Source organism: Streptomyces sp. NPDC042259 (assembly GCF_055582085.1).
The window spans coordinates 224043-280439 of the sequence record NZ_JBVJDW010000010.1 but is presented as its reverse complement, the minus strand read 5'-3'; the positions used below and the strand labels follow the sequence as shown (position 1 = coordinate 280439).

Here is a 56397-nt window from a genome sequence, read left to right as displayed (position 1 = left end):
GCAGCACCTCGACCCGGACGACATCTCGCTGACGCCCGGGCAGCTCGCCGAGCACGTCGACCGGCACGGCATGACCAGCCCCAAGGGCCCCGCCGGGTCCGTGGTGTTCTTCTCGCCCGAGATCGTGCACGGTTCGGCGCCCAACATGTCTCCCTTCGCCCGCCGGTTGCTCATCGCGACCTACAACGACGCCGCCAATCTGCCCGAGGCGCCGGGCGGGCCGCGGCCGGAGTACGTGGTGTGCCGCGACACCGAGCCGCTGCGGCCCCTGTCGGAACCGTTCCTCGACACGCTCCGGCCGGTGACCGCGTGAGCGCCGCACGGACCGGACGCGCCGTCGTCCTGGAGGAGTTCGGCCGGCCGCTCGCGCTCCGTGAGTTCGCCATCCCGCCGGCCCCGGACGGGGGCATGATCGTCGCGTGTGGTCATGGCGGGGTCTGCGGCACCGATCTGCATCTGTGCCAGGGGCATCTCGCCATTCCCACCCCCCTGGTGCTGGGCCACGAAGGGCTCGGTGTGGTGCGCGAGCTGGGCGCGGGCACCCACCGGGACGCCACCGGCGCCCCGCTCGCTCCCGGTGACGCGGTGATGTGGGCCTCCTCCATCGCCTGCGGCGTCTGTCCGCCGTGCCGGCTGCACCGCGAACCGACGCTGTGCGAGAACCGCCGCACCTACGGCGTCAACCGGTCCCTGGCCGACGGGCCCGAGCTGGCCGGTTCCTGGGCCGACCACATCGTGCTGCAGCCCGGTACGACCGTGGTCAAGGCGGCCGAGGGCGTCGATCCCCTCGCCGCCATGTCACTGGCCTGCGCGGGCCCCACCGTCGTGCACGCCGTGTACGAGCGCCGGCCCGTGCGGCTCGGGGAGGTCGTGGTGGTCCAGGGCAGCGGGCCCGTGGGACTGGCCGCGGCGGCCTTCGCCCAGCTCGCGGGGGCGGCGAAGGTCATCCTCGTCGGCGGTCCCGCCGAGCGGCTGGAGCGCGCGGCCGCGGCGGGCATCGGTGACGTGCACCTCGACATCGCCGGCGCCGGTGACCCCGAAAGCGTCCTCGCCGAGGTGCGGGCCGCCACCGGCGGGGCGGGGGCGGACCTCGTCATCGAGTGCGCCGGTGTTCCGGCGGCCGTGGCGCAGGGCCTGACCCTGGCCCGCCGGGGCGGGTCCTACCTGGTCATCGGCCAGTACACGGACGCGGGAGACACCCTGATCAATCCGCATCAGATCGTCTACCGCCAGCTCGACGTCATCGGCTCCTGGGCCTTCACCGGGGCCCACCTCGTCGAGTACGTGCGGCTGCTGCCGGCCCTCGCCGCCCGCTTCGACCTCGCGAGCCTGGTGTCGTCGTTCCCGCTGGAGCGGCACGCCGAGGCGCTGACCGCCGTCGCCGACGGGTCGGTGATGAAGGCGGTCCTGACGAGCTGATCCCGCGCCCGCACGTGTGAGAGCCGCCCGGCGACGGGCGGCTCTCACACGTGCCCGGTGAGCGTACGCAGCCCGGCCGCGGTGGCGGGGTCGTCGGGCAGGTAGGCCAGGAAGTGATGGCCCGGTTCCTCGACCGCCGCGAGCTTGACGTAGCGCAGCCGCAGATCACCGGCCGTGGGGTGGCGGAAGTGCCGCACCGCGGGCTGGAAGTCGGCGATCGCTCGCTCGGCGTACCAGCGGGCCGCGTCGGGATCGGCCATGAGGTCGTTCGCGATCTCGGTGTACCGCCGGTCGTCGGGGTGCCGGGCGGCGTGCGCGCGGAACTGTCCGAGCAGGCCGCGCGCCTCCGGCTCCCACTGGGCGAGCAACTGTCTGCCGGGCGGCCACCGGAAGACCAGCCACAGCAGATTGCGCTGCTTCGGCGCCAGCCGCGCCGGGTCGGTGAGCAGCGCGGCGTAACCGGCGTTCCACGCCAGCAGGTCCCAGTGCGGGTCGATCACCACGGCCGGGTTCGGTGCCATCGCCTCCACCAGCGACAGCAGGTTCCGCGACACCCATCCCGGCGCGGTCTCCTCCGCCGGGGTGTCCTCGACGAAGGAGAGCACGTGCGCGGTCTCGGCCTCGTCCAGGCGCAGGGCGCGTGCCACCGAGCGCAGGACCTGTTCCGAGGTGCGGACCCTGCCTTGTTCCAGCCAGGCGTACCAGGAGCCGCTGATGCCGGCCAGCTCGGCCACCTCACCGCGGCGCAGCCCCGGGGTGCGGCGACGCGGTGACCCCGGCAGGCCCACCGCCGCGGGCGCGAGGCGTTCGCGTCGGGAGCGCAGGAACGCGCCCAGTTCCTTGCGCGGCCCCGCCGCGCGTTCTCCGGCCGTCCCCACCCGTCGGCTCCCCCACCACATCGCCGTCCCACGGCCCGCTCCGCGCAGGCTGTGAGTGATGGTAATCGGCTGAGCGGGGACAGCGGTCCGCCCGGGTGATGGGCTTGGTGTGTCCGGTTGAAGAGTTGAAGAGCTGGAGAAAGGACGCCGTTTCCGTGACCACGACGACCGCCCCCACCGCCCCGCCGACGGGCCTGCCGCCGGCTTCGTTACGACTGCTGCGCGCGGCCGGGTTCATCAGCAACTTCGACCGCTTCTGCATCGCGCCGATGCTGGTGATCATCGGTGCCCGGCTCGGTGTCCCGTTGCCGACCATCATGCTCGCGGCGAGCGGTTACTACCTCTGCTACGGGTTGATGCAGCCGGTGTGGGGGCTCGCCAGCGACCGGGTGGGCCGGGTGCGGGTGATGCGTTTCTCGCTGACGGGCGCGGCCCTGGCCGCGTTCGTGTCGGCGGCCGCCACGGATGCCACGATGCTGATCGTGGCCCGTGCCGTGGCCGGTGCCTTCTTCGCCGCGTCCATCGCCGCCTCCCTCACCTACGTGGGCGACACGGTGCCCGCGGAGGTGCGGCAGCGCCCGCTCAGCGAGCTGATGACGGCGTTCGCCCTGGGCACGGCGGTGGCCACCGTGGTGGCGGGGGCGCTGGCGCACTACGTCAGCTGGCGGCTGGTGTTCGCGCTGCCGGGCCTGTTCGCCGCGTACCTCGCGTTCGCGCTGCGGCGGTTGGCCGAGCCCGAGCGTGAGCCGGCCGGTTCGCTGCTCGCCCCGGTCCGGGTGGTGCTGCGCTCGCGCTGGCAGTGGTACGTGATGGCCGTGGCCCTGCTCGAAGGTGCGGTGCTGTTGGGTTTCCTGACCTATCTGGCCCCGGCGCTGGAGTCCCGGGGGGTGCCGACCACCCTGGCGGGCGCGGTGTCCGCGCTGTACGGGGTGGGGTCGATGGCGGCGGCCCAGCTGGTCAAGCGGCTGGTGGGCCGGTGGAGCCCCGCCATGATCATTCTGGTGGGCGGGGTGCAGATGGCCGCGGCCTACGCGATCGCCGCGTCGAGCCTGTCCGTGCCCGCCCTGGTGGTGACGGCTCTGCTCCTGGGGGGCGGCTGGTCGTTCATGCACTCCACGGTGCAGTCCTGGGCGACGGTGCTCGCCCCGACGGCCCGGGCCACCGGGGTGGCGATGTTCGGCGTGGCCCTGTACGTGGGCAGCGCGCTCGCCAGCGGTCTCGCCGCGAGCGCGGCCGACCATCACGCGTACCGTCCCCTCTTCCTGATCGCCGCCGTGCTGACGGTCCCCCTGACCATCGCCGCCGGCGTCGGGCGGGCGCGCTACCGCTGAGCCGCCGGTCGTGGCGCTGGACGGGCCGGTTTCGCCGAATACGGCGAAACCGGCCCGTCGGGCGTTTTCACACCGTGATGAATGCCCCACGGGGGCCCAAGAAGGTGTGGCTTGCGTCACTGGCGGACCTTCGTGCGGCGCGGTAACCGCCCGGTAGGAAGCCGTTGACCAGGAGGGCCTTACCGTGAGTAGCCGGTAAAAACAAGTTTTCGTAAACTCTTGACGATTACCCAGCGCGCCTCACACCATCAGCGCATGGACTTGTCAGACAGCCGGCGGAGCACCGGGGCGCGTCAGCGTCACGGAAGCGGTGCTCGGTCACGCCCCGGGGCGCAGGTTCCCCACGGCGACGCTGTCTGCCACCGGGGAGGCACGGCACACCCCGCAGGTGTTCGGCCTCTTCGCCCCTCGGGGCGCCGACGGCGCTTAGCCCTCGGCGGGCGTCCGCACTCCCAGAACTGATCAAGACAGTGGAAAGAGAAGTCCGAATCCATCCCCCGGGGTGCTCGGCGCCTTCTTCCACGTCCTGATCACCCGGGCCCCCGGCCACCGGCACCCCCAAGATCATCGATGCGATATCGAAGAGCACCGGGACGCCCCGGGCCCATCGGTCCATCCCTTCCGAACCCCCTCGGGAAGCGGCGTCGCCAGCCGCCTCCCGGGCCCCGGGCCATCGTCGAGGCTGCCGCTCCCAGCGGTGCCGGGTGGTCGGCCGCTCCGGCCGCCCGTCCCCGCACACGGAGATCACCCACGGCGGTGTCGTACGGCCCGGTCCTGCTCCCCCCTCCAATGAAGGCGAAGACATACATGAGTGACCGCACCCTCACTGCGGCCGGCACCGAGCCCGATGTATCCGCCCCGACGACGACGTCCACACACGTCGACGCCGGTGACGCGGGCTACAGCAAGGACCTCAAGTCCCGCCACGTCAACATGATCGCGATCGGCGGAGCGATCGGCACCGGCCTCTTCCTCGGCGCCGGCGGCCGCCTCGCCAACGCGGGCCCCTCCCTCTTCATCGCTTACGCCGTCTGCGGCGTCTTCGCCTTCTTCGTCGTCCGGGCGCTCGGCGAGCTCGTCCTGTACCGCCCGTCCTCCGGCGCGTTCGTCTCCTACGCCCGTGAGTTCATGGGCGAGAAGGGCGCGTACACCGCCGGCTGGCTGTACTTCCTGAACTGGGCGACCACCGGCATCGCCGACATCACCGCCGTCGCCACCTACACCCACTACTGGGGAATGTTCAGCGACATCCCGCAGTGGGTGCTCGCGCTGATCGCCCTCGCGATCGTCCTGACCGTGAACCTGATCTCGGTGAAGTACTTCGGCGAGATGGAGTTCTGGTTCGCGATCATCAAGGTCGGCGCGCTGGTCCTCTTCATGTTCATCGGCATCTTCCTGCTGGTCACCCAGCACGACGTCGGCGGCAGCACCCCGGGCCTGGCCAACATCACCGACAACGGCGGGGTGTTCCCGACCGGTGTGATGCCCATGCTGATGGTCATCCAGGGTGTCGTCTTCGCCTACGCCTCGGTCGAGCTGTGCGGTGTCGCGGCGGGTGAGACCAAGAACCCCGAGAAGATCATGCCGAAGGCGATCAACTCGATCATGTGGCGGGTCGGTCTCTTCTACGTCGGCTCGGTCATCCTGCTGGCCCTGCTCCTGCCCTACACCGCCTTCACCGGCGACGAGAGCCCCTTCGTCACCGTCCTGGGCAAGATCGGCGTCCCGTACGCGGCCGGTGTGATGAACCTCGTCGTCCTCACCGCGGCGCTCTCCAGCCTCAACTCGGGTCTCTACTCGACCGGCCGGATCCTGCGCTCGATGGCCATGTCGGGTTCCGCTCCGAAGTTCACCGGCCTGATGAACAAGGGCCAGGTCCCCTACGGCGGCATCCTGCTCACCGCGTTCTTCTGTGTCCTCGGTGTCGGCCTCAACTTCGTCGTCCCCGAGAACGCCTTCGAGATCGTGCTGAACTTCGCCGCGATCGGCATCATCGGCACCTGGGGCATGATCATGCTCTGCTCGCTGCTCTTCTGGCACCGTTCCAAGGACGGCCGCGTCACCCGCCCCGGGTACCGGCTGCCCTGGGCCCCCTACACCCAGATCATCACGCTGGTCTTCCTGGCGAGCGTGCTGGGTCTGATGGCGGCCGACGAGGGTGCCAGCCGCACCACCGTGCTGTGCCTGCCGCTCATCGCGGCGGCCCTGGTCGGCGGTTGGTTCGTCGTCCGCGGCCGGGTCGCCCGCGTCAAGCAGGAGGCCGAGCTGCGGCAGGCCGGGGCCGACAAGGCCTGACCGACCGCTCGTAGCCGCGGCGCGCCCCGACGGGCCCGCCCCTGCGACTCGTGACAGCGACAAGGCGCCCACCCCCGGCACAGGCCGGGGGTGGGCGCCTTTTCGCCTTGTCCGCGCCTCGCGCGCTATGGAGCAGCCCGGGCCGCGTCGGTGGTACCGGAAGAATCCGGACGGGCACCCGCGGGCGGCCCGGTCACATGGGCGGGACGAGGGTGAAGTAGCGGTCGAGCACCGCGCGGTCGCCGTTCACCTGGAGCCGTTCCGCGGTGATCCGGTGCCAGAGGAACAACATCAGCTCCGAGGCCGTACCGGCCAGCTCGACGTCACAGGGGCCGCTGCCGTCGTCGAGCCGGACGGCCCCGCCGTCGAAGCACACCGTCCACACGTGGGTGCCGTCGGTGCGCCGGAACCGGAACCGTTCGCCCGCCCCGGGCGGGGCCTGGCCCGCGGCCCGCCGGGCCGGCACCATGACCTCGAAGGTCTGGCCCACCGCGTCGGCCGCGAGCACGGCCGCGACCGGCCGGGCCGCCCCCACCGCGTTCTCGGCGTCCCAGCGGTGCACGGCCGCCTCGATCGCCTGGACCCGCAGCCAGAAGCCGGTGGTCTGCTCCCGCGACCAGGTCCACACCGGTTCGGCCGGGCCCCTGCTCCTGAACTGTTCCTCCAGCGCCGACGCCCCGGCCGCGAACCAGTCGATCAGGCTCACCGGCACCGGACCACGCTCGGGAGAGGTGTGCTCCAAGGTCGTCGGCCAGCCCGCGCGGTCGGCCGGGAGTTCGAGGGTGGTGAGGTCCGCGCCGTCCAGCGGCTCTCGGCGCCGCTCCCTGAAGAGCCGCGCCACGGTCCTGTGCACCGCGCCCAGATGCCCCACCAGCTCGGACACCGACCAGCCGGGGCAGGAGGGCACCGAAGGAGCGACGTCGGCCTCGGCCGCCCGACGGGCCGCTGCCTCGAAGGCCAGGACCTCCCGCCGGAAATGAGAAAGGTGATCCATGGCCCCACTCTGCCCTGCGCCCGGCCCGCACGGGGGCGTTCCGGCGCGGTCGGCCCCGTCCGGCTCCCGCTCCCCGGTGGAAGCGGGCCCCACCGGACGGGAAGCGGACGCCGCCGCCGTGCGGGCGACAACCGCCGGCCCCGCCGCTCGTTGGTCCGGCTGTCATGACAAAGCCTTCGTCACCATGGAGCCGTATCCGTCGGGCTCTCGCGCCCCCGGCGGGGCCGCGGGCGCCCCGTGCGCTGTTGCTCGCCGCCCTCACCGCGACCTGCGCCTTCCTGCCACCCGCCCCGCATCCCGTGGCGGGCCCGCCACGGGTGACCGGGGCCCGCCCGATCCACGCGCTGAACGACGCCTTCACCCGCTACGCCGAACACGGCCGCTCACCGAACCACTGGACCGGCGGGGACAGCACCTACTCCGTACCACTGCCCGCCGGACAACTGTGGATCTTCTCCGACACCTTCCTCGGCACCGTACGGCCCGACGGCTCCCGCCCTCCCACCACCGAGGACGGCGGACCGACGCCCTTCCTCCACAACAGCTTCGTGCTGTGGGGCGCCGGCGGCCCCCGCACGATCACCGGACGGGACACCTCCGGCCGCCCCACGTCCCTGGTGTCCGGACGCGGCCACTGGTACTGGGCCCGGGCCGGCGTCCCCGACGGCCGTGGCCTGGCGGTCGTCTACGCGCGCTACGCCCGTACCGGCAGCGGTGCGCTCGACGTGGCCTGGCGGGGCAACGTCCTGGCCCGCTTTCCCCCCGGCCGGCTCGGCCGGCCGCGGTCGGTCACCCCGCTGCCGTCCGCAACCGGCACGGCCTGGGGAGCGTGGCTGGAACGGCAGGGGAATCACACCTACGTCTACGGCACCGAGAAGGCCGCCTTTGGCGGCCACTACCTGCGGCTGGCCCGGGTCGCCGGATCCGACCTGCGCCGCCCTTGGCAGTACCGGACCGGCCACGGCACCTGGTCCCCCCACGAGTCCCGGTCCGCCCGGCTGTCCGGCCCCGGCGGGTCTCCGGTGCGGGTCGCGGACGAACTGAGCGTGGTCCGCCACGGCCGCTGGTACGCCCTGCTCACCCAGCGTGCGGACCCGCCGTTCAGCGCGGAACTCCAGCTCGCCTGGTCCCACTCCCCCGGTGGCCCGTTCAGCACACCCCGCACGGTGTACACGGCACCCGAATCCGGCCCGCGGGGCACCTACCGCAACCCGAACGTCTACGCCTACAACGCGCACGAACACCCGGAACTCGCCTCCCACGGCGAACTGGTCGTCTCGTACAACGTCAACAGCCTCGCCCCCGGGGACGTCCTCGACCGCGCGAGCATCTACCGGCCCCGCTTCCTCCGTATCGCCCTGGCACCGGATCCCGCCCCGGACCGCTGACCGTCCGGCTGCCCGCGTATCGCGCCTCACCCTCCGTGAATGTCCCGGGAGAGGAAACCAACGGGCTCCCCACGGCGTCTCCCTGACCGTCCCCGCTCACGCCCCGGCGGGGGTGACGCGCGAGGTTCTCCAGGGCCGGCTGGCGGCCCGACGAGGCCGTGGGGCACGTCGGCACGGACAAGGGGCGGTAGTGGGCGACAAAGGCAGGCCGGGAGCGGCGGACGTACGGGCTGTTCCGCGCGGACCCGGGGCGGGTGTGCGTCCACGCGGGCTGGTGGACCTCCGGGGACAGACCGGTGTTCCGGCCGTGCTGTCCTACCCACCGGGTGCGGTGCTGGTCGTCTCCGGGCTGCCCGGCAGCGGCAAGAGCACCCTGCTGCGCCGCTGGTCCGAGGCGGCGGCAGCGGTCGACCCCCGGGACGTCCACGTCGCGTGCCAGGCACTGATGCCGGAGCGTCTGCCCTACGCGGTGTACCGGCCCTGGGCGCGGTGGGAGCACGTCCGCCTGCTGCGTGCGGCGGTCCGCGCCGGAGGGCCGCTGCTGGTGCACGACTGCGGCAGTCGCCCGTGGTTGCGCCGCTGGCTGGCCCGGTCCGCCGGGCGCCAGGGGCGCGAACTGCATCTGGTGCTGCTCGACGTCGGCGCCACCGAGGCCCTCGCGGGGCAGCGGGCCCGGGGCCGCTGGGCGCCGGGCCGGGTGTTCGCCCGCCATCGGCGGCGGCTCGACCGGCTGCTGCTCGCCTTGTCCGCACAGGCCGAGGCGGGCGGGAGCGCGATACCCGGCGTACTGGCCGAGGCGGCCTCGGTGGTGCTGCTCGACGTGACGTCGCGTGAGGGGGTGTCGGCGGTGGAGTTCGGCCCGGAGGGCCACCGGCCGGAGCACCCCGAGCGGGCGCGCACGGCGGCGTAGGGAAAGCAGGCACGAAGGCACCGGCGTCGGCACGCGGGCGGCAGGCGGACAGGCAGCGGATACAGCGGCGGGGAAACACGGATCGCGGGGCACGGCCCGGGCCACGGCCGGGAGTTCGCCCCGCGTGACAATCCCGTGGCCGCCGGCCGCGCCCACCGCCTACTGTGGCCGCCCATGGCGGGCCCCGATCCCGTCATCCCCTACGGGAGGACGCGTTCATGTCGCCACGGCTGCCGTTCGGCGAAACCCTGCGGGCCGCACTGGGCAACCCCCTGCAGGCTCGCGAGCTGGAGAGCAGCCCCCGCTCCCATGTGTGGCGCGTGGAACTGGACGGTGTGCGGGCCGTGGTCAAACAGGCCGCCGAGGGCCCGGACGCCGCCGAGCGCTACGCCCGCGAAGTGACCGCGCTGCGGCTGGCCGCCCGCGCCGACCCGCCGGTGGCGCCCGCGCTCCTCGGTGCCGATCCCGTCGAGCGGGTCGTGGTCCTGGAGCACCTGGACCATCACCGCCCGGCCGGTGACTGGATCGTCGGTTACGCCGCGGCCCTGGCCCGGCTGCACGCCACGACCGGGCCGCGGGACGCCGGGGCGCTCCCCGCCTGGTCGGGCCCCGGGCACCACGACACAGCCGCCTTTCTCAGGCTGGCCGACGCCCTTGAGGTGCCCGTGCCGTCCCCCGTCCCCGGCCAGCTCGACGGGCTCGTCCACCGCCTCGGCGAGCCGTCCGGGTACGCGTTGCTGCACGGCGATCCGTGTCCGGGCAACGATCTGCACACCACCGGCGGAATCCGGTTCATCGACTTCGAACAGTCCGCTCTGGGCAACGGTCTGATGGAACTCGCCTATCTGCGCATCGGCTTCCCGACGTGCTGGTGCGCCACCGCCGCCACCGAACGGCTCCTCGGCCGCGCCGAAGCCGCCTATGGCGCGGCTTGGCGCACCGCGACCGGATCCCATCCCCGTGGTGACCTCACCGACGCGTGCGCCGGCTGGCTGCTCCGCGGTGACGCGCTCGTCCCCCGGGCCCAGCGCGAGACCACCGACCATCTGGCCCGGGTCACCGAACGGGACTGGACGTGGGGCACCGCGACCGCCCGGCAACGGCTGGCCCACCGGCTCGGCGTCGTCGCCCGGATGACCGCCGACCGGGCCGATCTGAGCGGCCTGGGCCGGCTCTGCGCGGACATGCGCCGACGCGTGCTCGCCCGCTGGCCGGCGCTCACGCCCTTGCCGTCACACCGCCCGTAGCCGGGGCGGTCAGGCGGCGGTGCGCAGGAGCGCCATGTCGTCCTCGTCCAGCACGACGCGGGCCGCGGCCATGTTCTCTTCGAGGTGGGTGAGGGAACTGGTGCCGGGGATCTGCACGATCGAGGGCGAGCGGGCCAGCCCCCAGGCGACGGCCACCTGGAAGACGGTCGTGCCGTGCCGGTCGGCGACCTTCTGGAGGTTCTCGCCGAGGAGAGTGGTGTGACCGCCGCCGAGCGCGAAGAAGGGCATGAAGGCGATCCCGGCGTCCGCGCACTCGTCGACCAGCGCGCTGTGCTCCTGGTCGAGCACGCCGAAGCGGTTCTGTACGGCCGCGACCGGTGCGATCGAGCGGGCCTCGGCCAATTGCCCGCGCGTCACGTTGCTCACCCCGAGATGCCGGATCAGGCCCTCCTCGCGCAGTTCGGCGAGAGCGGCGAAACGGTCGCCGAGCGGCTCCACGGCCGCCGCCCGGAGGCGGCCCACCCGCAGATACACGAGGTCGAGGACGTCGACGCCGAGTTCCCGCAGGTTCTGCTCCACGGCGGCGCGCACCTGGCCGGGCCCGACCTCGCCGTACATTTCGCCGGTCGGGGTGCGCAGCGGGCCCACCTTGGTGGCGAGTGTGACGCCGGGGTAGGGGTGGAGGGCGTCGCGCAGCACGCGGTTCGCGCTGTTGGTGGCGGAGAAGTAGAAGGCGGCGGTGTCGATGTGCACGGCCCCGAGTTCGACGGCACGGCGCGCGACGGCCACCGCCGTCGCGTGGTCGACGACGGGCCCGTCCCACCGGCCGGGCAGTTGCATCGCGCCGAAGCCGAGGCGCGGGATGGTGGTCGTGCCGCCGAGCTCGAACGTAGGTGCCGGGGAGTGTGGTGAGGCTGTCATGGGATGCAGCATGATCGTCGCGACGGTGGTTGACCAGGGCGTCGGCGCATGAATGCCGTATCTCACGACGTCACCTGCCCGACGGTCAGGCGCGCGGCGCGGCTCCGGCCCGGCCGAGCAGACGGTGCAGGGACGCCTTGAGATCGGTGACGAACGCGTCGCGGGTATGCGGGGGCAGGAGGTCGAGCGACAGGTAGGGGTTGAGGTCCTCCAGCTCGACGAGGAGGAGTTCGCCGTCCGGGGTACGGCAGGCGTCGACGCGCTGGATGCCGTGGTCGAGGGTGTTCCAGTCGATGAAGCCCTGGGCGAAGTCCAGGTCGGCGGCGGTGGGCTCGTAGGTCTCCAGCACCCACCGCTCTTCGGGGCGGGGTGCGTAAAGGGCGTACTGGAAGGTGTGGTCGATGAAGTAGAACGAGACCTCGTAGCGGAACCGGATGCGCGGCTGGACGAGCACGCCGTCGTAGTCCAGGGTCTCCAGCCGGTCGCCGGGAACGATCTCCAGGCCTATGGAGTCCGCGCCGAGTTTCGGCTTGACCACGTACTCGTCCGTCCGCGGCAGTCGGCCGAGGTCCTGGCGCCGGTCGATGGTGGGGATGACCGGACGGCCCGCCGCGCTCAGGTCGAGCAGGTACTGCTTGCCGGCCATGTCGGCCTTGCCCGTCAGCTCGTTGTAGACGAGGGTGCCGCTCCTGGCGGCGCGGTCGCGGAAGGCGTCGTACCGGTCCTGGTAGTGCAGCACCGGGCCGCTGTTGCGGACCACGACCGCGTCGAAGGAGTCCATCAGCGCGGCGGCGTCCAAGGGGTGGCACAAGGCGATGTCGAACTCGTCACGCAGCCGCGAGGAAAGGAAGATGTCCTCGTCGCAGTACCGCCGCCCGCGCGCCGGATAGGCGAGGTCGGTGACGTACAGGACACGGGGCTGAGCGGACGGCACGGTGTTCTCCTGGAAGATCGACTGTGCCCCAACCTACCGCTGGCCGGTCCTCCGTCGGGAACGCGGGGATCGGCCCGCCGGGCGGCGCCCCGGTGGGTTCCGTACTCGGTTCCCTGCCCCCGCGGGCTCACACAGCGGTCGCGGGCGGGGGCGGCGAGGCCGGTGCGTCCGGTCATGTGACACCGTCGTCGCGAGAGACTGCGCACCGGCCTCCCAAGCCACCCCGGCCGGTTCAGGCGAGGCCGTGGGCGAGTTCCGCGAGTGCCGAGACCAGCGGGGCGCGCCGGTAGGGGCCGATGTGCGGGGCCCGCACGGTGCGTACCGTGAAGCGGTTGCGCGGCGTCAGCCGGTCCGCCTCGGCGATCATCCGGTCCTGGAGCGCCGGCGGGATCATCCGGTCCTCGCTGAAGCGGATGTACGTCCGGGGGATGCGGCCCCAGGTCGCGGCGTCCACCCGGGCGTCCGCCACGGCGATGCCCGCCGTCTCGTCGGGTTCGAGGCCGTTGATCAGCGCCCGGAACGCCGCGTCCGGGTAGCCGGCGGCGATCGCCGCCTTGAGCTTGGCCAGGAAATCCGGGTCGCCCGAGCGCCAGTTGGCCCGGGTGATGCCGAGTTCCGGCGCCGTCGCGATGCCCGGGATCGTGAACGCCAGACTGTCCTTGGCTTCGGGTGCCTTGAGGTAGTCCAGCAGGGTCGGCAGTTTCACCGGGCAGAAGGCCGCGACGTAGGCGATACGGTCGAGGAGTTCGGGAACGGCGTTGCCCACCCGGTTGACGGTGACTCCGCCCTGGCTCTGGCCCACCAGGATGACGGGGCCGTTTTGGCGCGCCCGCCGGACGACGTCCACCACGTGGTCGGTGTAGTCGTCGATCGTCACCTTGCCGAGCGGGGACGGCTCCGTCTTGAGCGCTTCGAGGTCCTGCGGCGCCTGGTAGGCGACGGGGAAGCAGGCGTCCGGGCCGTGGCCGGGAAGATCGACCGCGAGGGCGCGGTGGCCCAGCAACGTCAGCTCCCGCAGGTAGGGCACCCAGCTGCCGCCCGAGCTGTTCGCACCGTGGACGAATACGTAGGTCGGCGGCCGGCGGCCGCCGCGGGGTGCCGCGCTCGCACCCGGGGCGGCAGCGAGCGTTCCCGCCGTCAGAGCGCCGGTCGCGGCGGCCGTTCGTAGGACACTGCGACGTGTATGGCCCGTCATGCCACGTCCCCTCTCATGGTCCTGAAATCATGTGAGTTACTGCCGAGATCGTCGCACGGGCCCCTCGCGACGGGACGTCAGGGTGGCCTCAAGCGGACGGACCCGCCATATGGCCGAGGCGCCGGGCGCAGGGGTGACAGACACCGCCCCGGGCCGCCGGGGTGTGCAGCAGTCCGCCCACGGCCGTAGTCCCGCAGACCAGGCACGCGCGCCGCCCCTCTTGGGTGTCGGAGGCCGGGGCGCCCGCAGGAAGCGGGTCGTACGCCGCGCTGACACCGAGGGCCGGTCCGGTGGCGAGCGTCCCGCCCGTTCCCACGCTGCCGCGCCGGTTGAGCATGAGGTCCATTCCCGTGAACTCGGTGAGGACCGTGGCGGTCCGCTCGGGCGGCCACGGCAGACCGTCCGAAGCCTGTGTCCTGGCCCCGTGCCCACGCCGGCCGAACCCGAGGTCCTCGACGGTCACGACCCGGCCGAGGCGCTCGGTGAACAGGGCGGCCAGCACCTTGGGCACGGGGTCGCGCGGGACCTCTCCCATATCGAGCCAGCGCCTGACCCGCGCGGTGTCGGTCGCCGGCTGCGGATGCCCCATCACGACCGCCTGCCGGTTCACGAGTCTCGCCAGCTCGCCTTTGGACCAGCCGCTCAATCCGAACAGATCCCCGAGCCGGACGTTGGCACCCCGGGAAGCCGGGCGGGGTGCCTCGTCCAGGTACGACACGGTCCAGACCGGGGTCTCGGAGGGCGCGGCCAGACGGACGTCCTCGGCCCAGGCCTCCTCCCACTGCCGGTACACCTCGTCGAGCAACCGCGCTGCGTCGGCGCCACGGATCCGGCGCACCAACGCCTCGGCCACGGCGACGACTTGATCGCGCTGTGGGATCACCGGGCTCGCGAACACACCGTGCACCACGGACCGGGAGTACCGCTCGGGCATTTCCCGGACGATCGTTCCGACCGACGGCGCTCCCGCCTTCACATGCAGCTCGTGCAACGTGCGCTTGAGCCGACGGCGCGCACCGGACGGCAGTTCCGGCATCGTCAAGTGGCCCGCTCGTCCCACGACTGGCTCTCCCCTCGACCCGCTCTCCACCGTTCGCAACCGTTCGCGGCCGTTCCCAGCCGTTCGCGGCTGTCCCGGATCATCCCAGTCCGGTCGTCGCCGCGCCGGGGATGTGCGAAACCGATCGCAGGCGACCGCCGGGCCGGGGCGGGGCCGGAACCTGGGCGGCATGCATCGACTGTCCGACTTCCTCCTGCACGACGTCCTCGGCAATTACCTCGCGGCGCTGCTGGGTGCTTCGACCTTGTGGGGGTGGCGCCGGATCCGCCTGTGGCGGCGGGGCATCGGCGAGGACCGCCCCGACGGCGAAGGGGCCGGAACGGGCGGAAACGGGCACGGGTGCGGACGGTGATGTTGAATACCGGGATGACCGACATCCAGGTACTCAGTGTCTTCGGCGGGGCCGACGGCCGAGGCGGCAACCGGCTCGGTGTCGTACGCGACGGCGCCACCGTGCGCGGCGACGGGAACCGGCGGGACCTCGCGGCCGAACTCGGCTACAGCGAGACCGTGTTCGTCGACGACGCCGAGCGCGGGGTGGTCGACATCTGGACGCCGTCCGCCCGCCTCGCGTTCGCCGGGCACCCGCTCGTCGGTGTCGCGTGGCTGCTGGGCGCCGACGTCCTGCGCCCGCCCGCCGGTGAGGTCCCCGTCCGCCGGGACGGTGACCTCACCTGGGTGCGCGCCCGCGCCGCATGGGCGTCGGGCCGGCGGACCGAGCGGTTCGCCTCTCCGGCCGAGGTCGAAGCACTGCCCGCGCCACCCGAGGGTGTGGGGTGGCTGTACGCGTGGGCGTGGCTGGACGAGGGGGCGGGGCGGGTACGCGCCCGCGCCTTCCCCCGGCGCGGTGACGGCGTCGTCGAGGACGAGGCGACGGGCGCGGCCGCGATCGTGCTCACCCAGGAGCGGGGCCGCGCCCTGGACATCCGGCAGGGCGGCGGCTCGCGGATCCTGACCGCCCCGCACCCCGACGGCACCATCGAGGTCGGGGGCCGGGTCCGGACCGTGGCCGACCCGCCAGGCCGAGCGTGATGAAGCGGCGGGGACGCCGGAGTCTCAGACGGCGCACCCGGCAGTCGGAGCGCCGAACCACTCGGGCAGCCGGGTGAGCAGATCCCGCTGGTCCTCCCCGGCCCACGCCACGTGTCCGTCCGGCCGCAACAGCACCGCGGGCACGTCCAGTTCCTCGCTGACGTCGACGACGTGATCGACGCGGTCCTCCCAGCCCGCCACCGAGAGTGCGCCGGTCTGGTCGAGCAGCAGCCCGCGGCCGCCGCGCGTCAGCTCGTAGAGGCGGCCCCGCTTCAAGCCGATGTCGCGCATCCGCCGGCCGAGCAGCTCGTGTCCTTCACCGAAGTCGTAACGGACCCCGACCCCGGTGATCATCTCGGTCACGTACCGGTTCACGACCTCGAATTCCAGCAGCTCCGAGAACAGTGCCTTCAGCGCCTGGGCACCGGCATCGGTCCCCAGCAGCACGCTCTGCGCACGGGTGTTGAGCACGACGCGCGCGCCCACCGGGTGCCGTTCGGTGTGGTAGCTGTCCAGCAGCCCTTCCGGCGCCCAGCCGTTGACCGCGGCGGCCAGCTTCCAACCGAGGTTGAACGCGTCCTGCACGCCGAGGTTGAGCCCCTGGCCGCCGACCGGCGGGTGGATATGTGCCGCGTCACCGGCCAGCAGCACCCGCCCGACCCGGTAGCGCTCGGCCTGCCGGGTGGCGTCGCCGAACCGGGACAGCCAGCGCGGCGAGTGCACGCCGAAGTCGGTGCCGGCGATCTCCCGCAGCCGCCGCTTGAACTCCTCGAGGGTCGGCGCGGCGCGCTCCTCCGCCACCTCGGCGGCGGGCACGATCACGCGGTACGTCCCGTTGCCGTTGGGGACGACGCCGAACCGTAGGTGGGTCTTGCCGATCTCGGCCACCACGGCGGCCACCGTCGCCGGGTCCTCGGTCAGCTCCATGTCGCCCAGCAGCGTTTCGACCTTGGGGGGTTCACCGGGGAAACCGACACCGAGCAGCTTGCGTACCGTACTGCGGCCGCCGTCACAGCCGACGAGGTAACGCGAGCGCAGGCGCGTGCCGTCGGCCAGCTCGACGTTCACCCCGTCCTCGTCCTGGCTCAGCCCGACCACCTCGCTGCCGCGCCGTATCTCGGTGCCGAGTTCGACGGCGCGCTCGGCCAGCACGCGCTCGGTGACCGGCTGCGGCATGGCGAGTCCGTACGGGTGCGCGGTGTCCATCCGCTCCGGCCACGGCGTGGCGATCGCGGCGAAGGGGCCACCGACCGTGAACGGCTCACTGACCTCGCGGAACCGCTCCAGCAGACCGCGCTGGTCCATCACCTCGACGCTGCGCACGTGCAGACCGCGCCCGCGGGATTCCGTGGTCGGCTCCGTCAGCTTCTCGAGCACGACGGTGCGCACCCCCGCCAGTCGCAGCTCGCCCGCCAGCATCAAGCCGGTCGGTCCGCTGCCGACCACGATCACGTCGATCACAAAGCCCCCCAGGTACAAGGTTGAGTTTCGGCCAGCTGCCCGACGTCGTCCGGAGGTACGCGTCCGCGCCCCTCCGTCTCGACGTTGCCGCAGGTCCAGCCTTGATCAACGATTGTGCGGCATGAACGGGGCCTTGCCGCAAGCCCCTTGGTGCGCTATAAATTGAGACAGGCAAGGAGCGGGAGTTCTCCTTGCCTTTTGTCATCCGCGCCTTTTTGTCATCCGCCCGGGCGGCGGGCTCCTCGCGAAGCGGCGGCGCGCCGCGCCCGGTCACTGCCCCGAGGCACCGGGGCGGGCTTTTGTCACCACGTCACCTCATGGGGTTCGGGCAGGACCAGGACCGTGGTCGCGCCCACGGTGAACATGTCCTCGCCGGCCCGCAGCGGAGAGCCGTCGAATGCCTTGTCGAAGGCGGCGTAACCGTCTTCGGCCAGTACGGTCCGTACGTCCTCGGCCGCCACGCGCCGGGCGCCGACCGAGAAGTGTTTCAGGTCCACCGCGTATCGCAGGAAGGTGATCTGTCGCTTCCGCGCGCCGTTCACCGACGCCCATGCCGTGGTGCGGGGGTTGCCCACATGGCCGAACAGGCCGTCGAGTTCGACCCTCTTATCGCCTCGGGTGAAGGCCAGGCCCCCGTCGAGCATCGCCCCGCCGTCCTCCAGCGGGAGCGAGACCCTGCCATGGGTGATCGGGAAGTGCGCGCACGTGGGGGCCGCGGGGTCGATGGACGCGGGGGCGGTCGCGGACATGGTGATCCCCGCGTCCTCCAGCGCCACCGTGGCGGCCCCGGTCAGGCACAGTCCGGCCGAGCCGCGCACGGGCACCGTGGGCCCGGCGGTGGCGACCGCCACCGAGGCACCCAGCACCGCCACCACCAGGGCGACGGGAGTCCATGCCAGGGCACGTCTCATACCAGAACCTCCCACCGGGCCGGGCCCGGGATCGTCACATGGGCCTTGCCTCGTCGGCGGACGGACCGCGCGCGTTGTTCACACCCGTCCTATAAGTAGCACCGGCGCGGGCGGGCGACCTCGCTCGGACGGCTCCGGTGGACAGCGGTTCAGTCGTATGGGGGTCGTGCGGGCGGTGCGGGGCCGGTCGGGCGGGGTGGATTGGTCGGGCGGGGTCACCGATGGCGTTCCTCGCGGCACCATGCGAAGGGTTCCCCGGACCGGGCGACCACCGGCCGGTGCCCGTGCGGAGGCCCGGCCGGGCGATCGCGCACGTCGTCGCGCGTCCCGCCTACCGTGCTGGCTCGGCGCCGGCTCCCGGGTTCCGGGGGCACACGTACGGCACGTAGGAGACGACTTCCTGGGGTCGCAGCAACACGTTCCGCCAGAGATAGCCCGGGCGGACCGTCTCCGCGATGCGGTCGCTCAGCAGGCCGGAGGGGTCGTCGCGGGTGGCCACCACGTGGTGGCGGGAGGGGTCCACGCGACCGGTGTCCTCGACCGGGGTGACACCGGAAGCGGTCAGCGCGGCCCCGACCCCTCGGCGCACCAGATCCAGCACCGGCCCGTCGGCCGTCGGCGGCCCCCCGGCGAGCCCGGCCAGCCGGTCCAGAAGCTCGATGAGCGGTGCCGCCGCGGGAGGTACCGGGTCGGCGGGCACCGGATCGGAACGTACTGGGGTGGAGGACGGTCGGGATTCCACCGCACCCGGTGGCTTCCCGTGCGCGGCGCGCGGGGGCGGCGAGCCGGGTGTCTGCTCGGATGTCATCTCACACCTCCGGACGTTCGGCGGTGACCAGGGGAACGACGGCCGACGGGTTCGGCGGGATGGCGTCACCTCAGCGAGGCGAGCAGCATGATGGCGAAGAGGATGGCCGACACCACTGCCACCGTCCTGAGCCATTCCGGCGGGATCCCGGGACCGGGCGGGGTATCGGAGTCGGACGGGGTATCGGAGTCGGGCGGAGCCGACGGCGGGTTGAAGGCGTCGTCTCCGGTGAGCCGGGCCCGCTCGCACCACGGGCAGTGGACCAGGTGTGTGCTGTGGGTGTGACGAGATCGCACCCGACACTCCGTCACCGACCCCTGCAAGGAAGCCTGTTCCAGCGCCTCCAGCCATTGCCGGGCCGAGGGGCGCGATGACACCTCCCGCATCCCCGGGCCGAACGCCTCCCGCGCCAGCTCCAGCACTGCTGGTGGCAGCACCACCGGGTCGATCACACCACGAGGCAGGCCCATCGAGATCCGGGCGTCGTCCCGGCTGTCGCGGGGCACCCCTCCGAAGGGGTGGTATCCGGCGCTGAGCAACTGGCAGATCAGCACCGCCAGGGCGAAGTCGTCGCTGTGCGCGCTGCCGGGGGCACCGGCCAGCCGTTCCGGGGCCGCGTAGGCGGGGGTGTGCGGTAAGGCCGGGAACACCTCGCCCGTCACCGGGTCGGTGAAGCCCATCCCGTCGCAGCCCAGGAACGTCGGAAAGCCTTGTTGATCGACGACCACGTTCTCGGCGGAGAAGTCACCGACGACCAGACCCTCGTAGTGCAGCCGGGCCGTCATGAACGCCAGGTTCCGGCAGACACCGAGCAGGAACCGCCAATCGGTCTCCTCGGGAAACCGGCGCAGCCGCTGGTCGCGGCTGAACAGGCCCGTGAGTCGCACATCTTCCGGGCTCGTGTAACAGCCCATGCCGTAGCCGAGGAACACACCACCCGTCGTATACGCGAGACCCACCGGCCAGGCCAGCCCGGGCCGACGGCTGTCCTCCGGGCGGCAGGCCAGCGGGCTCAGCGTCAGCATCCGCCGCAGCCGGTGCTCCCGTGCCGCGTCGGGCTCGTGGTAGACCTTGACCACCAGATCGTCCGCGTTCTCGACCCGATGGACGGCGGCCGTCGGCCCCGAACCCAGCGGTGGGTCGAGCAGGACGACCGGACGGCCGTTCAACCGCACTTCCCGGCCGCCCGTCACGCCAGCCCCCTCCCCCACTCCCGCCGGGCACCGCGTACCGCCCCCGGGGCGTCGGCTTCGGACTGCTCGTCCGGCCCCGGCCGGTCCGGCACACGCGGCACGGAGGCAGTGCGCGCCCGGTGGGCCACCGGCTCCTCGGGGACCGGGGCGCCGGACGACGGCGAAGACGCGCTCGGCGCCATCACCTCGCCGCGTGCGATCGGTGCCCGAAGCACCCTTCCCTGAGGCCGAGACCGCACCGCTCGCGCGGCAGGCCGAACACCGTTGTCCGCCCGTGCCATGTGATCCCCCGATGGCCTGCCGGAGACGGAAGATCCGCCCCGTGTTTCGGCGCTTCCAGGATGCAGATTGGCAGCCGAGGACCGATCGGGCAGTGCTATGGAATGACTTTTCTGGCCCCGTCGATGCACACCGCGCGATGAGGGCGCACGGGGTCGACCGCGCGCGGAGCATGGCCCCTCGCCGTACGCCCCCGGAAAAACCCCGGCCCCTGACCATGGGAGTGCGCGAGGATGGCGCCATGACCACCATCACCTTCGTGCGGGGCGACATCACCCAGCAACACGTGGATGCCATCGTCAACGCGGCGAACTCCTCCCTCCTCGGCGGCGGAGGCGTCGACGGCGCCATCCACCGCGCGGGCGGCCCCGAGATCCTCAGCGCGTGCCGTGATCTGCGCGCCTCCCACTACGGCAAGGGCCTGGCCACGGGCCGGGCGGTCGCCACGCCAGCGGGCCGCCTCGCGGCCCGCTGGGTCATCCACACGGTGGGCCCGGTCTGGAGCGCGACCGAGGACCGCTCCGCACTGCTGGCCTCCTGCCACCGCGAATCGCTACGGGTCGCGGACGAGCTGGGAGCCCGCACGGTGGCCTTCCCGGCGATCTCCACCGGCATCTACCGCTGGCCGATGGACGACGCGGCCCGCATCGCGGTCGAGACGGTCCGCACCACGGGCACAGCCGTCGAAGAGGTCCGCTTCGTCCTCTTCGACGAGGCCGCCTACGCGGCCTTCGCCGCACAGGGGAACTGACGCCGAGCGGAACATGGTGCGAAGCATTCACCCCTGGCTGCTCACGCAGCCAGGGCTACCGCCTGAGTCCCCCCAGGGAGAGGGAACGCAGTCACCTCTCCCTGAGGGCGTCCCCACGACGCGGGTCTCGCCGGTACGGACGGACGATCGAAAAGACCCGCAGCCGGGCACGGCACCTCGCCTGCCCTCGCACACTCGATCCGTGCGCGGCTGCTGAGTCGGCTAGCTTGGCTGAACACTGCTCGGCCACACGACGGCCTGGAGAAGGTCTACACCTGAGTGCTACCTGGGGCACGCTTCTGTCGCAGGGTGTCCCACTGCAAACTCGTGTCCTCATTCTGGAGCCCGGCGATGCGGCGTTCGACTTCTGCCAGGGTTGTGGATGCCTGCGCAGACTTCCTCGCGTTGGTGGTAATCATGCGAAGCTCTCGCAGATCGCGCAGAATGCTGTAACCCTCCCAGGCTATGAGTCGAAGCCAATAGCCGTAGCCGTCCGCAAAGGCTTGATAGTGCTCCTGCCCATACCCGACCGGCGGCAGTGGATCTCTATCGTGACCAGGTCCCATTCCGGTTGTCCCTCGGCAACCTGTCCCAATCGCACAGGACAGCCCGCCCGCCGTGGTGCAGAGCATTTCGGTGCCGTGGCCCCCTTGAACGATGGCCCACGACAGGACGAAGGCCACGTTGGCCAAGCGGGCTTCGAGGGCGCCCAACCGCCGGGTGAGGAAGTCCAAGGTGGCTGGCGCCAGGCTGTGGTGACCTTCGGCTGGACCAGCTGCACAGGCCGCGGCCGGCCGTTGAGCGACGAGGGCATGGTGCGCAGGAGTTCATCCAGGGCGACGCGGTAGCCGTCGCGGGCATCCAGCGCCGCCTCCAGCCAATAAGCGTCCACCCGCAGGTCCTCCGCCAACAGCACGCCCATGTCGCGGTCGGGTCCGGTGGCCTGATGGACACGGTCGCGGACCCGGGCGACCTGTTCCTCCGCAAGGGCGAGGAAGCTGCGCAGCTCCACGGCGCGTCGCAGCGCCGTGGGCGCCTCCTCGGTGAGCGCCGTCTCGTACAGCACGCCGATGACGACCCCGAAGGCATCCCTGAGGCGGCGGTCCTGGCTGCTGGGCTTGCTGCTCACGCTCATCGTCTCGCTCCCCGGACCGGGACCGCCGGGGCCGACGGACGGGTCGGTGGACTGGTCTGCAGGGCAGGCCCCCGGCCGGTGGCCAGGGCGGCGCCGCGCCGGGGGCCGGATCCGTGCCCGGCGGGGGCGGCGGAGTTGAGGAGTTGGCGCACGATCACGGCGCGGCCGTCCCGGACCGTGACGGCCGCGTTCATCCGATGCGCAAGTTCCATCGCCGGATCGTCGAGCGGTACCGGATCCTGGGTGAGGACGGCGACGAGGTCGTCCTCGGCTCGCTCCAGCGCCGCCTGGGACTCCGCCAGCAGGCCAAACCAGTGCACGACTTCGGTGGCTTGCTGGTTGGCGTGCGGGGCAGCCGTCACGGCCCGGTGCAACTCGGGCAGGCTCATGTGGAATCGGGTCTCGATCTGCTGGGTGATGACGGCCATCACATCGTCGACGTCGTCGGACACGGCCAGCTCCTTACAATGAGTTTTCCGACGAAGGAAAGGGACCTGACCTGCCTCAGCGGAATGCCCTCTGTGGCAGCCCCGGCCGCTATGGATGGGGATTTAGTCCAGGCAGACGTAGACCTCGTTGTAGACGTAGGCACCGGAAACCCAGCCCGTAACACCCGTCGCCCGGTCGGTGATGTAGCGCCAGCCCCCGCTGCTGCTGCGCACGGTGAACTGGTGGCCCCGGTACAGGGTTCCGACAGCAGCGGAGTTGCCGGTGGCCCTGGAACGGATGGTGACCGTGTTCGTGTCGCTCACCCGCGGTCCGGACCGGTGGCAGTAGTCGGACGAGAAAGTCGGGGCAACAGCGGGCGCTGCGTGGGCCTGGGCGGTGAAGGTGAAGGTGAAGGGCAGGGAAGTGCCCCGAGGACAGCGGCGTGGACAGCGAATCTGGAAGAGCGCACGGAGAGGTAACCACCGGAAGGTAAAGGGCGATAGGGAGATGCCTCCACCGGAATACCGATGGGGACGAGTACAAGCGTCTAGACAATTCCCGGTTTCACTAACCGGAGACGAGCTGCTATATTCCGGCCCTCACATGCAGGCCGGTGTTTTCCGATGGCAACTTGAAGTCGCCGCGCGGACTGCATCGTCAACGACTGCGGCCACGCGGTGGTACGGCCGGTGCGAGTCGTGCAGGCGTAGGGGCGCCGGGCGGCGGTGTGTGGTGGCGCAGCCGCCGGCAGAGCGGGAGACTTGCCAGTCAGGCCGTTCTGACACCACTCCGCCGCGGCCTTATTGGTGGCGGAGCCTCCTTCACGCAGCCTGCGTGTGCCCTTGTCGAGGTCGGCTTCCTCCAGCAGGGCGCGGAAGGGCAGAGGTGCCACTGGACGCCCGTGCAGAAGGCCGACAGGATGCCGCACAGCACCTTCCGGTTCTCCAGCACCGACTTGCGGCCGGGGCGCCGACGCCCGGCAGGCGGCAGGCTCCGCCAACAACGGCTCGATTCTCGATGACAACTCGTCGTCAACCCTTCGAACATTCAGCAGGGCAATATGCCCCTTGTGCACCTCATGCTCCTGCGTCATGATCGCCCAATTGGTGATCTCCGTCCCCCAGGCGGGTGCGGAGTGACACAACACAACACCCACCCTGGGCGCCCGCGTACCCGCCAGCGCCCGGGCCCCTGTTGACGAGAAATGAGGGGCGGTATGCCCAACTCAGACACAGTGAAGAAGAGACCCGGCAGGCGCCGACGACTACGGCGCGCTGGCCTCATCGCGTTCGTCCTGTCGATGGCGTTGCTGGTGGTCGGGTCCGCGGAACCCGCTTGGGGACAAGGACGCACCACGGCGTCCGCGGCGGGGTGTGGCGCGCATGCCACGTCCTTCGCCGTCGAGCAGAACTCGCCCGTCACGCTCCGGATGGGCTGCGCCGGTGACTCCGGCAACCTTCGGCCGCTGGCGAAGGGCGACGATGACCTGATCATGGCCCTCGACTTCCATGTGCCCGCTGAAGGCCGGCAGCGGTTGGAAGAGACCATGACGAGCTGGGTCGACTCCATTCGTGCCGACAAGAGCGCGGGCCTCACCCTGAGCGCGTCCCTGGACAAGCGGTTCCGCCAGCACAGCGTGGGCATCTCGCCGCCGGCGGCCGGGGGACCCGACTTCGACGGGCGGGTGTACCCCATCGAAGACAGCCTGGTGTTCGTGGTGGACACGGCGGAAGTCGGTACCACGGCGAACTGGTGGCAGAAGTTCATAGCGGGCGGTGTCGCCCTGGGCGTCACCGTCGTCACCGGAGCCGTGTGCCTGGTGGCGTTCAACGTGGGGGCGCCCGCGGCGGCTCCGGTGTGCGGGGCCGTGAGCGGGGCACTGGGGTCGCTGGTCGGCGAGTTGATAAACGCCTTCTTCGACAACCGTTCGCTGGGCGATGCCGACGTGTGGGCGGAGGCTCTGGCCGTCGCCATGTGGGGCGGCGTCGGCGGCGCAATGGGCGGGAAGTTGCTGGAGTGGGCCGCCTCGGGTGGCACCTCCGTCATCGCGAACGCCCAGCAGAGTCTGCGCGGTTTCGCGGCCAAGCTCGGGGCCATGCGCAACGTCCTGACGTTCATGTCCGACACGCTCCAGGGCATGGGACCGAAGCTGTACGTGTCCCTGCAACGCCTTTCCCGCGGTGTCGGACAGTCCAAGGTGCCACTGAAGGTGATGGTGGTGGGCGATTCGATGAGCCAGGGCTACGAAGGTGACTGGACCTGGCGTTACCGCCTGTGGGAATGGTTCAAGAAGGAGAAGATCGACGTCGATTTCGTCGGTCCGTACCAGGGAACCCGGCCTCAGGACTCCCCCAAGCCCCCGCCCGTGCCGCGGTTGCAGGGGGATGCCCCACCACCGGACCAAAACGCTCCCGTCACCTCGGGCTCGTACGCCGCAGGAGTCTCGAAGAACTTCGACCCCGACCACTTCTCGGTCTGGGGCCGGCAGGCGGCGCAGGACAAAAAGCTGATCGCCGAGCAGGTGGCGAAGTACCAGCCCGACCTGCTCCTGGTCGGGCTCGGCTTCAACGACATGGGCTGGTTCGTCAGCGGCCCGGAAGGCACGCTGGACAGTATGCGGACGCTGGTCGACCAGGCCCGTGCCGTCAAACCGGACCTCGACTTCGCCGTGGCCAACGTTCCCCAGCGGACGTTCATCGGCGGCCGGGACGACCTGCCCGTCAACACGACGAAGTACAACAGCATGCTCGCGAACGCGATCCCGTCGTGGAACAAAGGCAAGTCCCGCGTGGCCCTGGTCGACTGGGCCGGCAACTACAGCTGCGGCAGGGGCAGCTGCCCCGTCGCCTACGACGGGCTGCACCCCAACACCATAGGCGAGTATCAGATCGCTCAGGCATTCGTGCGCACCTTGCACAACAGCTACGGTCTCGGCAGCCAGATGATCAACATTCCCACGCAGTTCCCGGAGCGGCCGACGCTCGCGCCGGGCACGATTTGGATCGACTCCGGCCCGAGCGGAATCACGCTGAACTGGAAGCCGGTCTTCGGCGCCCGCGGATACACCGTCCGGCACCGGATCAAGGGCACCGGCACCTGGACCGAGACACCGGTCAAAGCGGCCCGCTTCGACACCACCTGGACCCTCGACGGCTGGGAGTGGGAATACCAGGTCCGTACCGACAACGGTGAGGACGGACAGTCCGGGTGGTCCGAAACGTTCACTGACGTCGCACACCCGAAAACCGCCGCGGCCCCCAAGGGAATCGTCACCCGGGCCACCGCCACCGGCGTCGACGTGTCCTGGGACGCGCCGACCGGCCCGTACACCGACACGATCGACCGGTACGAGATCATCACCTGGGCCAGGGACACCCCCGGCGCGTTCATCAACAGCACCGCCGTCAGAGGCAGGTCGGCGCGCATCGACGGGCTGCGGTCGGGCCACCGTTACCTCGTCGCGGTGGTCACCTGGAACGCCGCCGGTGGCGGTATGCCGGGCGTCGCCCGGTCCGTCACCATCGGGGCCGGTACACCTCCGGCGCCCACCGGTCTGAAGGTCACCTCCACCGACGCCACTACCGTTCAGTTGTCATGGGACGGGTCCGACCAGGCCGCCGGTTACCGCGTCTGGGTCCGTAATGTCAACGACGGCAGCGCGTCCAAGGCCGACGAGTACATCGTCAACGAAACCAGCCGGGGCATCGCCTACCTCTTCCCCGGCGTCTGGAACTACGAATTCTGCGTCACCGCAGTCAACGGTGAAGCGGAATCCGGCAAGTCCAACTGCGTGATCGCACCGCGCCCGTCGGCCACAGTCCGGACGCCGGCCCCGGCGAACGTGAAGAAGCGCGAACCGCTCTCCGCCCTGATCCGGGCTCCGCGCGCACCGGCCGGGGTGGCCGGGTAGCAGGGGCCGGCACTCCAGTGAGGGGGCGGTGGGTGAACGCCTCGCCGCTTCCTCACCCAGCGTGGCACACGTCAGAGACACCCGAGATGCCGCTCCGGAAAGAGCGTCTCGTCCCAGAGACTTCGGGCTGCCCGAGAGTCGCGAGGCAGAGGCCGCCTCAGCCCGACTCGATGAAGTGCAAGTGCCTGAATGGGTCGCGCGGAGCCGGTCGCGGCGATCCGGCCTCTGTGCCGGTGGGGTCTCGTAGCCGAACGTGACGAGATATCCGCGCGTTACCACCTGCTACCGACGGGGCGGGCCGCGCAGATCAACCGCAGGGCGGCCTAAGGCGTGTCCGGCGGATCATGTGCGATGCCGGGACTAACTGCTCGGGGCTGATGTTGTGAACCATCAGCAAGCCACTCCTGAAGGGTGTGAGGGCCTGAGCGCGAGTACTTCTTGACCTCAAGGGTGCTTGAGGTATGAGGCTTGGCGTCGAATCACACCACCACATCATGGGAGCCGTCGTGATACACATCGAGGTCACTCAGGCCGTCAACGATTCCTCTCAGCCTGGTCAGTACGTGCTTGACCGTGAGGAGGTGTGGGCTGGTCTTCGCAGCAAGGCGGAGAACGCCGTCCCGTTCGTTGCCGGAATGTCCGAGTGCACCGTGCTGGAGCGCAGGCAGGACGGCTTGCTACGAGAGGTCGTCGTGCGCGGTGAACGGATCCGCGAGGACGTCACCTTCCAGGCAGGAGAGCGTGTCAGTTTCCACCGCAGGGACGACCGAGCCACGTGGGTGATCCACAACGAGATCGGGGAGGATAAAACCGGCGGTCTCACCCTGACCTGCGCCAGCGAGGTCCTGTTCCATGGCCAGGCGGCCGAGGCAGAGCACGACGATGAGGGGGCCGAGCGCATGCGCGTCAGCACCCGGCGGGTCGTACAGAACACCCTGGACGTCATCCGGGAGATGTCCGCAGCCCGCGCCGCCGAGCACGCTGGCTGAGCCGCACTGACAGACCACTTATTCAGGCACGGAGCCAGAGTCGGATTGCGGCGACCGTCACGGTGCCGTAGAAGACAAAGGCCCTCTTGTCGTATCCCGTGGCCACGGCCCTGGAGTTCTTGAGGCCGTTGATCGTCCGCTCGACTTCATTCCTCCTTTTGTAGATTGTCTTGTCGAAGCCGGTGGGCCGGCCGCCCCGGCTGCCGCGGCTCTGGCGGTTGACCCGCTGTTTCTTCGGCTCGGGGATGGTGTGTCTGATCTGGCGCCGGCGCAGGGCGGCGGTTACGGCGGGACGAATACGCCTCATCGCCGCCAACATGGTCGGGGCGGGTGCGAGGGCGGCCACCCTCAAGCCGGCCCACCCGGATGCGTTCCATGACCGGGACGAACTGCGGGGCGTCGCCCCACCGCCCCGGCGTGATCAGCAGCGCCAGGGGGCGCCGTCCGCCTTCCCCGGCGAGGTGGATTTTGCAGGTCAGGCCGCCCAGGGAGCGTCCGAGTCCCTCATCAGAGCGGTGCTGCCGGGCCGTTGTCCTTTTCCCGGCATCCGCGGGTGCTTCTTGCGGGCCCCGGCAGCGTGCTGGTGGGCCCGGCAGGAGCTGGAGTCCACACTCACCATCGACCAGTCGACCCGGTCCTCCGCATCGGCATCAGCCAGGACAACCGCGAAGAGCCTGTCCCACGTACCGTCCGCCGACCAGTGTCTGTGTCGTTCACACATGGTCTTCCACTCGCCGAAACGCGTGGGTAGATCCCGCCACGGCACTCCGGTGCGATTCCGGTACAGGATCCCGTTGATGATCCTGCCGTCCGCCACGCCGAAGCCGCCACCGCCGAGGATGCCATCGCCCGCGCCGCCGAGGGCGACATCGACGTCGTCCTGATGGACCTGCAGTTCGGCAAGGGCATGGGCGGCGCCGAGGCCACCGCCCAGATCACCGCCCGCCCGGGAGCCCCCCGCGTGCTGATCGTCACCACCTACGACTCCGACGCCGACACCCTGCCCGCCATCGAGGCCGACGCCACCGGCTACCTCCTCAAAGACGCACCGCCCGAGGAACTGGCCGCTGCCGTGCGCACGCAGCCGTCGGCCGCACCACACTCGCGCCCACCGTCGCCGACCGGCTGATGAACGGCTACGCACCCCCGGCACCGTCCTGACCCGGCGGGAACCCGAAGTTCTCGCCCTGGTCGCCGACGGGCTGTCCAACCAGGCCATCGGCGACCGCCTCCACCTGACCGAAGGCACCGTCAAGTCCCACTTGGCCCGCATCTACGCCAAGCTCGACGTCGACTCCCGTACCGCCGCCGTCGCCACCGCAACCGACCTCGGCCTCATCCGCCGCTGACCCGAGCGGACACGAACGCCTGGAGCCGCCGTCAAGCGACATGTAGCTACGAGCGTGACAGCCGCTACGGGCAACAGCTCGTCGTGTCCTGCCCCGACGCCATGACCGTCAGCGTCAGCAAGGACGGCAAGCCTGTCACCGGCCTCCAGCCGTACCTGGAGGCGTACGCCCACCTGACCGCCTTCCACGAGGGCGAAGGCGTCCGCCCACCTCCAGCCGGAGACCAAGGTCGACGGCGACGGCAGGCCCGACCTGCCCTTCCACGCCCAGCTCGACTGGCCCGGCAACTGGCGCCTCTTCCTGCAGTTCCAGGCCAGCGGCAAACTGCACACCGCCACGCTGGCGCTCCGCGTCAGCTGATCCATCCCGAGCGGGGGGCGCCGACAAGGCGGCGCCCCGCGCGGCGGGCCTCCGGCGCACCGGGCAGTCGCCACGGCGAGGCCGATTCCGTCGCCCCCTGCCGCAGTGGCCGTCGACGTTCAGATACCCCCAGGGGTATTTGGCGCTCGCATCACGACCAGCCCCCGTATCCAAGCGGACCCCCTGGTCAAACCGAACGAAACATCCCATACCAGGGGAAATTGACCCCAGTTCGGCGCAGTCCAGCACCTCGCGCCGGGTTATCTCAAAGGTTGCGGCAGATACCCCCAGGGGGTATAAATCTCTTCGAAGGTGCTTCACGGAGCACCCACAGAGAGATCAACGACCGGAGGCACCCATGTCTTGCTGCTCCCCCGACAACAGCTGCTCCACCTCCACCACGGCGCGCGACGAGAAGACCGCGGGCGTCACCACCGTCTACAAGGTCCAGGGCATGACCTGCGGCCACTGCGAGACCACCGTCACCAAGGAGGTCTCTGCCATAGCGGGCGTGACCGGGGTGACCGTCGACGTCGCCGCGGGCCTGGTCACCATCACGACCACCGACGAGCCCGACGAGGCCCGGATCGCCGCCGCCGTCGACGAGGCCGGCTACGAGCTGACCGGCCGGGCCGAGAACCTCTCCGCCCGCTGATCCCCGGCCCGGCGGCGCAGCGTTCACGCCGCCGCCGGCCCTTCCTCCGGGGCCCGATCCCGCCCCGCCCCCTCCGCGCACGAGGAGCATCATGACCATCACTGCCCCTGCATCAGCCGAAGTCGAATTGGCGATCGGCGGCATGACCTGCGCCTCCTGCGCGGCCCGCATCGAGAAGAAGCTCAACCGCATGGACGGCGTGGAGGCCACGGTCAACTACGCGACGGAGAAGGCCAAGGTCGTCTTCGACGCCGACGTGGAGGTGGCCGATCTGATAGCCACGGTGGAGAAGACCGGCTACACCGCTGCTCTTTTCCCCCCCCCCCCCGCCCCGGCCCGCGTCGCCGACGGCACCGAGCCGGATCAGACCGAACCGGACGCCCTCGCACCTCTGCGGCAGCGCCTGTTCACCGCGGTCGTCCTGTCCGTGCCGGTGATCGCCATGGCGATGGTGCCCGCGCTGCAGTTCACCAACTGGCAGTGGCTCTCCCTCACACTGGCCGCACCGGTCGTCGTCTACGGCGCGTGGCCATTCCACAAGGCCGCCTTCACCAACATGCGCCACGGTGCCGCCACCATGGACACCTTGGTCTCGGTCGGTACGTCAGCGGCGTTCCTCTGGTCCCTGTGGGCTCTGTTCTTCGGTACCGCCGGCATGGCCGGCATGACGCACCCCTTCGAGTTGTCGCTCTCCCGGAGCGACGGCAGCGGCAACATCTGCCTTGAGGCCGCCGCCGGAGTGACCGCGTTCATCCTGGCCGGGCGCTACTTCGAGGCCCGTTCCAAGCGCCGGGCCGGCGCAGCGCTCAAGGCACTACTGGAGCTGGGCGCCAAGGACGCCACCGTGCTGCGCGACGGTCGCGAGGTCCGCGTCCCCGCCTCCGAACTCGCCGTCGGTGACACCTTCGTGGTCCGCCCGGGCGAGAAGATCGCCACCGATGGCATCGTCGAGCAGGGCAGCTCGGTGGTGGACGCGAGCATGCTGACGGGCGAATCCGTCCCCGTGGAGGTGTCCGTGAGTGACGCGGTCACCGGCGCGACAGTCAACGCCGGGGGACGCCTGATCGTCCGCGCCACCCGCGTCGGTGCCGACACCCAGCTCGCCCGCATGGCCCGCCTGGTGGAGGACGCCCAGAACGGCAAGGCCGCCGCCCAGCGCCCGGCCGACAAGATCTCCGCCGTCTTCGTCCCCGTCGTCATCGTCCTGGCGCTCGCCACCCTCGGCTTCTGGATCGCCACCGGGGAAGGCTGGACCGCCGCCTTCACCGCGGCCGTCTCCGTCCTGATCATCGCCTGCCCCTGCGCCCTGGGCCTCGCCACCCCGACCGCCCTCATGGTCGGCACCGGGCGCGGCGCCCAGCTCGGCGTACTGATCAAGGGGCCGGAGGTCCTGGAGTCCACCCGCAAGGTCGACACGATCGTCCTCGACAAGACCGGTACCGTCACAACCGGCAAGATGACCCTGCTCGGCGTCCACCTCGCCGAGGGCGAGACCGAGGACGAGGTGCTGCGCCTGGCCGGCGCCCTGGAGCACGCCTCCGAGCACCCCATCGCCCAGGCCGTCGCCGTCGGCGCCGCCGCCAAGATCGGTGAACTTCCCACACCGGAGGGCTTCGCGAACATCGCGGGGCTCGGCGTCCAGGGCGTCGTCGAGGGCCACGCCGTCCTTGTCGGCCGCGAGAAGCTCCTCGCCGAATGGGCGCTGCCCCTGCCCGCCGACCTGCGGCAGGCGAAGGCCACCGCCGAAGCCGCAGGACGCACGGCGATCGCTGTGGCGTGGGACGGTCAGGCCCGCGCGGTGCTCGAGGTCGCCGACGCGGTCAAGCCCACCAGTGCCGAAGCCCTCACCCGGCTCCGCGCCCTCGGTCTGACGCCGATCCTACTCACCGGCGACAACAAGGCCGCGGCCGAGGCAGTGGCCGCCGAGGTCGGGATCGCCCCGTCCGACGTGATCGCCGAAGTCATGCCCGAGGACAAGGTCAACGTCGTCAAGCGCCTCCAGGCAGAAGGCCGTTCCGTCGCGATGGTCGGCGACGGCGTCAACGACGCCGCGGCGCTGGCCCAGGCAGACCTCGGCCTCGCCATGGGCACCGGCACCGACGCCGCCATCGAGACCGGCGACCTGACCCTGGTGCGCGGCGACCTCCTCGCGGCGGTCGACGCCATCCGCCTGGCCCGCAAGACGCTCGGCACCATCAAGTCCAACCTCTTCTGGGCCTTCGGCTACAACGTCGCCGCCCTCCCCCTCGCCGCCGCCGGACTGCTCAACCCGCTGATCGCCGGAGCCGCGATGGCCTTCTCTTCCGTCTTCGTCGTCGGCAACAGCCTCCGCCTCCGCCGCTTCCGCAGCGCACACTGAGCCCCGCCGACCGGCTCACGTGCCGATGAACAGCACCCGCGGGTGCTGTTCATCGGCACGTGGCATGGCGGTGGCCTTGTCGGTGTGCAGGCCCGGAGGCGTAGCCCCCGTACGGGCGGCGGCAGTAACGGGCCTGCCGGGCTGGTCAGGTGCTGAGCAAGCGGTTGAAGAACGAGCGGTATCGCTGGAGCGCGACGCGCAGGTCTTCGGTCGCCACCTCCTCACCGCGATGCCATTGGCCTTCGAGGCCTTGCTTGTGGTCGGAGAAGGTGGTGGCCAGTGCCTGCATCGTCTCGGCGACGAGCTGGTCGGCCGCGTTGACGGCGTCCTGGGGGTCGTCGACGAAGTTGCTCTGGATCTTCTGCCACCGAGCGCGAAATTCTTTCTGTTCGTCGCCGAGCAGGGGCTCGTTCTCCTCGGCCAGTTCCGCTCCCCGGCGTTCGCCGGCGGATGTCCGGCCTACCTCTTCCTCCCGGGCCTGCCGGCCGATGGTGGTGGCCTCCCCGGGGAACTCTGGTGGGGTGCCTGGCGAGCCCGGCGCCTCGTATCCGGTGCCCTGCCGGGTAGCGGCCAGGTCGTCCGTGGACAGAGCGCCCTCGTCCGGCTGGGGTGTCTGTTGGTTGCGCATCTTTTCACTTCCGTCCGTCATAGGTCCCGGCCGGGCTCCGACGGGGCCCGCTCGTCGCACCCAAGTCGCCGGTGGCGGGCTCACGCCTGGCTCTCGCGCGGCCGGTCGCCGTTGTGGAGAAGCTCCTCGAACAGCGCGCGGTAGTGCACCATCGCGCCCCTCAGCTCCTCCGTGGTCGCCTGATGGCTGGTGCTGCGGTCGTTGATTTCGTGGGCGGCGCGGTAGTGCTCCAGGGTGCGCCCGTGTTCCACCGACAGGTCCTTCAGCTGCTGTTCGTACCCTTCGGTCGGATACCCGCGCTCGCTCATGAGGGTGGTCACGAGCCGGTCCGCCTCGTGTACCGCGTCGTCGGGCCGGTCGACGAACTGCTCCTGCACCCGGGTCCAGTCCTGGGCGTAACGGTCCCGGACCGGTGCCGGGAGCGGCTTGATGTCCAGCGCGTCATGACGTTCCTGGCGCTCGCGCAGCTCACGCTCAGCCGCCCGGCGGCTGTCCTTGCCTTCCACGGTCCGCTCGTACTCCGGGCCGAATCGCTCCCGCAGCTTCCGGCGGCGCGCCGTGACCATCCACGTTGCTACCGCGCAAACGAGCAGCACCAGCACGACGGCAATGATGATGACGATGAGGGACATTGGGTCCTCCGCTCGTAGCCGAGTGAGCCCTGTGCACTACGGCTGCCCCTGCCCACAGGTCCGAAACCGGGCGCGCACCAGGCAAGCCGGCACTGAACGCGGGTTGCCGCCCGGGGCCCACGTTTCTGCCGCTCACGTCATAGAACAGGTGGCTCCGGCGATCGAGGCGGTGATCACGACTGCGGACATCGCTGTCCTCACTGGCTCGGCCCGTAGGCCGCTCCGCTTCGTTCCTGTCCATCCCTGAGGGCTCGTGCCCTCACCGGTGCCTGTCGGGTGGCGCCCACCCAAGTGGACACACCCGGGGCGTACCGCAAGGGGGCCCGGGCCAGGTGTAGATTACCGGTGGTTCCCGGCGTACCGGCGTCCGCCGCCCTGGCGGCCACGACGATGGTGGGCGAATCTCAGGATCCAGACGATCAGCACGACGGCCGCAGCGATCCACAGCAGGGGCATGACGAAGCCGAACCCGAACAGAGCCAGCAGGAGAAGGGCGATCAAAATGATCACGGCCGGGCCTCCAGATGAAGCCAGGGAGGATTCCCTGAGTTCCGCGGGGTCCGGACGAAGCTGGACGGGGGGGGCCGCCCGGAGGATGCCGGAGCGTCGTAGCCCTACGCCGTGGCGCTCAGGCAACACCCGCCACCACTGCCTGTCAACGAGCTGGCGATACTGGCGCGTTCCGGCTCCGGAAACGCGAGGCCGCGCGATCACCCGCGCGCTGCTCGCTGAATACGACCCGACCGGCATCGTCCTGAGCCCGACCAAGCGCGTCTGGTCGCCTGGACGTCGTCGAAACGACTGCGATGGCCGACAACAACTTCCTCATCGGCGCTTTCGGCCTCGGCGCCCAACTCCACGATTGGGAGAACGTCTCCGTCACCGTCTCCTCCGAGAACGCAGACAACTTCGAGAAGGGCTTGATCTCGTTCCGAGCTGATGAGCGCGTAGCTCTCGAGGTCCTGCGCCCCGAAAGTTTCGTCATAGGTACCTGGACCGACCCCACGCAGTAATTCAGCGGGAATAGCACGCCGTCGAAGGGGCATCCTCATTGGGGATGACCCTTCGCGCATTTCACCACTCACGAATCGAAGTGCCGACGTTCTGGTGAAGAGGGAGGCGGGGTGCCCACTGCGCGCCAGCGGGCACCACCGGACTGCTAAGCGGCCGCAATTCCTGCGGGCGTTCTACGACGTCCCGTTACCGGTGTCGCCCTGCTCTTCCGCGAGGAAGCGTGCCTTTCGGTACCTCAGGTCGGCCTGCCGGTACCACAGCCGGCCCACGAGGGCGACGGCGGCAGCGCCGACGATCCCTGCCACGTTCGACAGCCACCCGGACGTGGAAGTCATGATGGCCGTCCCGACGCAGATGGCCACGGCGATCGTGCCTGAGAAGAACACCCCGTCATTCGGCGGACGCAGTTCGTCCCGATTCATTGCAGCACCACCTAGGGACACCCCCACAGCCTATCTCCCGACGAGTCGGTCAGCATTTGTGAGCGCCCTGCACCGCGCCGGCCACGGCGCCTCCGAAGCCACCCACGGCGGCGCCGCCCACGCAGCCGGTCTCAATGCCTGTAACACAGCCTGCAACGCCGCCGAGTTCGGCCGTGTCCAGGCTCTTCTTGCCTAGGCACTTGGCCCAGTCCCAGAACCCGTACGTCGTCACAGTGGGGGCTACAACACCCTTGAGCGTGGCCTGCGGGGTATCGACGTGCTGGTAAAGGGTGTTGCCCTTGACCGTCCAAGTCACCTTGTGCAGATGACCATCCATGTCCTTGATGGGCTTCGGCGTCATGGTGAGGAGCTTCTCGCCCTTGCCGTCCTCGATGGCCACGCCGCCTTCCTTGTCAGCGGCAAGGTGGTGGTCCCCCTTGAGCTTGGTGAAAGACCAAGCGGTGTCACGGGCAAAGGTGGTGGTCTTGCCCGACTCGGCCAGGACCTTATCCAGCGTCTGCCCTGAGGAGTCCGCAGCGGTGGCCGGTGCAGCCGCGATGAGCGCGGCACCCGCCGCAAGCGCCGCCGCTAAGCCAGTCCGATGACGTGCCGTCATACGCATTAAGCAATCCATTTCTCTGTTCAAGTCCATCGGAAGAGGACACGTGAGCCTCTGCCAGATGCGTGCACATCGAGATCAACATCTTTTGCTGGCTTCCCGCAAAGCGCATTGACCGACTTGAGGCACCGTTTACCAAAGGTTTGCAAGTCATGACACGTTCATTACCCGGCGAGGGCGAGCAAAGGCGGAAGGAATCGCTATGAGGCGCCCGGCCAGCCCTCACTGAACCGTGCTGGGCCCTGCCCGGACTACGGGCAGGGGGCATGACCGCCTCCACACTGCGTACCGTCCCGGACGTTCGGCCCTGATGTAACGGCACCGCTGCGCGGACGGGCACCGGACCGTCCGCACAACAGCAATGCGTCGCCTGCAAGCAGGCCGTGCGCCGACCGCGTGGACGGCCTCGCCGCGCGATGGTGCAGTCACCTCCCCGCTTCCGCGAACACGCATCGGTCATACTCCCGTACGCAGGACACCGCCTCGTGGTCGGCAACAGGCATGCGGAGTGGGGGACTTGCAGGTTGACGGTGACGTGGACGACATACCGGTGCCGGAGCGCAGGGGGCGCATCTGGAGTCCCGAGGAATACGGACGGCTCGCCGACGGTGTCGCCGGAGAGCTGAGCCTCGAAGAGCTGGCGGACCGGCACCGGCGCAGCATCACCGCCATGCGCTGGGCGGCCACGCAGCTGGTTCCACCGGACGAGGCAGGCGATGACGAGGCGGCCGTCGCGTGGCTGACCGAACGGCTCGTTTCGGGGGCGTACGACTGGCAGGCGCGGCTCGCGAAGAACCGTCAGCTGCGGGCGGACACCAGGAAGAAGCGGGAGACAGCGGGCCTGCGGGGGAAGCGCGAGCGGCCCTCAGCCTGCGAGCCGAGTGTGATAGCCGGCGTCTGGCAGGAGGTCACCGGACACCGCCTGTCGCCCGAGCGCCGTGCCGAGCTCCTGGCCGGGAAGGCGCTCAGGGGCCCTGAGCGCCTTCCCGGTCGAGGCGCTGCGCCCGGTTGCTGAGCGGCTGTGGCAGGCCGACGGCCGACTCCTGCTGGAGGTCTGGCTACTGGACACCGTCTGCCTGGGCTATGCGACCACTGACCTGTCCTGGGAAGCAGTTGCCGGTGACAGTGCCGGCACGGCGACCGTGCTGCGGGACCTGGTGGCCGCGGCCGTCGACGAGCTGCGTGACACACGAGCCCACTCCGTGCTGTGCCGGCGGCTGGGGTTCGAGGGCCATGAACCGTCCACTCAGCAGGCCATAGGGCAGGAGTTCTCGCAGACGCCGCGGCTCTGGCCTCCAGGGAGCTGACCTGGCCGGACGTACGGGACATCACGCGCGGCATTCCCTTCACTTCCCTCGATCTCGCGGCGCTGGTCCTGCGCAACGACTGGCACTGGGAGCTCGGCCCCTACCGGCTGCGGGCCGACGGGAGGCCGCAGCCGGTCGGCTCCGGGCCGGGTCCCGGTGTTTGCGGTCCTGGAGGCAGAGACGGCAGGGACGAGCAGCGGAGGAGCGAGCAGTGACCGAACGCTGCGTGTGCTCGCGAGCGAGGGCTCCCTCGTCCTCCTTGGACGCGATCCTCGCCAGCCCGCGCAGCGGCTGGAGATCCGGCGGCGCATGGGGTATCTGCCGCAGGAATTCGGCGTCTTCCGCTCGTTAACGGTACGAGTTCCTCTCCTACGCCGCGTGACTGCGCGAGATGCCGGGCAATCACGTCGCAAGCGCCGTCGCGGGTGCGCTCGGCGCAGTGGGGCTCACCAGCCGTGCCGGGGACCGGCTACGGACGCCAACAGCACCTTCTCCGGCCTGCAAGGGGACTACCTCATCACCGGGGACAAGGAGCGGACCGAGACCGCCCTCGACGAGCTCTGCACGTGGATCGACTCCCGCGTACAGCAGCACGCCACACCAACAGAACACCCGCCGCGCCAACCTGGCGCCGCGCCCGTCCGCCTCCCGACCATCCCCGTCTCTCCGCCGCGGATTCCGGCCGGATAGACAGCCGGACATGGCTCAGCTCGTCTCCGATCCCGGCCCTGACGGCAACGAAAGCTCCCGCCAGAGCGGGAGCGTGTCTACGCAATGGCCCGATGGGCAGGGGCTCAGGGTTGGGTGAATGCGCCACATCGTGGGCCCGGTGTTCTCCGGGGAGGAGGACCGCTCGGAGCTGCTGGCCTCCTGCCACCGCGAATCACTACGGATCGCGGACGAACTGGGAGCCCGCACGGTGGCCTTCCCGGCGATCTCCACCGGCAGCTACCGCTGGCCACTGGCCGACGCGGCCCGCATCGCCGTGGACACGGTCCGCACCACGGACACAACCGTCGAAGAGGTCCGCTTCATCCTCTTCGACGAAGCCACCTACACGGCCTTCACCGCACAGGGGAACTGACGCCGAGCGGAACACGGTGCCAAACATTCACCCCTGGCTACTCACGCAGCCGGGGCTACCGCCTGAGTCCGCCAGCCTACTCCGGATTCGGAGTAGGCCCTCGCTGAATGACGTCAAGCCGTCACGGCATGCCCAAGCCACTCACACCGGCATGCCCAGACCACGCAAGAGGGCCAGAGCCCGCGGCGCAATGCCGGCCACTGCGCCACTTGCGATGCCGATCACGGTGTCGACCATTCCGCCAACGATGGGCAGACCCATGAACGCTTCTTGAGGTTGATAACTCCTATTGTGCTCAAGGCACTTCAGCGTCATGGCGGAGCGGCTGCGGGCCCACCCGTACGAGGGACATGCCGCTGTACTCGGCTGGGGCTGGGGGTGGTTGTTTCAGCAGGAGCCGCTGCCGGTGCCGGTGGTGCCGTGTGCGCCGTTGCCGACGCCGCCGGTACCATCCGCGCAGCCGGGGGCGCCGTTGCAGCCGTTGATGCCGGGCCACCCCGTCGGGTGGGTGGGCGTGCTGTCGGCGCCGTTGAGACCGTTGGTGCCGGCCGTGAACGGGGAAGGGTGTGGGGTCCCCAGGGGCGTCCGCACTCACGTCGCACCGTCGATCCGCAATACGAAAGCGTGACGCCGGAGTTCCTCCCAACGACTGACCCCTGCCACGGATTTCCGTATGGAGAGAAAAGCTGTCCGGCGTATTTCCCTACGGACGGGCGGGTACTTCTGAACTTGCCGCGCACGGGCGCGGTATCCGCTTCGGCGAGGCAGCCGAGCTACTTCCAGGGGGTTCCATGAGATTTCGTCGTGCCCTTTTCGCCCTTGCCGGGGCCGCCGTTCTGGCCGCCGGCACGACCACTCTGCTGCCCGCGACCGCCCAGGCCCGGATCATGGCCGTCGCGTGCGACGAGGCATCGCTGATCACCGCCGTGAGCGCGGCCAACGCCGCCGGCGGCGGAACGGTGACCCTCACCCCCGGCTGTACGTACACCCTCACCTCCGCCCACGGTGACGACGGCGTGAACGGCCCCTCCGGACTGCCGATCATCACCACGCCCATCACCTTCGAGGGCAACGCCAACACCATCAACCGCACCGGGGCGACCAACTTCCGCATCGCCCAGGTCGGCACCACAGGCAGCATCACTCTCAAGGCGGTCACCCTCAGCGGCGGTCACGCGGCCACCAACGGCGGCGGCATCCTCAACTTCGGCTCCGTCACCCTCACCGGCAGCGAGCTGTCCAACAACGCCGCCGACGGCACCGGCGGCGCCATCTACAGCACCGGCGGCGCGGCAGCCGCGACGTTCACCAGCAGCAACGTCAAGAACAACACCGCCCACCAGGCCGCCGGCATCGCCAGCGTCAACGGAACCCTCACCCTCACCAGCAGCGTGGTCAGCGGCAACGCCGCCGCCATCAACCCCGGTGGCATCTACTACGTCGCCGGCACCGCGACGCTCAACACCTCCTCGGTGACCGCCAACACCCCCACGAACTGCACCGGCAGCCCCTCTCCCGTCCCTGGGTGCATCGGGTAACAACCACCCGACCCGAGCGCGAGAACCGGACTGGGCCGCCGACCGCCGACGCGGGCGGCTCAGTCGCCGCGCTAAGGGCTGTCCGGCGAGTCACAAGCGGAGCCGGACGGCGGCCACGCTTACGGTGCCGTAAAAAATGTAAGCCCGCTTGTCGAAGCGGGTCGCTACGGCGCGGAAGCCCTTGAGCTGGTCGACCGTTCGCTCGAAGTCGTTCTTTCCGGCATAGCGTGACTTGTCGAAGCTGGTGGGCCGACTGCCTTGGCTGCCACGTCGTAGGCGGTTGGCCTGCCGGTCATGTCCCACACGTCCTCATCGAGCCAGGGGCGGTGGCTCCCCGGGATCATGGCCAGTCCGATCTTCTCGGCGATGTCCACCCCGGCGAACGGCGAGCAGGCGAAGAACTCCGGCGGGATCGTCACCACGCCCGCCTCGGAACGGGCGGGGACGGCACGGCTGTTCAACGGTCCTCCTCGGGCTCGGTGCTCACCTCCGGACAGAGCGGGATCTCCGCGTCGGTGTCCGTGAAGTGGACAGTCGTGACCAAGAGTCATCTGCCTCCCGCCGCACGGCGTAGAGCTGCCCTCCATAGCCGCGGGCGATGAGACACACGCCGTTGTTGTGCGTCGTGATCAACGGCGTGTCGGGGCTGCGCAGGTGTGGGGCAGTGCTTCGTCATGCTGTAGATCACGGGAGACATGGTGCTTGTCGCCCGCCGTGCGGTCGGCGAGCCACTGGCTGCCCCAGACGCAGCGGGCCTGAGGTCTCAGGAGGCGGGTGAGCGGGGAGGGGTGCACAAGGGCCGGACGATCTCGCAAGCGTGGACGATGCGTTCCACATCCTGGTCGGTGAGGTCGCAGTGCAGGGAGAGCCGCAGCGCGGTGCGGTTGTGGGGGGTCGCGGGGGGACAGAAGACGGATCCGAACACGTCGTGGTCTTCCATGATGTCGCGTACCTGGATGACGGTTTCGTCCGGGCCGGTGGGCAGGGAGACGATGTGGGCGCCCGAACCCCGAAGGTCGTACCCGAGGCCGGTGAGCGCTTCTCGTAGGGTGGCGGCGACCTTGTGCAGGCGGGTGCGGCGCCATTCGTCGTCGCGGACGACGTCGAGGGTGGCGGTGATCTGTACGAGGTCGGAAGGCACGAGGGTGGAGGCGAAGACGGCCGGGTAGGAGGTCATCTTGAAGTACTCGACGAAGTCTTCGTCGGGACAGGTGATGTAACCGGCCCGTTTCGCGAACGCCTTCGACAGGCTCATCGTGCGGAAATGCACCCGTTCGGCCAGTCCGGCCTCCGCGACCATGCCCGCTCCCTGCGGGCCGTGGGTGCCCAGCGAGTGCGCCTCGTCGACGACAAGGACGCAGCCCGTCTGCTCGGCCACCTCGCACAACGCGCCCAGCGGCGCGAGGCTGCCGCACACGCTGTACATCGAGTCGACCGCGATCACTCCTGGGCCGTGCTCCTCGATGCGGCGCAGCAGGTGCGCGATGTCGTTGTGCCGGAAGGGCCGCACCGGTGCGCCGGCTGCCTTCGCCCCCGCCCACAGCGACATGTGAGCCAGCATGTCCACGTACACCGGTACCTCAGGCCCGGCCAGGGTTTGCAGCAGCCCCACGTTGGCGTCGTATCCCGACTGGCAGAAGACGCCCGCCCCCGAACCGAGGTAGCGGGCCAGCTCCCGCTCCAGCACGGTCTGCGGGTGCTCCTCGTACAGCAGCACCGCTGAGGCCAGCCGCGCCCCCCGCATCGCGTGAAGCGACTCGGTCACGGCGTCCACCACGCGCTTGTCGCCGGCCAGGCGCAGGTAGTCGTTGCTGTCGACCACGGTGGAGCCCGGACCCGGCAGGCGTCGGCCGCGCAGGATGTGACGGCCACCCCACCGCCCCCGGATCCCGTTCGCGTGGAAAGCCTCCACCCGCTCCTGGACGAAGGGGGGAAGCAAAGCGCTGGCAGCAGAAGTACCGATCATGCTGCGTAATGTAGACCCCGCAGACGGGTCGCAAGGATCTGCTCAACCCGTCCGGGGGATCACCGCATACATGTTCGCGTCTGTCATCAGGGAGCCGCGAAGACAGTCCGACGCGGGTGGTTCAACGGCCGCGACGGGGACACTGCACCGGCATGGCCGCCACCCCGTTCTGACGGACATACCCATACAAGCGGCCGCCTGCACATCTGCCTGCTGGGGCTTCAGCCAGGGAAGGCGACACGTGGGACAAGGCGGACCGCCCGCCCCGCGTCCCCGCCATTGGCACCGGTCCCCGACCGCCGCCCCCCCAGCGCGACATCACAGGTCGCCGTCGGCGCCGCCCTTGGCCGGCCGGACCACCGTACGAAGCACCCACCCTTGGCCGCTCACCCAGCCGGGCTACCCCCTCAGACGGCGCTGAGTGGATGGGCCGCCGTCGCGGAGCGCGGAGGCCAGGCGCACGGGGCCAGGATTCCGAGGACGTAGGCGCGCGCGACGAGGGCCGGGCGGGTCGCCGCCCCCAGGAGATGCCGCAGGCGGCTGAGGTGGTAGTCGACCGTCTGCCGGGACAGCTGCAGCGAAGTGGCGATGTCGCCGTTGCTGCTGCCCTCCGCCAGGAGGGAGAGGATGCGGACCTGCGCGGCGGTGAGCGGCGCATGCGCCTCGTGGGCGAGGCTCTGGTGGGTGACGACGGCCCAGACGTGCCGGGCCCGGGTGGCGGGGTGGCCGATCGTCGTCAGGTGGAGCCGCGCGCGGCGTTGCAGCCCCTGGGCGTCCACGAGCACCGCGGAGGTCTCGACCCTTCGGGTGCGGCGTGCTATCAGGCCGTTCCAGCGCCGGTGCAGTTGGTCGAGGTCGGGTTCCGGGGCGAGCAGGGTGTGCGCGCGGCGGCCGACCAGGTCGTGCGGGCTGAGCCGGAACAGTTCGGCCGCCGCCGCGCTCGCCTCGACCACGCGCCCGTTCGCCGAGAGCAGCGCGCAGGGCAGGCCGCTGTGGTCGCGCAGGGCCTCCAGGTTCTCCTCGGCCTCCTGCCACTGGACCGTGGCGCGCAGGTGGTCCGTGACGTCCACGTAGATTCCGGCGACGCAGGTCTGCGCGTTCTCCCGTACGGGGAAGCGGTGGCCCACCGCCCGGCCCGCGCTGCCGTCCTGGCGCCGGTAGCCGAGGGTGTGCCGTACCGGCGTGCCCCGGCTGAGGATCTCCTGGTCGAGCGTGCGGAACTGGTCGGCCTCGGCGGGCTCGTCGAGGTCCTCTATGTACTTGCCGACGACCTGTTCCGGGACCGTGCCGTAGAGGTGCCCGTAGGCGTGGTTGGCCCACAGGTAGCGCCCGTCCTTGTCGCGTATGAAGGCGGCGGCCGGAGCGAGGTCCACCAGGTCCGCGAAGGCCGCGTGCCCGCGCGGGACCTCGGCGCGGGTGCCGGCCTCCACCGCGAGGCCGCGCGTACGGCCGTGGACCCGGCTCTCGCCCGGGAGCCGGCTGACGTCGAAGGTGCGGCCGTCGAACCGGATCCGTCGGCGGCTCTCCTGCGGCGAGTGCCCCGGGGCGGGGAGTTCGTGGCGCAGCCGGTCGAGGAAGCGCCGCGCCGTGCCCGTGTCGGTGAAGGCGCCGCCTCCCTGGGCCAGCACCTGCCACGTCTCGTCGGCTTCCCACCAGAACACGGGAAGGTGCTCGAGCAGTGCCTTGAGACTGGAATCGTCCACAGCGGTCTCCGTCCGTATACGACTGGCTGACGCTCAGTCACATGACGTTGGATATCCCGCCCTCACTCCGCACATGCCCGCTTCCCGGGCCGGGTACCGCCGCGCCGGAAGCCGCATTGAAGGCGGAGGCACCCCGGGACTCAGGCAAATGCCTGAGTCCCGGGCGTCCACGGAGGCGTCTGGGGCGGCTTTGGCCTGGTCCCCTTGAGTGAGCGGGTGACCACGCCCCGCGACGCGGGACGGAGGGCCCTCGGGCTCACCGTACGTTCCCCCGCATACGGCGATCCGTCGAAACCGATGATGGGAGACGAACTTCAGTGAGCAAGGTGCTGTTAGTGCATGCCAAGGGTGGTCCGCCGCTCGGTCACGTCCTGTCGCGGACGGCCGCGAAGGCGGAAGTGCACCTGCTGGCGCTCAGCGCTCTTCCTCCCGCCGTGGCAGGTTCCGCCCAAAGACTGTGCGCCTCGGTCGTCACGCCTGCCGACGCACACCGCTGCGACCTGGTGTCCCTGATCGTCGCGCGGGCCGAGGCCGTGGGCGCGGACGCGGTGCTCACCTTCTCCGAGTACGCGGTCGTGGCCGTCGCCGAGGCGTGCGAGGCGCTCGGTCTCGCGGGGGCGGGCAGTGCCTCCGCGCTCGCCCGCGACAAGCGGCTGATGCGCCGCACCTGGCAGCGACACGGACTGCCGCAGCCCGAGTTCCGTCCCGTGGACACCGAGGCCGACCTGCGCGCGGCGGCTCGCTCCCTGCCCGGCCCGCTGCTCCTCAAGGCGGCCTGGAGTGCCGGTTCCACCGCGCACCAGATCATCCGCTCCCCGCAGGAGGTGCCGGCCGCCTGGGCCCGCTCCTGTGACGTGATGGCCGAATCGGCCCGGCTGGGCTACGCGGAGCTGCATGTGGCCAAGGCCGACGCGGACTACGTGGTCGAGCAGATCGTCACCGGCACCGCGTCGGACTGGTTCGACGAGCCCGGCTGGGGCGACTACGTCAGCGTCGAGGGCGTCGTGGCGAACGGCACCTTCCACCCGGTGTGCCTCAGCGGGCGGATGCCCACGGTCGAGCCGTTCACCGAACGCGCGAGTATCACCCCCGCCCTGCTGGCCCGGGACGCCCAGGACCGGATCGTGGACCTGGCCCGCCGCGCGGTCGACGCCCTCGGCCTGCGCGACTGCGGGACCCACACCGAGATCAAGCTCGGCGCCGACGGCAGCATGTGGCTGATCGAGACGGCCGCCCGGTTCGGCGGCGCGATGACCGTGCCGCAGATCGAGGAGGTCTTCGGGCTCGACCTCGTCGGCATGCTCGTCGACCACCTGCTCGGACACCCGGTCGCGTGGCCCGAGCAGGTCCTCACCCCGGCGCAGGCGCGCGGCGCGGCGGGCTCCCTCGTGGTCCTCGCGGTCGACGGCCGCGGCCGGGCCTGGCCGGCCCGCAAGGTCTGGGACTTCCGCGCCGTCTCGGCGGACATCACCCTCAGCCGGGGCAGCCGCCTGTCGGTGGTCGGGGAGAGTTCGCTCGCCGACGGCAGTGTGGTGCCCGTGTACGACCCGGCCGCCGGCGCCAACACCATGGCGGCCCTGTGCCTGCTCTCCGCCGCCGACGCGCGGACCGTGCTCCGCGACTTCGAGACCCTGGTGGACGCCCTGCCCCGGGTGCTGCCCGCCGCTCAGCCCGAGGAGGTTTCGGCATGACCGCCCAGCTGCTCACCGGTGCCGCCGGACCGGTCACGGACCGCACGGTCATCGGCGAGAGTCTCTCCCTGCCGCTCTTCCGCACCCTCGCGGGGGTCCTGGCGGGACACCCGTACCTCAAGGTCGTCGTCGACCGTGCCGAGAACACCTGGCACCTGCTCGACACCGCCGCGCACCCCTTCCACGTCAACTACATCGCCACCCGCGTTCTGGGCATGGACCTGACCGCGCTCGACGCGGACCTCGACGCCTTCAACGCCTCCGTCTACATGGACCCCGGGCGTCGCTTCCTGCTCGGTGTGCTGTCCCTGCACACCGAGCAGGACACGGACGGCCGCGAACGCAGGTTCCTCGTCCTGGAGACGACCGAGGCCGACACCATGCACGGCGAACTCCTCACGTTCTTCTACGAGTTCGTACGAGCACGGGTCGACGGCGGGCTGCCGCTGCTCCTCAAGCCCGCCAACCACGGGCAGGAGGAGGAGCTGGCGGCGATCAGCGAACTGCGCGTGCCGCGCATCCTCAGCCACGAGCTGTTCGGTTCCCGGGCCCGCGCCCCGCTCAATCCCGGCGAGGCCACCGGGCGGCTGCGGTTCTTCCGTACCCGCGAGGAGTACGCGGCGGCGGAGGCCGGGCTCGGCTGGGCCGACATCGTGGCCATGCCGTGCCTGCCGGACGACGTCCCCCGGGTCGCCGGATTCCTCAACACCGCGCCGATCACCCCGCTCTCGCACACCAACGTCCTCGCCTCCGGCTGGGGCATACCCAACGCGATCGTGCGCGACCTGGAACAGCTCGTCGAGAAGGACGGCCTGGACGGCGCGTGGGTCCGCTATCGGGTCCGCGAGGACGAGATATCCCTCGAGCGGCTCGACCACGAACCCGACCTGCGGGCTCCGGCCTGGCACCAGCAGCGCATACGCCTCGAACCGCCACTGCTCGAAGACGTTCCCGTGCTGGCCCTGCACCGGCTGCGCAGCGCCGACCGCGACCGCTACGGCACCAAGGCGGCCAACCTCGGCGAGCTGCACCACGTACTCGACAGCCGCACGGCCGACCTGACCGCCTTCTACGGGCGGCCCCGCCCGCCGCGCGAGGACCTCTACGGACATCTCGCGGCCCGCCTCGGCCTGAAGGCGCCCTCCCTTGCGGCATTACGCGCCGCTGCCGCCGCCTTCGTGGCCTCGACGGTCGGCGCCCCCGAAGGCGTCGCGCTGCCCTTCGCGCTGCAGCAGCACTTCCTGGCCTCCTCCCCCGCCCTCCAGCAGGGCATCGGCAAGCTCAAGATGGCACTGGAACTCGACGCCACCGACGTCCTGGACTCGCTCTGCCTGCAGCTCCAGCACCTGATCCGGCACACACCCGTCCCCGAGTCGGTCACCCGGCAGATCAGGCAGGCCTTGCCCTCCCCCGCCGACCCGTGCGGCCGTCTGGTGGTGCGGTCCTCGTCCAACGCCGAGGACCTTCCGGGGTTCTCCGCGGCGGGTGTCTACGACTCCGTCACCACCGCCCACGGAGCCGACGGACTCCTGGACGCCGTACGCCAGGTGTGGGCCTCGCTGCTCTCGCCCCGCAGCGTGCGCCTTCGCCACCAGGTCGGCATCTCCCTGGACGACACCTACATGGGCGTCATCGTCCAGGAGTACGCCCCCGCCTCGCTCGGCGGCGTTCTGGTGACCTGCGACCCGACCCGCAGGGAGGACTTCCGCAACGTCTACCTCAACTGTTCCCCCGGCTCCCCGGAGCAGGTGGTCGAGGGTTCGGTCCTGCCGCAGCAGTATCTGTACAACACCGTGGAGGGCGGCGGCCGTACCGTCGCCCTGGGTTCCTCGGGCGACGGGCTCTCCGCCACCACCCGCGCCCGGCTCGCCGACCTGTGCCTGGCCGGACGGCTCTTGCAGTCCCACTTCAGCGGGTCCGACGTGGACCGGCCATTGGACATCGAGTGGCTGATGACCGACCGGGGCGACTTCCGGCTGGTCCAGGTCCGCCCGTACGCGCTGTGAGGGCGCGCTCCAGCAGGCGGGAGGCGGGCGTCGGCCCGACCGTCACCGCCCGCCGGATCATCCGGCTCAACTACGGCTTCCAGCTGCTGTTCAACCTGCTCTGGTGGATGCCGGTGTTCTACGCCTACCAGAAGGCGGCCGGGCTCTCGGACGGGCAGATCTTCGGCATCCAGAGCATCTACTACGTGGCCTTCTGCCTGTTCGAGATCCCGACGGGCCTGATCGCCGACCGGATCGGCACCCGCAACTGCCTGCTCGCCGGCGCGGTGGTCATGACCGCGGCGAATCTGGCTCCGGTGGTCAGCGCCTCCTACACCGGCTTCCTCGTCCACTTCCTGGCCATCGCCGCGGGCCGTTCACTCACCTCGGGAGCGGCCAGCGCCTACCTGTACGACGGTCTGCGCGCCGAGAAGTGCGACGAGCACTACCTGCGGGCGGAGGGCACCGCTCGGGCGCTGGGGCTCGTCGCGAAGGTCGTGTGCTGGCCGCTGGTCGGGCCCCTGATGGCCGTGGCGCATCCGGCCCCGTACGTGCTCAGCGCCACCAGCGCGGCGGGCTCCCTCGCCTGCGCCGTCGCGCTGCCCCGCCTTGCTGGGGCGGGCGGCGGTACGGGGAAGACGGACGGCGGGCACGGAGGCGGTGCGTTCCTGCGGGACGCGGGCGCCGCGCTGCGCTGTGTCGCCTCCTCGCGCTGGCTGACCCTGGTGATGGTGCAGGGCGTGGCGGTCTTCACGCTCTCCCGGATCTGCCAGGTCAACCTCTTCCAGCCGATCCTACTGGATCACGGCATCGCGGAAGCCTCGCACGGCAGTGTGATGGCGGCGATGACGGTGGCGGAGGCGGTGGCATCGGCCCGTCCGCAGTGGCTGAGCCGCCGTCTGCCACCGGTCGCCTGGGTCTCGCTCCTCAGCCTCGCGCTGGCGGGCAGCCTGGCGGCCATGACATTCGGTGGGCCGTGGGCCGTCGTCGCGCTGCTGTGCCTGTTCGCCGCCGCGACCGGCTTCGCGTACCCCGTTCAACGCAAGCTGGTGAACGACGCGGTGCCCGCGCACGCCCCGCGCGCCACGCTGCTCTCGGTCGAGAGCATCGTGGACCGCGCGGTGTGCGCACTGGCCGCGATCGCCGCGGGCGCCTATCTCGCCGCCGGGCGCCTGGACGCCTTGCTGTGGCACAGCGCGCTCGCCACGGCGGTACTGCTCGGGGCCTTCCAACTGCTTTTGCGCAGCGGGGTGGTCAAGCGGGAGAGCCTCGACCGAGGAGTTCGACCAGCCGGACCGGGAGAAACGCGGGCCGGTGCGGCCGACCGACCTGGTACGGCACGAAACCGAGCGAGGAAGCCGCTCTGACCTCCTCGGTCGTCTCCGCCTGATAGACTACTCGGCAGTGGCCCGAGCCGGCCTTCGCCCGCTGCCAGAGGGCGGGGGCCGGTTTGCGTTCCGCCTCGGTGCGCGGGGTGAGGACGCGGTCGCCGAAGTCCTTCCAGGCGAAGGGCGCGGGCCCCCGCCAGGTGGCGTCGACCTCCTGCCGCAGCCTGGCGGCGCGCTCGGCGTCGGTCGTGCCCCAGGAGGGCGGCACATTGGTGATCAGACCGACGGGAATGCGGCGCAGGCGCAGGGCACGCAGATAAGCGGCCGCGCCGGGTTGATAGCCGGTGCTGCCGTCCTCGGCGCTGTGCACGAGGGTCTCGCCCAGGTCGAAGTACACGATGGGGCAGGCCCGTTCACGCGCGCCGTCAGTCGTTCTCGTGACTGCGCTGGCGTCTTCGGGCGGCGCCGCGCCCACTGTGGCGCTGAGCACGGCCCCCACCAGAGCCGCTCTCAGCGCGCGGCTTGCCAGCAAGGAGCCCTTGGAGGCGGATCTGTTCATACGTCGTCACCCTTTCGTCGTGCTCAACCGGCTCACCACGCCCTACCCGTGCGCACCGCGTGTCACCCGAGTATCGCGGGGCCATCCTCGAAAATCACCGCACCGGCGGCCCCGGGAGTCCGCGGTGGCCAACGCGTCCTCTTCCCCGTCGGCCCAGGGCGAACCGACGGCCGAGGCAGGGGTGTTGTCCCGTCAGGGATGGGCCTACCGGATACGGGCACTCCCTCGGCATCGCACCCGTCCGCGTACGACCGCATCAGTGGCTGAGCCAAGTCAGGATGGTTGGACTTGGTCGAAGAGGGCGAGGGCTTCGGTGGGGTCCGGGCTCACGAGGCGTTCCAGACCGGCCGTCGTGATCTTCGCCCACCTGCCGGCCCGTGCCCACATCTGTTCCTCGAAGGCACGGACGGCCGCGTCCAGATCTTCAGGACCGGCGGCGATGGACTCGGCGAGTTCGGCGCCTTCCAGCATCGCGAGGTTCGCGCCCGCCCCCAATGGCGGCATCAGATGGGCGGCGTCGCCCAGTAGCGTCACCCCGGGGACGTGGGTCCAGGTGTGGGACTCGGGCAGGACGTAGAGGGGGCGGTGAACGAATGCGGTGGTGTGGCGAAGGAGGTCGAGGACGGGAGCGGCCCAGCCGTCGAACAGGCCCAGCAGGCTCGATCGCACGGCCTCGACGTCGGCCAGGTCCACGTTCGCGTGCCAGTCCAGCGGTGCGCGGAACTGGGCGTATACCTTGACGTGGCCGCCGCTGTTGCGCTGGGCGACGACAGCCCGGTTCACGCCGTACACGGCCATGGAACCGTCGCCGATCAACCGGGCGAGGTCGGGGTGGCGGGTGTCGACGTCGTCGAGGGCGGTCTCGACCGAGGTGACGCCCGTGTAGTGCGGTGTCACCGACGAGACCGCCGGGCGGGTTCGGGACCAGGCTCCGTCCGCGCCGACCACGAGGTCGAACGCCTCCTGTCGCCCGTCCGCGCAATGGACCAGTACGCCGTCCCGGGTCCCCGGCACCACCCGCGTCACGTCCCGGCCCCACTGGACGTCGAGAGGGCCGAGCAGCAGGTCGCGGAGTTGCCCGCGGTCGATCTCGGGGTTGGCCCGGTCATCCGGACGGGCTGGCCAGTCGCGCAGCACGGTCCCGTCCGTGTCCAGGATGCGCATGGCCTGCCCCTCGGGACGGGACAGCGCCTGGAACTCCGCCAGCAGCCCCGCTTTGTCCAGCGCGAGTTGGCCCAGCCCTTCCTGCAGATCCAGCGTGCCGCCCGGGGGTCGGGCGTCGGGGGCGGGGTCGCGTTCGAGGACGGTGACGGGGTAGCCGTGGCGGTGCAGGACACGGGCGCAAGTAAGGCCGCCGGGGCCACTTCCGACCACAGCGATACGATGTCTCATGCCGATACACTGTATTTCTCCAGTGTGCTGCATAGCAACAGAACGGTGTGACCATGTCTGTGTGGGACCGGCCGGAGCCACAGAATCGCCCCGTGCCGCTCGACCGGGAGCGGATCGTCGCCGCCGCCATCGCGCTGGCCGACGAAGGCGGGCTGGAGGCGGTGTCGTTGCGCAAGGTCGCCGCCCGGCTGAACGCCGGCCCGATGCGGCTGTACGGATACATCTCCACCAAGCAAGAGCTGTTCGACCTCATGATGGACGAGGTCCAGGCCGAGATCCTCCCCGGGGAGCAGCCCGGTGACTGGCGGGAGGCGCTGCGGGCCCTCGCCCACCGCACCAGGCAGGCGGCTCTCCGTCATGAATGGCTGGCCGACCTGCTCGGCGGCCGCCCGGCCCTGGGCCCGAACGGCCTCGCCGTGACCGAGGCAACGCTGGCCGCTCTCGACGGCCTCGCCGACATCGACACCGTCATGCGTGCCGCGGAGACTGTCAGCGCCTACTCCACCGGCGCGATCAGGCGTGAGATCGCGAACCTGCGGGCCGAGCGCGCGACGGGCCTGTCCAAGCGCGACTGGCAGCGCGCCTCCGGCCCGCATGTGATGAGAATGCTGGGCACGGGCCGCTTCCCGGCGCTGAGCAAAGCCGTGCACGACGGCACGGACGTGGACGCCGAGACGTCCTTCGCGACCGGCCTGGACTGGGTCCTCGACGCCGTGGCCGCCAAACTCACCCGGCCGTCGGCGTGACGTCCGGTGCCCCCTCCTCGGCGTGAGCCTTGGATGCCGGATGTTCCGGACCGTCGGCCGGGGCAGCGGCACGCAACGCCGCTTCGACCCGGCGGTTGCCGGTCATGGACGCCGTGACGGCCGTCATCGCCAGGAGGAGGCCGGCGGCGGCGTAGAGCGGGGTACGGATGTCGTAGGCGGTGGCCAGCCAGCCGCCGAGGAAGGCCCCGAAGGGGGCGGCGCACATGGCCAGCATGCGGGAGGTGGAGGCGGCCCGGCCCATGAGGTGGGGCGGGACGATCGCCTGCCGGAGGGAGGGCCCGAGCACCATCGTGGCGCCCATGCCGGCCCCGCAGACGGCGAGCGCCAGCCCGGCCACGTACGGGTTCGGGGCGGCGGCAAGACCCAGGATGGCCAGCCCTTCGACGGCGGCCGTACAGGTCAGTGCGGTGCCGGTACCGAGTCGTCGGCCCGGGCAGGAAGCGGTGCCCGCACCGAGCAGACCGCCGGTGGCCTCCGCTGTGAGGAGCAGGCCGAAGCCGTAGGTATCGATGCCGAGACGGTCGTGCGCGAAGAGGGCGAGTACGGTCTCCACAGCGAGGAAGGCGATGTTCCCGACCGCCGGGCGGAGCGCGAGCCCGAGCAGCAACCGGTCCCGGAAGACGTACGAGGCCCCGGCCCGCGCCTGCCGGAGCAGCGACTCGCGGATCTCCGGCACGGGCCGGGGCACGGCGGGGAGCGACCGTACGAGCAGTGCGGAGAGCATGAACGACACGGCGTCGGCGAGCAGCGGAACCGCCCGCCCGAGCGCGAGCAGTGCACTGCCCGCCGGCGGCCCCGCGAAGCCGGACATGGCGGTCTGCGCTCCGCGCAAGCGGGAGTTGGCTCGCTCCAGGAGTGCGGGGTCACGGCCGAGCAGATCCGGCAGATAGGCCGTGGCGGCCGTGTCGAAGAAGAGTCCACCGAGGCCGAGCAGAAATTCTTGACCATTGGGCAAGGGAATTTCGCGGCGGCGGTGAGCGCGTCGATCCGCCGTTCGGTCTTCTGTCCACCGGTGGACACCCCGCACCCCGCATCGGTTCAGTTCAACTGCGGTGGAACCCAGGCGTGGTGTCGAAGAATCATGCGTGTCGCGGTACGGGAGGGCGTCAGCCGCATCGCCGTGTTGCGCAGGGTGACGGCCAGCGGGTGGGAGAGCCGCTGGCCCATCCGCCCGGCCTGCCGGGCGGCCCGCGCGACCGCCTGGCTGCGCGGCCGGCGCTCGGCGTCGTAGCGGACGAGCGCGGTTTCCACGCTGGGTTCGGTGGCGAGCGCGGCGGCCAGGGTGACCGCGTCCTCCAGCGCCTGGCAGGCGCCTTGCCCCAGGTGGGGGGTCATCGCGTGTGCCGCGTCGCCGAGCAGCGCGATCCGGCCGACGGTGTACGAGGGGAGCGGCGTGCGGATTTCGTTGATGTCGTGGTGCAGCACGGCAGCGGGCCGGGTCGCGTCGAACAGGGCGGGGATCGGGTCGTGCCAGTCGCGGAACCGTCGACGCAGTTCGGCCAGCGGGTCGGCGAACCGCGTCCCGGCGGGCAGGTTGAGGACGGCGTGCCACTCGGCCCGTCCGTCACGGAAGACGATGTGCCCGAACTCGGCGCCGTGCCCCCACGTCAACTCGAAGTCGGTGCGCAGTTCGACCGCCTGCTCGGTGATGGCGCGCAGCACCGTCGAGCCGCTGTAGACGGGGCCCGGGTGAGCTGGGAAGAGAAGGCTGCGTACCTTGCTGCCGATGCCGTCGGCCGCCACCACCAGATCGGCGTCCAGGATGGTGTCACCGCAGCCGACTTGAACGGTCCCGGGGCCGGTCTGCCGGATCTCGCCGGCCTCGGAGCCGATCAGCAGCGCCTCGGCGGGCAGGGCCTCACGAAGCAGCCGGTGCAAGGCGGAGCGCGGAATGCCCATGATCGGCGTGCCTACCGCCTTTTCCAGCACCGCGCCGTCCATCCGGGTCAGCCATCCACCCTCCGGGGTGCGGGTGCCGCCTCTGTACTGGCCTCGCGAGGCATCCCGTACCGCCTCGCCGACGCCGAGTTCGTCCAGTGCCCGTAGGCCGTTGGCGGCCAGTGAGATGCCGGCTCCCGCGTCCTCGAGCAGGGACGCGCGCTCGACGACCGTCACGTCCCATCCGATGCGGTGCAGGCCGATCGCGGCAGCCAGCCCGCCGATGCCCCCGCCCACCACCACTGCCATGCTGCCCATACCGAAGCCCCCGTTCTTCTACATCCGTAGAAGAACACCTTAACCGAGACTCTACAGGTGTAGAAAGGAGCCATGACTTCCGATCGGCGCACCCTCCTCGCGGACGCGGCTCTCGACGTACTGGCCGACGAAGGGATCCGCGGCCTGACCCACCGGGCGGTCGACCACAAAGCGGCTCTGCCGCCCGGGACCACGTCGGCGTACTTCCGCACCCGGGCCGCGCTGCTCACCGCACTCGTCACGCGGCTTGTCCGACTCGACCAGGAGGAACTGCAAACGACGTCCGAGCGACTCCCGCCCATCCGCACCGCCGAGGAACTGGTGGACGCCATGGCGCTGCTCGTCCGGGAGCGACTCACCGGCGAGGGCCGCCGCCGCTCGCTCGCCCGTTACGCCTGCGCCGTCGAGAGCGTGCGCGACCCCGAACTGCGCGAGATCCTCGTCCCCCGCGAGAACGCCGGCCGCGAGGCCGTCCGGCTGTTCCTCGCCAGTCAGGGCGTGACGGACGTCGAGAACCGCACGCACACCTTGCTGACCTGCGTCGACGGACTGGTCTTCGACCGGCTGGTGAGCGGCGGCGAAGTACCGCGCGAGCCTCTCGAAGGCATTGTCGCCGCCGCCCTGCGTTAGGAATCGAGCGCCCACAGTCCCGGCCGAACAGCGTGCCCTCGGCCGGGGGCTTTGGCAGCGTGGGCCCGCGTACCGGGGCCTTGAGGTGTCATGGGTGACGCCCCAAGCCCCCTTGTTCCGCGCCCATTAAAGGGCCGCCGTCGGTCAGGACAGGATCTCGACGTACCCGTCGGTTCCGTGCACGCGGATCCGCTGGCCGTCCCGGATCAGGCGGGTGGCCTGCTCCACCCCCACGACGGCCGGCAATCCGTACTCCCGCGCGATCACCGAGCCATGGGTCATCAGGCCGCCGACCTCCGTCACCAGACCGGTGATGCCGACGAACAGGGGCGACCAGCTGGGGTCCGTGAACTTCGTGACCAGGATGTCGCCCGCCTCCAGGTCGGCGTCCGCCATGTCGAGGACGACCCGGGCCCGCCCTTCGACAGTACCCGCGGAAACCGGCAGACCGATCAGGGCACCGGCCGGCACGTCGTCTCGCCGGTACGCCCCGGTGATGGCCTCGCCGTCCGAGGTGAGTACCCGCGGCGGGGTGAGCGCGTGGTACGAGCGGAAGGCTTTCTTGCGGTGCCGGATGAGCCGCTCGTCCAGTTGATGGGAGCGTACGACGTCGTGGAACTCCTGGAACGTGAGGTAGAAGACGTCCTCCTTCTCGGCGAGTACGCCGGCCCGCACGAGGCGCTCTGCCTCTGCCAGCAGCGCCTGCTTGTAGAGGAAGGTGCGGCAGACGATGCCGTACTTCGGGTACTCCCGGTATCCGATGAAGGTCCTGACGCGGTCGATCATCCGCTTGGTCTCGTCGGCCTTCTCTTCCCCGCCCGGCAGGACCCGCAGGCGTGCCAGCACGTCCTGCTCCTTCTTCCACGCCTCCTGTCGTCCCTGTTCGAAGCGTCGCCCGGCGGCCCCGGGGGTGAAGTTCCTGACGTTGTCGAGGAGTACGGGCACGAGCGTGGTGGGGCGCTCGCGCCACCGCGGCCGCGTGATGTCGATCTCGCCGACGCAGCGCATGCCGTACCGGTCGAGGTAGGACTCGATGGCATCGCGCGCCTCGGCTCCGCCCGGGAGTCCGGCCAGCTCGTCCAGGAAGTCTTCGTCCTCGACGCCCTGGAGGAATGCCACCACCTCCGGCCGCGAGCGGATCACGTCTGCGACGTCGAGCAGAGCCAGTCCCATTTCCGACGTGACGTTGCCGGGGGCCGAGAGCGTGAGCGTGTCGGCCGCGTTCTTCTCGCCGAGCCACTCCCGCAGCTTGTCATTGAGCCACCACGTGGCCTCCATCCCGGCCATGATCGCCTGCATGCTGAGCGGATCACCGAGGACTCGCTTGTGTTCCTGGAATGCCTTCAGCAGGAAGTCGAACAGCTCCGGTCCGGTCTTGGTGCGGATGTCACGCTCCAGGGCGGCGATGGACATCTGGCTGCGCTCGATCAGCTCGGTGACGATGGCCGGATCGGTCTCGATCGGGGCAGGCGCGGCGCCGGCCATCGGCCCGCCGGGAACCGCGTCCGGGAGGGAGGGCAGGAAGTCGTCCCGGTCGAGGAGGGTCTCCAGCGCGTCCCTGGTCAGCGGATCGGACCTGCCCGCGAGGTCCAGGAGGTGGGTGCGGCTCGCGGGCGCGGCCAAGGCGCGGGTGGCGTCGACGAAGAGCCTGCCGCCGGCCGTGTGCATCGGTGCCATGGCCGTCAGCTGCCACATGGACAACCCCAGGGGCTTCATGGGGTCGGTCATCATCTGCTGATGGCCTACGGAGACGTAGACGTGACGGTCCTGGTCATCGGCCTCGGGGATGGGGAAGAGCGTCGTGATCGGCCGGCTCTGGACGATCTGGAACTCGCCGTCCACCAGGCACCACTCGATGTCCTGCGGACGGCCGAAGTGCGCTTCGATCAGGCGCCCGAGTTCCACGAGCCGTACGACCTGCGCACGCGTCAGAGTCGGCTGCTCCTGTCGCTCTGCGTCGATCGCCACCTCCTGCGTACCGCCGGCCGGCAGGGCGTGGACGGCGAGCTGCTTGGCGGCGATCGTCTCGGTGACGACTTCGCCGTCTCGCACCGTGAAGACATCCGGGTTCACCAGGCCGGAAACCAGGGCCTCGCCGAGGCCGAAGCCAGCGTCCACGGTGGCGGTCCTCCGGTTGCCCGTCACGGGGTCGGCGGTGAACATGACGCCCGCCGCCTGTGGGAAGACCATCTTCTGTACGACCACGGCCATGTGGACCGTACGGTCATCGATGCCGTTGCGCCGGCGGTAGGCCACGGCCCGCTCGGTGAACAGCGAGGCCCAGCACCGGCTGATGTGTTCCAGGATCGCCGTCGGCCCGGTGACGTTCAAGTACGTGTCCTGCTGGCCGGCGAAGGAGGCCGTCGGTGAATCCTCCGCCGTCGCGCTGGACCGGACGGCGTAGGCGGCTTCCTCGCCGGTCCGGGTGAGCGCGCCTGTGATCTCGGCCGCGAGATCATCCGGGATGGCGGCCTCTTCGATGGTCCGACGGATCTTCGCACTGAGCGAGCGGATCGCGTCACGGTCCTCCGGGTCCGTGCGCGACAGCTCATCGAGCTGCCCGCCGATCGACGGCGTTTCCGTCACGATCCGCCGGAAGGCTTCGGTCCGCACACAGAAGCCGGCCGGCACGCGGATGCCGTCGATCCGGGACAGCACGCCCAGGTTCGCCCCTTTGCCGCCGACGGCCGCGACATGAGTCTCGTCGATCTCTCGGAGATCCCATACGTACTGCTCGATCACTGCGATCCCTTCGTGGCGGCGGCTTTGCTCCACTGCTCTG

47 protein-coding genes and 6 pseudogenes (1 of these 53 cut by a window edge) are annotated in these 56397 nt (G+C 70.7%); 25 read left to right on the top strand and 28 right to left on the bottom strand.

What is annotated here, in order from left to right; all coding sequences use genetic code 11:
• Positions 1–313, top strand: the 3' portion of a protein-coding gene (locus tag ACZ6MA_RS25640; RefSeq protein ID WP_469436285.1) for a phytanoyl-CoA dioxygenase family protein. It extends 500 nt beyond the left edge of the window; 313 of the gene's 813 nt are visible here — the last part of the coding sequence; the start codon falls outside the window, past its left edge; the stop codon is at positions 311–313.
• On the top strand, positions 310–1419 hold the full coding sequence (locus ACZ6MA_RS25635) for a zinc-binding dehydrogenase (RefSeq protein ID WP_469436284.1): 1110 nt from the start codon (positions 310–312) through the stop codon (positions 1417–1419). Before ACZ6MA_RS25640 ends, ACZ6MA_RS25635 begins: the two co-directional genes overlap by 4 nt.
• A 44-nt stretch (positions 1420–1463) precedes the next feature.
• On the opposite strand, the gene ACZ6MA_RS25630 is transcribed toward ACZ6MA_RS25635, so the two are convergent.
• Positions 1464–2297, bottom strand: coding sequence for a helix-turn-helix transcriptional regulator (locus ACZ6MA_RS25630; RefSeq protein WP_469436283.1), 834 nt, complete (start codon positions 2295–2297; stop codon positions 1464–1466).
• Between the two features lie 155 nt (positions 2298–2452).
• Here ACZ6MA_RS25630 and ACZ6MA_RS25625 point away from each other — a divergent pair, with 155 nt between their 5' ends.
• Positions 2453–3628: an MFS transporter gene (locus ACZ6MA_RS25625; RefSeq protein ID WP_469436282.1), complete on the top strand. Its 1176-nt coding sequence runs from the start codon at positions 2453–2455 to the stop codon at positions 3626–3628.
• Between the two features lie 807 nt (positions 3629–4435).
• Complete coding sequence (locus ACZ6MA_RS25620; RefSeq protein WP_469436281.1) at positions 4436–5923, top strand: amino acid permease; 1488 nt, start codon at positions 4436–4438, stop codon at positions 5921–5923.
• A 193-nt stretch (positions 5924–6116) separates the two neighbouring features.
• Here ACZ6MA_RS25620 and ACZ6MA_RS25615 read toward each other — a convergent pair whose 3' ends face one another.
• Positions 6117–6917, bottom strand: coding sequence for a maleylpyruvate isomerase N-terminal domain-containing protein (locus ACZ6MA_RS25615; protein WP_469436280.1), 801 nt, complete (start codon positions 6915–6917; stop codon positions 6117–6119).
• 245 nt (positions 6918–7162) lie between these two features.
• Here ACZ6MA_RS25615 and ACZ6MA_RS25610 point away from each other — a divergent pair, with 245 nt between their 5' ends.
• The 3 genes from ACZ6MA_RS25610 to ACZ6MA_RS25600 all read left to right on the top strand — a co-directional run bounded on the left by ACZ6MA_RS25610 (position 7163) and on the right by ACZ6MA_RS25600 (position 10462).
• Positions 7163–8305 carry a hypothetical protein gene (locus ACZ6MA_RS25610; RefSeq protein ID WP_469436279.1) on the top strand — a complete coding sequence of 381 codons (1143 nt, stop codon included), beginning with the start codon at positions 7163–7165 and terminating at the stop codon, positions 8303–8305.
• A gap of 307 nt (positions 8306–8612) precedes the next feature.
• Positions 8613–9215, top strand: coding sequence for an AAA family ATPase (locus ACZ6MA_RS25605; RefSeq protein ID WP_469436278.1), 603 nt, complete (start codon positions 8613–8615; stop codon positions 9213–9215).
• 218 nt (positions 9216–9433) lie between these two features.
• On the top strand, positions 9434–10462 hold the full coding sequence (locus tag ACZ6MA_RS25600) for a phosphotransferase family protein (protein WP_469436277.1): 1029 nt from the start codon (positions 9434–9436) through the stop codon (positions 10460–10462).
• A gap of 9 nt (positions 10463–10471) precedes the next feature.
• Here ACZ6MA_RS25600 and ACZ6MA_RS25595 read toward each other — a convergent pair whose 3' ends face one another.
• From ACZ6MA_RS25595 to ACZ6MA_RS25580, 4 genes and pseudogenes are all read right to left on the bottom strand, one after another.
• The gene (locus ACZ6MA_RS25595; protein WP_469436276.1) at positions 10472–11344 is read right to left on the bottom strand and encodes an aldo/keto reductase; all 873 of its coding nucleotides are present in this window, start codon (positions 11342–11344) and stop codon (positions 10472–10474) included.
• Positions 11345–11429: 85 nt separating this feature from the next.
• A complete protein-coding gene (locus tag ACZ6MA_RS25590; protein ID WP_469436275.1) occupies positions 11430–12278 on the bottom strand; it encodes an ATP-grasp domain-containing protein in 849 nt (282 codons plus the stop codon).
• Between the two features lie 232 nt (positions 12279–12510).
• Complete coding sequence (locus ACZ6MA_RS25585; protein ID WP_469436274.1) at positions 12511–13473, bottom strand: alpha/beta hydrolase; 963 nt, start codon at positions 13471–13473, stop codon at positions 12511–12513.
• Between the two features lie 235 nt (positions 13474–13708).
• Positions 13709–14191: pseudogene (locus tag ACZ6MA_RS25580) on the bottom strand (DNA-binding protein NsdB); the annotation flags it as partial.
• Between the two features lie 511 nt (positions 14192–14702).
• Between ACZ6MA_RS25580 and ACZ6MA_RS25575 the strand changes: the two are divergent.
• Entirely contained in the window at positions 14703–14885 is a 183-nt protein-coding gene (locus tag ACZ6MA_RS25575; RefSeq protein ID WP_469436273.1) for a hypothetical protein, read from the top strand.
• A 14-nt stretch (positions 14886–14899) separates the two neighbouring features.
• Complete coding sequence (locus tag ACZ6MA_RS25570) at positions 14900–15565, top strand: PhzF family phenazine biosynthesis protein (protein WP_469436272.1); 666 nt, start codon at positions 14900–14902, stop codon at positions 15563–15565.
• Between the two features lie 24 nt (positions 15566–15589).
• On the opposite strand, the gene rox is transcribed toward ACZ6MA_RS25570, so the two are convergent.
• The 4 genes from rox to ACZ6MA_RS25550 form a co-directional block, all read right to left on the bottom strand.
• Positions 15590–17026: a rifampin monooxygenase gene (rox, locus tag ACZ6MA_RS25565; protein WP_469436271.1), complete on the bottom strand. Its 1437-nt coding sequence runs from the start codon at positions 17024–17026 to the stop codon at positions 15590–15592.
• A 302-nt stretch (positions 17027–17328) separates the two neighbouring features.
• Positions 17329–17937, bottom strand: coding sequence for a hypothetical protein (locus ACZ6MA_RS25560; RefSeq protein WP_469436270.1), 609 nt, complete (start codon positions 17935–17937; stop codon positions 17329–17331).
• Between the two features lie 331 nt (positions 17938–18268).
• A complete protein-coding gene (locus tag ACZ6MA_RS25555; protein WP_469436269.1) occupies positions 18269–18637 on the bottom strand; it encodes a hypothetical protein in 369 nt (122 codons plus the stop codon).
• A gap of 173 nt (positions 18638–18810) precedes the next feature.
• Entirely contained in the window at positions 18811–19920 is a 1110-nt protein-coding gene (locus ACZ6MA_RS25550; RefSeq protein WP_469436336.1) for a hypothetical protein, read from the bottom strand.
• Between the two features lie 538 nt (positions 19921–20458).
• Between ACZ6MA_RS25550 and ACZ6MA_RS25545 the strand changes: the two genes are divergently transcribed.
• Complete coding sequence (locus ACZ6MA_RS25545; RefSeq protein WP_469436268.1) at positions 20459–20968, top strand: O-acetyl-ADP-ribose deacetylase; 510 nt, start codon at positions 20459–20461, stop codon at positions 20966–20968.
• 463 nt (positions 20969–21431) lie between these two features.
• Here the strand turns inward: ACZ6MA_RS25545 and ACZ6MA_RS25540 are convergent, their stop codons facing one another.
• The 3 genes from ACZ6MA_RS25540 to ACZ6MA_RS25530 all read right to left on the bottom strand — a co-directional run bounded on the left by ACZ6MA_RS25540 (position 21432) and on the right by ACZ6MA_RS25530 (position 22855).
• Complete coding sequence (locus tag ACZ6MA_RS25540) at positions 21432–22103, bottom strand: hypothetical protein (RefSeq protein ID WP_469436267.1); 672 nt, start codon at positions 22101–22103, stop codon at positions 21432–21434.
• Positions 22100–22555 (bottom strand): hypothetical protein, encoded by a 456-nt coding sequence (locus ACZ6MA_RS25535; protein ID WP_469436266.1) that lies wholly within the window; start codon positions 22553–22555, stop codon positions 22100–22102. The genes ACZ6MA_RS25540 and ACZ6MA_RS25535 overlap by 4 nt, the downstream gene beginning before the upstream one ends.
• 99 nt (positions 22556–22654) lie before the next feature.
• A complete protein-coding gene (locus ACZ6MA_RS25530) occupies positions 22655–22855 on the bottom strand; it encodes an SH3 domain-containing protein (RefSeq protein ID WP_469436265.1) in 201 nt (66 codons plus the stop codon).
• 893 nt (positions 22856–23748) lie between these two features.
• Between ACZ6MA_RS25530 and ACZ6MA_RS25525 the strand changes: the two genes are divergently transcribed.
• Positions 23749–26442: a fibronectin type III domain-containing protein gene (locus ACZ6MA_RS25525; RefSeq protein ID WP_469436264.1), complete on the top strand. Its 2694-nt coding sequence runs from the start codon at positions 23749–23751 to the stop codon at positions 26440–26442.
• 494 nt (positions 26443–26936) lie between these two features.
• A complete protein-coding gene (locus tag ACZ6MA_RS25520) occupies positions 26937–27431 on the top strand; it encodes an SRPBCC family protein (RefSeq protein ID WP_469436263.1) in 495 nt (164 codons plus the stop codon).
• Positions 27432–27453: 22 nt separating this feature from the next.
• On the opposite strand, the pseudogene ACZ6MA_RS25515 reads toward ACZ6MA_RS25520, so the two are convergent.
• Positions 27454–28236 (bottom strand): annotated as a pseudogene (locus tag ACZ6MA_RS25515) (IS5 family transposase); the annotation flags it as partial.
• Here ACZ6MA_RS25515 and ACZ6MA_RS25510 point away from each other — a divergent pair.
• The 3 genes and pseudogenes from ACZ6MA_RS25510 to ACZ6MA_RS25500 all read left to right on the top strand — a co-directional run bounded on the left by ACZ6MA_RS25510 (position 28207) and on the right by ACZ6MA_RS25500 (position 32154).
• Positions 28207–28780: pseudogene (locus ACZ6MA_RS25510) on the top strand (LuxR C-terminal-related transcriptional regulator). The pseudogenes ACZ6MA_RS25515 and ACZ6MA_RS25510 overlap by 30 nt on opposite strands.
• A 718-nt stretch (positions 28781–29498) precedes the next feature.
• Positions 29499–29795, top strand: a complete 297-nt coding sequence (locus ACZ6MA_RS25505; RefSeq protein ID WP_469436262.1) for a heavy-metal-associated domain-containing protein — start codon at positions 29499–29501, stop codon at positions 29793–29795.
• Positions 29796–29886: 91 nt separating this feature from the next.
• Positions 29887–32154: a heavy metal translocating P-type ATPase gene (locus ACZ6MA_RS25500; RefSeq protein ID WP_469436261.1), complete on the top strand. Its 2268-nt coding sequence runs from the start codon at positions 29887–29889 to the stop codon at positions 32152–32154.
• Positions 32155–32299: 145 nt separating this feature from the next.
• On the opposite strand, the gene ACZ6MA_RS25495 is transcribed toward ACZ6MA_RS25500, so the two are convergent.
• The 3 genes from ACZ6MA_RS25495 to ACZ6MA_RS25485 all read right to left on the bottom strand — a co-directional run bounded on the left by ACZ6MA_RS25495 (position 32300) and on the right by ACZ6MA_RS25485 (position 33924).
• Positions 32300–32782 (bottom strand): hypothetical protein, encoded by a 483-nt coding sequence (locus tag ACZ6MA_RS25495; protein ID WP_469436260.1) that lies wholly within the window; start codon positions 32780–32782, stop codon positions 32300–32302.
• A gap of 80 nt (positions 32783–32862) precedes the next feature.
• Positions 32863–33414 carry a hypothetical protein gene (locus tag ACZ6MA_RS25490; protein WP_469436259.1) on the bottom strand — a complete coding sequence of 184 codons (552 nt, stop codon included), beginning with the start codon at positions 33412–33414 and terminating at the stop codon, positions 32863–32865.
• A gap of 339 nt (positions 33415–33753) precedes the next feature.
• A complete protein-coding gene (locus tag ACZ6MA_RS25485; RefSeq protein ID WP_469436258.1) occupies positions 33754–33924 on the bottom strand; it encodes a hydrophobic protein in 171 nt (56 codons plus the stop codon).
• A gap of 296 nt (positions 33925–34220) precedes the next feature.
• On the opposite strand from ACZ6MA_RS25485, the gene ACZ6MA_RS25480 reads away from it, so the two are divergent.
• Positions 34221–34427 carry a phage major capsid family protein gene (locus ACZ6MA_RS25480; protein WP_469436257.1) on the top strand — a complete coding sequence of 69 codons (207 nt, stop codon included), beginning with the start codon at positions 34221–34223 and terminating at the stop codon, positions 34425–34427.
• Positions 34428–34601: 174 nt separating this feature from the next.
• On the opposite strand, the gene ACZ6MA_RS25475 is transcribed toward ACZ6MA_RS25480, so the two are convergent.
• Together ACZ6MA_RS25475 and ACZ6MA_RS25470 are read right to left on the bottom strand one after the other, a co-directional pair.
• Positions 34602–34763, bottom strand: a complete 162-nt coding sequence (locus ACZ6MA_RS25475) for a hypothetical protein (RefSeq protein ID WP_469436256.1) — start codon at positions 34761–34763, stop codon at positions 34602–34604.
• A 136-nt stretch (positions 34764–34899) separates the two neighbouring features.
• On the bottom strand, positions 34900–35472 hold the full coding sequence (locus ACZ6MA_RS25470; protein WP_469436255.1) for a hypothetical protein: 573 nt from the start codon (positions 35470–35472) through the stop codon (positions 34900–34902).
• A gap of 532 nt (positions 35473–36004) precedes the next feature.
• Between ACZ6MA_RS25470 and ACZ6MA_RS25465 the strand changes: the two genes are divergently transcribed.
• The 3 genes and pseudogenes from ACZ6MA_RS25465 to ACZ6MA_RS25455 all read left to right on the top strand — a co-directional run.
• Positions 36005–36484: a hypothetical protein gene (locus ACZ6MA_RS25465; RefSeq protein ID WP_469436254.1), complete on the top strand. Its 480-nt coding sequence runs from the start codon at positions 36005–36007 to the stop codon at positions 36482–36484.
• Entirely contained in the window at positions 36408–36776 is a 369-nt protein-coding gene (locus ACZ6MA_RS25460) for a hypothetical protein (RefSeq protein WP_469436253.1), read from the top strand. Before ACZ6MA_RS25465 ends, ACZ6MA_RS25460 begins: the two co-directional genes overlap by 77 nt.
• Positions 36777–37590: 814 nt before the next feature.
• Positions 37591–37860: pseudogene (locus ACZ6MA_RS25455) on the top strand (macro domain-containing protein); the annotation flags it as partial.
• Positions 37861–38247: 387 nt separating this feature from the next.
• Here the strand turns inward: ACZ6MA_RS25455 and ACZ6MA_RS25450 are convergent.
• Positions 38248–38451, bottom strand: coding sequence for a hypothetical protein (locus ACZ6MA_RS25450; protein ID WP_469436252.1), 204 nt, complete (start codon positions 38449–38451; stop codon positions 38248–38250).
• 200 nt (positions 38452–38651) lie between these two features.
• Here ACZ6MA_RS25450 and ACZ6MA_RS25445 point away from each other — a divergent pair, with 200 nt between their 5' ends.
• Positions 38652–39398 carry a hypothetical protein gene (locus ACZ6MA_RS25445; protein ID WP_469436251.1) on the top strand — a complete coding sequence of 249 codons (747 nt, stop codon included), beginning with the start codon at positions 38652–38654 and terminating at the stop codon, positions 39396–39398.
• A 90-nt stretch (positions 39399–39488) separates the two neighbouring features.
• Here ACZ6MA_RS25445 and ACZ6MA_RS25440 read toward each other — a convergent pair.
• The 3 genes and pseudogenes from ACZ6MA_RS25440 to ACZ6MA_RS25430 form a co-directional block, all read right to left on the bottom strand.
• Positions 39489–39692, bottom strand: a pseudogene (locus ACZ6MA_RS25440) (IS5/IS1182 family transposase); the annotation flags it as partial.
• A 469-nt stretch (positions 39693–40161) separates the two neighbouring features.
• Positions 40162–41364 (bottom strand): alpha-hydroxyketone-type quorum-sensing autoinducer synthase, encoded by a 1203-nt coding sequence (gene cqsA, locus ACZ6MA_RS25435; protein WP_469436250.1) that lies wholly within the window; start codon positions 41362–41364, stop codon positions 40162–40164.
• A gap of 407 nt (positions 41365–41771) precedes the next feature.
• Positions 41772–43067: a PAS domain S-box protein gene (locus ACZ6MA_RS25430; RefSeq protein WP_469436249.1), complete on the bottom strand. Its 1296-nt coding sequence runs from the start codon at positions 43065–43067 to the stop codon at positions 41772–41774.
• 335 nt (positions 43068–43402) lie between these two features.
• On the opposite strand from ACZ6MA_RS25430, the gene ACZ6MA_RS25425 reads away from it, so the two are divergent.
• From ACZ6MA_RS25425 to ACZ6MA_RS25415, 3 genes are read left to right on the top strand one after another with little or no spacing between them, the layout of a single operon-like run.
• A complete protein-coding gene (locus tag ACZ6MA_RS25425) occupies positions 43403–44758 on the top strand; it encodes an ATP-grasp domain-containing protein (RefSeq protein WP_469436248.1) in 1356 nt (451 codons plus the stop codon).
• On the top strand, positions 44755–46764 hold the full coding sequence (locus ACZ6MA_RS25420; RefSeq protein WP_469436247.1) for a PEP/pyruvate-binding domain-containing protein: 2010 nt from the start codon (positions 44755–44757) through the stop codon (positions 46762–46764). Before ACZ6MA_RS25425 ends, ACZ6MA_RS25420 begins: the two co-directional genes overlap by 4 nt.
• Positions 46761–48110 carry an MFS transporter gene (locus ACZ6MA_RS25415; RefSeq protein WP_469436246.1) on the top strand — a complete coding sequence of 450 codons (1350 nt, stop codon included), beginning with the start codon at positions 46761–46763 and terminating at the stop codon, positions 48108–48110. Before ACZ6MA_RS25420 ends, ACZ6MA_RS25415 begins: the two co-directional genes overlap by 4 nt.
• On the opposite strand, the gene ACZ6MA_RS25410 is transcribed toward ACZ6MA_RS25415, so the two are convergent.
• A complete protein-coding gene (locus ACZ6MA_RS25410) occupies positions 47998–48630 on the bottom strand; it encodes an HAD family hydrolase (RefSeq protein ID WP_469436245.1) in 633 nt (210 codons plus the stop codon). The genes ACZ6MA_RS25415 and ACZ6MA_RS25410 overlap by 113 nt on opposite strands.
• 273 nt (positions 48631–48903) lie before the next feature.
• Positions 48904–50022 carry an FAD-dependent oxidoreductase gene (locus tag ACZ6MA_RS25405; RefSeq protein ID WP_469436244.1) on the bottom strand — a complete coding sequence of 373 codons (1119 nt, stop codon included), beginning with the start codon at positions 50020–50022 and terminating at the stop codon, positions 48904–48906.
• Positions 50023–50075: 53 nt separating this feature from the next.
• Here ACZ6MA_RS25405 and ACZ6MA_RS25400 point away from each other — a divergent pair, with 53 nt between their 5' ends.
• The gene (locus tag ACZ6MA_RS25400; RefSeq protein WP_469436243.1) at positions 50076–50768 is read left to right on the top strand and encodes a TetR/AcrR family transcriptional regulator; all 693 of its coding nucleotides are present in this window, start codon (positions 50076–50078) and stop codon (positions 50766–50768) included.
• Here the strand turns inward: ACZ6MA_RS25400 and ACZ6MA_RS25395 are convergent.
• Together ACZ6MA_RS25395 and ACZ6MA_RS25390 are read right to left on the bottom strand one after the other, a co-directional pair.
• Positions 50749–51729: pseudogene (locus ACZ6MA_RS25395) on the bottom strand (MFS transporter); the annotation flags it as partial. The gene ACZ6MA_RS25400 and the pseudogene ACZ6MA_RS25395 overlap by 20 nt on opposite strands.
• Before the next feature lie 98 nt (positions 51730–51827).
• Complete coding sequence (locus ACZ6MA_RS25390; protein WP_469436242.1) at positions 51828–52985, bottom strand: FAD-dependent monooxygenase; 1158 nt, start codon at positions 52983–52985, stop codon at positions 51828–51830.
• 72 nt (positions 52986–53057) lie between these two features.
• Here ACZ6MA_RS25390 and ACZ6MA_RS25385 point away from each other — a divergent pair, with 72 nt between their 5' ends.
• The gene (locus tag ACZ6MA_RS25385; RefSeq protein WP_469436241.1) at positions 53058–53615 is read left to right on the top strand and encodes a TetR/AcrR family transcriptional regulator; all 558 of its coding nucleotides are present in this window, start codon (positions 53058–53060) and stop codon (positions 53613–53615) included.
• Positions 53616–53759: 144 nt separating this feature from the next.
• Here ACZ6MA_RS25385 and rph read toward each other — a convergent pair whose 3' ends face one another.
• Positions 53760–56357, bottom strand: a complete 2598-nt coding sequence (rph, locus tag ACZ6MA_RS25380) for a rifamycin-inactivating phosphotransferase (protein WP_469436240.1) — start codon at positions 56355–56357, stop codon at positions 53760–53762.
• Positions 56358–56397 lie beyond the last annotated feature (40 nt).

Bases quoted from the DNA above. Each gene is read 5' to 3' on its own strand.
- ACZ6MA_RS25400 (WP_469436243.1), top strand. From the start codon at position 50,076: ATGTCTGTGTGGGACCGGCCGGAGCCACAGAATCGCCCCGTGCCGCTC.
- ACZ6MA_RS25385 (WP_469436241.1), top strand. From the start codon at position 53,058: ATGACTTCCGATCGGCGCACCCTCCTCGCGGACGCGGCTCTCGACGTA.
- ACZ6MA_RS25470 (WP_469436255.1), bottom strand. From the start codon at position 35,472: ATGCGTATGACGGCACGTCATCGGACTGGCTTAGCGGCGGCGCTTGCG.
- ACZ6MA_RS25505 (WP_469436262.1), top strand. From the start codon at position 29,499: ATGTCTTGCTGCTCCCCCGACAACAGCTGCTCCACCTCCACCACGGCG.
- ACZ6MA_RS25595 (WP_469436276.1), bottom strand. From the start codon at position 11,344: ATGACAGCCTCACCACACTCCCCGGCACCTACGTTCGAGCTCGGCGGC.
- ACZ6MA_RS25545 (WP_469436268.1), top strand. From the start codon at position 20,459: ATGACCACCATCACCTTCGTGCGGGGCGACATCACCCAGCAACACGTG.
- ACZ6MA_RS25525 (WP_469436264.1), top strand. From the start codon at position 23,749: ATGCCCAACTCAGACACAGTGAAGAAGAGACCCGGCAGGCGCCGACGA.
- ACZ6MA_RS25570 (WP_469436272.1), top strand. From the start codon at position 14,900: ATGACCGACATCCAGGTACTCAGTGTCTTCGGCGGGGCCGACGGCCGA.
- ACZ6MA_RS25560 (WP_469436270.1), bottom strand. From the start codon at position 17,937: ATGAGACGTGCCCTGGCATGGACTCCCGTCGCCCTGGTGGTGGCGGTG.
- ACZ6MA_RS25480 (WP_469436257.1), top strand. From the start codon at position 34,221: ATGGCCGACAACAACTTCCTCATCGGCGCTTTCGGCCTCGGCGCCCAA.
- ACZ6MA_RS25500 (WP_469436261.1), top strand. From the start codon at position 29,887: ATGACCATCACTGCCCCTGCATCAGCCGAAGTCGAATTGGCGATCGGC.
- ACZ6MA_RS25410 (WP_469436245.1), bottom strand. From the start codon at position 48,630: ATGAACAGATCCGCCTCCAAGGGCTCCTTGCTGGCAAGCCGCGCGCTG.
- ACZ6MA_RS25490 (WP_469436259.1), bottom strand. From the start codon at position 33,414: ATGTCCCTCATCGTCATCATCATTGCCGTCGTGCTGGTGCTGCTCGTT.
- ACZ6MA_RS25575 (WP_469436273.1), top strand. From the start codon at position 14,703: ATGCATCGACTGTCCGACTTCCTCCTGCACGACGTCCTCGGCAATTAC.
- ACZ6MA_RS25620 (WP_469436281.1), top strand. From the start codon at position 4,436: ATGAGTGACCGCACCCTCACTGCGGCCGGCACCGAGCCCGATGTATCC.
- ACZ6MA_RS25420 (WP_469436247.1), top strand. From the start codon at position 44,755: ATGACCGCCCAGCTGCTCACCGGTGCCGCCGGACCGGTCACGGACCGC.
- ACZ6MA_RS25600 (WP_469436277.1), top strand. From the start codon at position 9,434: ATGTCGCCACGGCTGCCGTTCGGCGAAACCCTGCGGGCCGCACTGGGC.
- ACZ6MA_RS25405 (WP_469436244.1), bottom strand. From the start codon at position 50,022: ATGAGACATCGTATCGCTGTGGTCGGAAGTGGCCCCGGCGGCCTTACT.
- ACZ6MA_RS25445 (WP_469436251.1), top strand. From the start codon at position 38,652: ATGAGATTTCGTCGTGCCCTTTTCGCCCTTGCCGGGGCCGCCGTTCTG.
- ACZ6MA_RS25520 (WP_469436263.1), top strand. From the start codon at position 26,937: ATGGGAGCCGTCGTGATACACATCGAGGTCACTCAGGCCGTCAACGAT.
- cqsA (WP_469436250.1), bottom strand. From the start codon at position 41,364: ATGATCGGTACTTCTGCTGCCAGCGCTTTGCTTCCCCCCTTCGTCCAG.
- ACZ6MA_RS25495 (WP_469436260.1), bottom strand. From the start codon at position 32,782: ATGCGCAACCAACAGACACCCCAGCCGGACGAGGGCGCTCTGTCCACG.
- ACZ6MA_RS25390 (WP_469436242.1), bottom strand. From the start codon at position 52,985: ATGGGCAGCATGGCAGTGGTGGTGGGCGGGGGCATCGGCGGGCTGGCT.
- ACZ6MA_RS25585 (WP_469436274.1), bottom strand. From the start codon at position 13,473: ATGACGGGCCATACACGTCGCAGTGTCCTACGAACGGCCGCCGCGACC.
- ACZ6MA_RS25540 (WP_469436267.1), bottom strand. From the start codon at position 22,103: ATGAGCGTGAGCAGCAAGCCCAGCAGCCAGGACCGCCGCCTCAGGGAT.
- ACZ6MA_RS25475 (WP_469436256.1), bottom strand. From the start codon at position 34,763: ATGACTTCCACGTCCGGGTGGCTGTCGAACGTGGCAGGGATCGTCGGC.
- ACZ6MA_RS25615 (WP_469436280.1), bottom strand. From the start codon at position 6,917: ATGGATCACCTTTCTCATTTCCGGCGGGAGGTCCTGGCCTTCGAGGCA.